Here is a 55216-nt window from a genome sequence, read left to right on the forward strand (position 1 = left end):
GCCCCCCCCCCACCCCCCCCACCCCGCCCGCCACCTCCACCTGGGGGGGGGCGGGGGGGTGCCCCCCCCGGGGGGGGGGGGGGGCCCCGCGGCCGCCCCCCACGACCGGACGGTGCCGATCAGCTGTCGATGCGGTGCTGGGTCCAGAAGGAGGTCAGGTCCGTGCTGGTGGCCGCCTGGGCGGCCGCCTTGAACTCGGCCGTGGTCGACACGCCGTACCAGTGGGCGGTCGCGTAGTCCTTCAGCAGCTTGGCCATGGCGGTGTCGCCGAGGACGCGCCGCAGGTCGTGCAGGGCGCACTTGCCGTAGTCGTACACCACGGTGGAGTAGCGGGAGGAGTGCGCGTCCCAGTAGGCCATCGAGTTGGTGATCTTCTCGGCGCTGGAGGCCCAGGAGACACTGCTCCAGCAGCTGCTGCCGGTCTTGCCGAGGGCCAGGTCGGTGGCGTAGTCGGTGAACGCCTCGTCCAGCCAGGGGCTGGTGTACTCGTCGTCGCCGACGATGCCGTACCACCACTGGTGGCCGATCTCATGGGTGAGTGCGGTGGTGCTGACCAGGTCGAGGACGAAGCCGGGGTACTCCATGCCGCCGAACCAGTAGTTGTTGTCGATGACCGCGTCCAGTTCGCCGTAGGGGTAGGCACCGAAGCGTCCCGCGTGGGCGTCCACGGCGGTCTTGGCGGTGCTGAGCATCGACTGGGCGCTGGAGGAGCTGATGCCCGAGACGGAGTAGATGTTCACCGGGACACCGCCGGGCGAGGTGCCGGAGATCTTGGTGAACGGGCCCGCGGCCCAGGCGAAGTCCCGGACCTTGGCGGCGGTGGCGGTGGTGACGGTGCGGCCGCTGGAGCCGGGGGTGTCGGTGGAGGTGCCGGTGGCCGGGACCAGCAGGGTGCTGGGGTGGTCGAGGGTCACCTTGAAGTCGGCGGCCAGGGAGTAGAACGACTCGCCGTTGTTGGTGTACGGGTCCAGGTGCCAGCCCGCGCCGTCACGGACCGCGAGGACGGGCAGGGCGTTGCCGATGAAGCTGAAGGCACCGTCGTGGCCGAACCGGTCGGCGCCGCTGGGTACGGTGATGCCCAGGTCGAAGCCGATGGTGGCGCTCTGGCCCTGGTTCAGCGGTGTCGGCAGGGTGATCTTCAGGGCGGTGCAGTCCACCGAGAGGTCGCCCGCGGTGCCGCCGGTGACGTTGGTGACCTTGATGGGCATCGCCGAGCAGGTGCCGTGGTAGTTGTCCCACAGCCTGATGTACACCTCGCCGAGGGCGGTGGCGGAGGCGTTGGTGAAGGACGCGCTCTCGTGTCCGTTCCAGACGGTGCCGCTCGTGTCACTGCTGAGGCTGACGGTGTACGAGGGTGCGGCCGGGGTCCGGGTGGAGTCCGCCGGGGGCGGGGTGGTGCCGCCGGAGGTGTCGAGGGCGACGTCGTCCAGGACGAAGCTCGTCTGGAGGCTGGAGTCCTCGGTTCCGGTGAAGGACAGGTTCACGGTCTGGCCCGCGAACGACGACACGTCGAACGACTTCTGCACGTAGCCGGTGTTCTTGTCGAGGTTCGAGTACGTCGCCAGCGTGGTGCTGCCGATCTTGGCCGTCAGTCTGTCGTAGGCGGTGGACGAGGTCCGCTCGGCGGTGTCGATGTGCAGCCAGAAGGTGAGGGTGGCGCTGCTGCACCCGCTGGGGACGGTGACGCTCTGGGTGAGGGTGTCGGTGTGTGTGCTGCCGACGCCGTCCAGCCAGGCGTAGGAGGAGCCGTCGTGGGCGCTCTGGCCGCTGCGGCTGGTGATCACACTCGACGCGGACGCGGTCCACGGCGAGGTGCCGCTCTCGAAGCCGCCGTTGGTGACGGCCTGGACCGGAGTGCAGTCGGCGGGCGCGGCGTGCTTGTCCCTGGCCTGCTGTGCGGCGGCGGGAGTGACGGGGAGGGAGAGGGCGGCCAGCGTGGCGACGGTGAGGAAGCCGGCGCCGAGCGCCTTGTGGGGGGTGGATCTCACACACTGCTCCTTTGCGGCGGCCGGGATTCCGGCCTGCTCGATGGCCGTTCGCCGGCGGGGTGCGCCGGGGCGGCCGCGGACTGGATGGTGCGATCGCTGTGCGGAGAGGTGCGCCGCGCCCCCATGGGGTCGGGGCGAGGACTGCCGAAAGAGTGACAGATTTGACCGGACCATGCCAGAAGGGGGAGAGGAAGTGGGGGGCCGTGCTCCGGGACCTCTGCGGCACAGGAGGGGTGACACAGAGGTGGGTTGCCGTGCTCCGGTACGCCGGTCTCCGCACCACAGGGGTGGTCGTCGTGCTCCGGCACGCCGGTCTCCGCGCCGCAGGGACGGCTGTCGTGCTCCGGCATGCCGGCCTTTTCCGCACAGGGGTGGGGTGCCCGTGCTGCGGCACACCGGACTCGCCCGCGGGCGGTGGATCAGTCGCGGTTCAGGACCATGAGGATCGCCCGGAGGCGGGTCCCGCCCGGTCCCTGCCAACCGCTCGCGACATGGCCGAGGACGTCCCCGGGCGGCAACGGCGGGTTCTCGGCAACGGGCTTGAGGACCCGGTGCAGACGCAGGGTCGTGCCCTGGGGCGCGGGCAGCCGGGTGCCCTCCTCGTCGCACGTGGGCCGGGGCGCGAGCCCCTTCGCAACGAGTGCTTCGCCCGTGTAGGAGCGGGTCACCTCCCGGTCCGGTGTGTCGCTGATGCTCTGCGCCATCGCCGGCGCCCCGCCCTCGATCAGGGAGAGCAACGCGCCGACGAGCACCGGGTCGTGGCAGCCGTCGTAGACCCAGCGCTTGCCCAGCACCCCGTGCTCCGTCGTGCCGATCAGCGCGTGCTCCGCCCCGTCCAGCGGAGCGCCGCGGTACGTGAGCGGGACCAGGTAGGCGGTCCGCTGCTCGGTGGAGGCGTCGCTGGCCACCATGAACTCGATCCCCACCTCGCCCTCGGGGTCGTCCAGCCGGAATCCGCCGGACTTCTCCAGCACGGGGACATCAGCGCCGCCTCGGTACCAGGGGCGGGTGGGCAGCCAGGTGGTGAGGAGTTCGAGCTTGGTCGGCTTGAGGGTGGTGTGGTGGATGACGGCCATGCCGGCGGTTCCCCTCCGTCGTGCTGATACGAACGCCCTCACCCTTTCACACCGTTTGTGCCGGTCATGGGCCCGACGCGGTCAACGCGGGGGTCAACTCGGACCAGGGGTTGGGCGGTTCGCCCGTCACCGGTCCGCAGATCGCCGCGCCGCGTTCGTGTGCGGTGCGCACCGCGAGCGGGACGAGGGCCTCCGGTACGCCGTACACGAGATGGCAGAACCGCTCGGGCGGGTGCCGCGTCGCCCAGGCCGGCCGGGTGAACACCGAGACGTACGTCGACCAGTGGCCCTCGAAGGTGACGACCAGGTCGGCCAGGCGGAGATAACCGGGTGTCGGGTACACGCCCGGGTTGAGGACGACGGTGGCCGCACCGAGCCGCCGGACGTCCCTGACCAGGCGCCGGCAGGCCGGCAGGCCCTGCCCGGTGGCGGTGACGCGGTCGAGGAAGCAGCCCTGGGCCCCGTACCACTCCTGGTGCCGGCGCATGTCCTCGACCGCCAGGGCCGGGTTCCGGACGCCGTAGTCGGTGTCGATGTAGCCGAGCAGGCGGGCGCCCGCCGCCCGCAGTGCGCGCGCGGCGGCCGTGAACGCCGGATCGGGGGCCGTGCCGGGGCCGTTCGCGGGGTTGAGGACGACCGCGTGGGTGCGGGAGGCCGCGGTGATCAGCCGGTGCCAGGCGCCCGGATCCTCGGCCGGGTGCACGTACAGGGGTACCAGCAGGCTCATGGCGCACGCCCGCTTCCCGCCGCGGCCGCCCACAGCGCGTCGAGGGCGTCCTCCAGCGTGTGCACCGGCCGCCAGCCGAGGGCACGGTCGGCGGCCGTGATGTCGGAGCACTGCCAGGACACCCGGGCCGAGCGGGCCGAGCCGCCCGTGTTCTCCTCCAGCCGCCCCCGGAAATCCGCACGGCGGGCCAAGCCCTGCACCAACTCCCGGACCGGTACGGCCCGTCCGCCGCCGACGTTGAGAACGGGCGGCAGCGGGCCCGCGGTCGTCACCGCGAGGGCGACGGCCCCGGCGAGGTCGCGGACGTCCACGAAGTCGCGGTGGGCGGACAGGTCACCGAGGCGCAGGACCGCCTCCGGATCCCGGCCGGCGGCGCACAGCTGGGCCGCCATCCGGCCGGGCAGGCTCGCGACGGGTGCGCCGGGACCCACCGGGTTGCCGACCCGGAGCACCACCCCGTCCAGGGCGGCGGAGGTCACGGCGACCGTGCCCGCGAGCTTGGTCGCGCCGTAGAGGGTGACCGGGCAGGTGTCCGCGGTCTCGGCCACCAGGACGTCCGGGACGCCGGGCCCGTATTCGGCGGCCGAGCCGAGGTGCACCAGGCGCGCGGTGGGTGCCGCCTCGCGGAGGGCGGCGCACAGCGCCGCCGGGCCGCGGGCGTTGGCCTCGGCCAGGGTCACGGGGTCGCCCCCGGTCGCGCCCGCGCAGTTGACGACGGCGTCGGGCGCCGCGGCGGCGAGCGTCTTCGCGAGCCGCTCCGGCCGGTCGGTGGCGAGGTCGGCGCGGAACCCGGCTCCGGCCGAGCGGCCGGCGCCGAGGACCTGCGCGCCGGGCAGGGCGCGCAGCCGGGCGGCCACATGGCGGCCCAGGTATCCGGTGCCGCCCAGGACGAGAATGCGCATGCGGTACTCAGGCTCCCTTGAGAAGAAGCGACCTGCGGGTGGTGAACTCGGCGTTGGCCCGGTCGTAGTCGTCGGGGCGGCCGATGTCCAGCCAGTAGCCGTCGAACTCGTAGGCGTGCGGCTGGTTCTCGGCGGCCAGCAGGTCCAGGACCAGTTCGTCGAAGCCGAGCGGCAGGCCGGGGGTGTAGCCGTCGAGGGTGGAGCGGCTGACGCCGTAGACGCCCATGGAGACGCGGTAGTCCATGCTGGGCTTCTCGGTGAAGGCGACGACCTTGCTCGCGTCCGTGGTCAGCACGCCGAAGTCGATGTGCACCTTGCGGGCGTAGGTGGCGATGGTCAGCGGTGCCGCCGAGGCCCTGTGCCGGCGCATCACGTCGGCGTAGTCGAGGTCGGTGAGCACGTCACCGTTCATGACCAGGAAGGACTCGGGCAGCCGGTCGCGCAGGGTGAGCAGGGGGCCCATGGTGCCCAGGGGGCTGTCCTCGGTGGCGTAGTCGACGGCCATGCCCCACTGGGAGCCGTCGCCGACGTAGGCGCGGATGATCTCGCCGAGGTGGCCGATGGCGATGGTGCAGCGGGTGAAGCCCGCGGCCGACAGCTGGCGCAGCACGATCTCCAGGATGGCGTGCTGGTCGCCGATGGGGACGAGGGGTTTGGGAAGCGCGGTGGTGTAGGGCCGCAGCCGGACGCCCTTGCCTCCCGCCAGGATCACTGCGTGCATGAGGCTCCTCCTTCATGGCGTGCATGGATGTAGGGAAGTGGGGGACGTGCGTGCCGGACGGGGTCAGATGTTGTAGATGCCGGTCTTGTAGCGGGCCAGGTTGGCCGGGTTCCGGAAGAAGTCCACGGTGTGCGCGAGGCCCTGTTCGAGGGTGTGGGCGGGCTGCCAGCCGGTGGCCGCGGTGAGCCGGCCGGCGGCGGCGACGAGCCGCATGACCTCGGAGCCTGCGGGCCGGATCCGCTCGGGGTCGGCGCGGACGTCGAGGTCGGTGTCCATGACCTTGCCGATCAGGGCGACGAGGTCGCCGACGGAGATCTCGCCGCCGGTACCGGCGTTGAAGGTGCGCCCGGCGACCTGTTCGGCGGGCGCGGTGCCCACGGCGAGGAAGGCGCGGGCGGTGTCCTTGACGTAGGTGAAGTCCCGGGTGGGGCGCAGGTCTCCGAGGGTGAGGGTGCGCTCCCCCGCCGCGACCTGGCCGATGACGGTGGGGATGACCGCGCGCATGGACTGGCGCGGCCCGAAGGTGTTGAACGGTCTCAGGGTGACCACGGGTGTGCCGAAGCTGGCGTGGTAGCTGTCGGCGAGCCGGTCCCCGCCGGCCTTCGAGGCGGCGTACGGGGACTGGGTGTTGATGGGGTGGTCCTCGGTGATCGGGACGGTCCGCGCGGTGCCGTAGGTCTCGCTGGTGGAGGTGTGCACCAGCCGGGGGGTGCCGAGGGCGCGGACGGCCTCCAGCACATTGAGGGTGCCGGTGACGTTGGTCTCCACATAGCTGTGCGGTGCCTGGTACGAGTACGGGATCGCGATCAGTGCGGCCAGGTGGTAGGCGACGTCGGCGCCTTCGAGCAGGCCGCGGACCGAGCCGGGGTCACGGACGTCGCCGAGGACGATCTCCACCTGGTCGAGGACGTCCGGGGCGAGGGTCTCCAGCCAGCCGTAGGAGGAGAAGGAGTTGTACTGGGCCATGGCCCTGACCCGGTGCCCGGAGGCGACCAGGGCCTCGGTGAGGTGGGAGCCGATGAAGCCCTCGGCCCCGGTGACGGCGGCGAGCGGTGCGGAGGTCAACTGGTGTGTCCTTCCGTTCGGTTGCGTGGGAGGGATCCGCGGGCGGGCGGATCAGGCGTGCCGGGCCGGGCGTCCGAGCAGCCGCAGCGCGCACGCCCCGAGAGCCAGCTCGGCGGCGCCGCAGCACAGTGGCAGCGCGACCGGGCCCGGTGGCAGATGCAGAAGTGCGACCGTGCAGGCGGCGCCCGCGGCGGCGAGGCAGATCGCGGCCGGCTGCCAGGCGGCGCCGAACGCCTGCAGGAGCAGTGCGGTCCACAGCGTGGCGGCGAGCAGGAGCAGGGTGACCGGTTCGGCGCCGGTCAGGAGCGCCGCGGGCAGCAGCGGCAGGAGGTAGGCGAGCAGGCACAGGCCGAGGACGGCGGCGGAGCGCAGCAGGAATCCGGAGGGGGTCGCCGCCCTGCGCAGGGCGGCGACGGACAGGCCTCGATAGCGGTACAGCAGCCACTCGGCCGGTCCCATGCTCAGGGTCAGGGCGATCACGGCGTAGGGCGCCCGCCGCCCCTCCAGCAGTACGAGCAGGCCCGCGGCCAGCCCGAAGAGCCCGTACGGCAGGGAGGACAGCAGGCGGGGAGGCCTGCCGTCGGCTACGGCCGGGGCGGCGTGGGCGCGGCGCAGGGCGTGGCCGGTGACGGCGAGCGTCGCCAGCAGTGCGAGCAGGGGAAGCCCGGCCCGTAGCTGGGGGCCGGGATCCCACCGCAGCAGGACGGCGGCACCGGCGATCAGCGGGGTGAGCGCGGCGAGCAGCAGCCTTTCCCTGGCCAGGACGAGCAGGACGCCCGCCGCCGCCAGGTACAGCGACTGTGCGGCGGCCGCCAGGATCACCGGGCCGGCGCCTGCCGACGGGACTGCGGCTGCCGTGGCCAGGGCCGCACCGGCGGGCGCTCCGAGGAGGAGCGTGCGGGCGGCTTCCCGTCGCCCGGTCGCCCTGCGGACGTGGGCGCGGTGGCCGAGCCCCTGTCCCCAGGCCCAGGAGACGAGACCGGCCACGATCAGCGCCGCGGCGTGCCGGCCCGGGTGCCACAGCGGCGCGGTGAGCAGGTAGGCGAGGCCGGGCAGGGCGAAAAGCACGCCCCGCAGCAGGCTGCGCACATGGTCAGGGCGCCAGGGGTCGGCGCCCGGTGCCGGCTCCGGGAAGGTGCGGGGCACCTGCCCGTACAGGGCCGTGGCGAGGGAGAACAGGTCGGGGTGGCCGTACCGGTCCCTGATCAGGTCGGCGGTCAGGCCCTCGGCCTCCAGCAGGGCGGCGACCTCGTAGGGGTGGACGGCGGGGCCGATCCGGTCGGCGAGTTCGGCGGCGAGCCGGCTGACCGCCTCCCTGTCGGGTCCGGGGTGCCGGGGTGCTCCCAGGGCGAGGGTGTGGTGGTCCGCGCACCCGCGCGCGGGTGTGCCGGCGAGCCGGAGGGCCAGCGTGTCGTTCTCCGTTCCGCCCGGTTCGAGCGCCATCGGCCCGCTCATCCGGCCAGGCTCCCGGCGTCGGCGGGGACGATCCGGGGTGGCGCGGGCTGCGTGGTCGACGGCGTTGCGAGCGCGGGCAGTTCGAGGTAGATGGACCGGAAGGTGTCGATGGTCTGGCGCAGGGTGAACTGCTCGATCACACGCAGCCGTGCCCCCTCACCCATCGCCCGGCGCCGGCCGGGGTCGGCGAGCAGGTCGAGGGCGGCCGCAGCCATGGCCGCCGGGTCGCGCGGCGGGACGACGAGGCCGGTGTCGCCGACGGCCTCCCGTACGCCGCCCACGTCGGTGGAGACGGTCGCGCGGCCGCAGGACATGGCCTCGATCAGGGTGAACGGGAAGCCCTCGCTGATGCTGGAGAGCATCACGACGTTGCCGGCCGCGTAGGCGTCCTTGATGTCGTCGACGCGCCCCTCGAAGGTGACGGCGTCCGCGTGCCCCAGCTCGGCCGCGAGCGCCTCGCACCGCTCCCGGTAGGCCTCTCCGCCCCGGGGCGTGCCGCCGAACAGGCGCAGCCGCGCTTCCGGTATTCGCTCCTTGACCAGGCCGAAGGCGCGGATCAGGGTTTCCAGGTCCTTGATGGGGTCGACGCGGCCCGCCCAGCTGAGCGTGGGCACTTCGGGCTCGGGTCCGGCGGGCGGGAAGGCGGCGGGGTCCACGCCGTTGTAGACCGTGCGGATCGACTCCGGTGCGGCGCCGCCCTGTTCCTCCCACAGCCGGTTGTAGCGGTTGCCCGGGGTGATCAGGGCGGCCCGCCGGTAGCTCTCCTCGGCGAGCAGCCTGAAGAAGCCGAGGACTACGGCCTTCACCGGCCAGCGGTAGGGCGCCGTGCGATAGCCGAGGTAGCGTTCGCGCAGGTAGACGCCGTGTTCGGTGAGCAGCAGCGGAACGTCGAAGCGGTCCAGGCCGGCCAGGCCTGGCAGGACGGCGACGCCGCCGCTGACGGCGTGGGCGACTCCGTCCCTGGGCAGTGGTGCGGCCAGGGGGCGCAGGGCGTGTTCGAGCAGGGCGGTGGCGGTGACCGCGTCGTGCAGGGTGGGGCGGGCCTCGCGCACGGCGAGTCCGGGGCGGTTCCACACCGCGGCGAGCAGGGCGATCGCGCGGTCGCCGCGCAGAAAGGGGCTCAGGGTGCCGTCCGCCGCGGCCCGCGCCATCGTGTACAGGGCGGGTGCGAAGGCGTCCTCGGTGTGCGGGTCCACGAGCGCCGTCAGGAACCGCTCGTAGGCGGCGGCGAGCTGGTTGCGCGCGCGGCCCCTGGGCGGTCGGCCCTCGGGCGGGGATCCCCACATGGGGACGGATCGCACGCTGCGGACGTGGGCGGGAAGGTCCCAGGCGACGGGTTCGCGTCCGGTGCCGGTGACGGCGACGACGTCGAAGTCGAGGTCGGGCATGCCCTGGACGAGTTGGTCGCACCAGACGCTGACGCCGCCGTGGCTGTGCGGGTAGGTGCCTTCGGTGAGCAGGGTGACGCGCGTCGCGCCGGGGCGGCGCGCGCCGTACTGAACGTGCATCGGTGTGCTCCACGGCCGAGAAGTGGGGTGGTCGTGCGGGTCCCGGCCGCCGGTGGGCGGCCGGGACCTCGATTCGGTGCGCCGTTCAGCTGCCCGGGTTGTAGGGGACCTTCTTGGTCACGCCTGCGGGGACCTCGGTGTGCGGCGCGGGGTGGGTGGCCGGTTCCTTGACGGCCTTGCCGGCCTTGGCCGGGGCCGCGGCGGAGGACGGCTGGGCGAAGGAGAGCGCGCTGACGCCGCCGGTCATCCACTCGACGATGCCCCGGGCCAGCAGCCGGAACTGCTCCTGGTACCGGTTGTAGACGAAGGTGACGACCAGCTCGCGCCGCCCGTCGTGCCGGTACTCACCGATCAGTGAGCCCTGCCTGGCCATGCCCGGGATGGGCGCCTGGACGTACGGGGTGAAGTCGGCGCCGGGCGCGGGCGCCGACAGGTAGGCGTAACTCTCGCCCACGGAGGGCGAGTTGTCCTCGAAGGGAACCGCGCCGACGAGGTAGCCGAAGGGGCCGGCCTTGCCGGCCGTGGTGACCTGGGCCTGCGCACCGTCGATACTGCCCGAGTAACCGCCGGCGACCGGGTACTGCAGGCCCGCCGCGGGCCGGGCGTAGGTGTACGCGTCGACCTGGGGGACGGCGTACGTCTGCTCGTAGGAGGCGAGCGCGGCCATCTCGGCGGAGCCGGCGACGAACGGGTTGTCGTTGGGCAGGACGACGGCCTGGTACTGGGCGCGGGGCCGCCCGTCGACGGTGTCGGCGAGGAAGGCGGCGTCGATCGTGGGGCGGTTCGAGCGTGTGAGGTCGACCTCGGTGTACGGCGTTCCGGCCGCGTCGAGTTCGGCGGCGATCGCGTCGGTGGCCGGGCCACCGTCGCGGACCACCAGCACCCTGAGGTCGATGCGCGGCGCCGTGGCGTCGGCCTGGGCTGTCCCGGCCGGCAGGCCGACAGCCGCGATGAGCGCACCGACCGCCAGGGCGGTGGCGCGGATGGTCCGCTTCATGCGGTGAAGTCCCCTCCCCGGGCAGGGGTGAGTACGGCTCGCGTGGAGCGGACGCACCCCCTGCGCGACGCCGGCGTTCCCCCTCAGAAGCCGGTCGTCGACGCATCCGTCGCGTCACATGGTGATGGCTGTATGTAGCTTTTGTGGTCGTCTTACGAAACCTGACGGAAAAGTGCAGGCGCCCGACGGGGGCGCGAGGCAACCCGTTCGGTCGTTTCCCCGTCGCCCCCGCAGGGGGTCGGCGGCGGCCCGGCGGCTCCGGTGTGCCGGTCCGGGCCCGATACGACGCACCGGCGGGCCGATGCGGCCCGCCGGACGATGTGCCAGTGGTCCAGACCGCGCGGGGATCTGTCCGGAGGATCCGTTTCAGGCCACTCGCGCCATGGGTCCGGTTGGTCCGTCAAGCGCAGACCACACGCGTCTCGGGCGTGTAGACGGGGCCGCCGTTGGTGTTCGAGCTGTCGCTGAACTCGGCGTAGTAGTACGAGTAGAAGCCGATGTTGCCGTTGCAGCCGGAGTCGGCGGCGACCTGGAGCGTCAGCATGACGGTGCGGCTCTGACCGGGCGGGATGGTGGCGCCGTAGTTGCCGCCGAGGTTGGCCGGACCGGTGCCGGCACAGGCGGTGCCGCCGGCGGCCGTGGCCAGGCTGCAGCCGGTGAAGCTGCACTTCAGGTCGGGGCGCTGGGTGGTGAGCCAGGTCGGGTCGATGGTCTGGTACACGAACGAGATGTCGTAGGTCTTGTTGTTGGTGATGGTCATCGGCAGGTGCACCGTGCCGCCGGGGGTGGTGGTGGCGCTGTCGGTCCTGAAGGTCAGCGCGGCCGGTGCCGGGGCGGCACTGGCGGCCGGGGCGAGGCCGAAGACGGCGAGGACGAGGGCGAGGGCGAGGACGGCGGTGAGACCGAGGCGTCTCATCAGAGGTGATCGCATGGGCCGGGAGGCTAGGCACGGGGCGAGCGCGGCGTCTGCCCCGCCAAGAGCGCCGCGCGCACCGATCGGCCGAAAGTGTGCGTATCGTGAAGGTACTGCGATGGATCCGTGACGCAAGGTCATGGGTCGCATACGCGCACGATACGGGCGGGCGACTCCGGAAGCCCTCGGGGGCGGCCCGAACACCGGTGCATCCGGGCGGCATTGGCGGGCACGCACCCTCGACGGCACCCGGAATACGGGCCACCGCTTGTGCAGCGGGAACCTTCTCGGCCCATCACCATTTTCCGGCCTGGTGTTGCCGACTCGGCCTCCGGCTTCGGCTTCGGCTTCGGCTCCGGCTCCGGCTCCGGCTCCGGCTCCGGCAGGGTCATCGGCGGCGCCGCGGGGCGGCCAGAGCGGCGGTGAAGTCGTCGAGGGCCGCGAGGTTGTGGGCGCTGACGACGGCGTCGCAGTAGGGCAGTGCCGCGGCCATGCCGGCCACGAGCGGACGGTAACGCGGGCTGGCCGTACGCGGGTTGACCCAGACGACGCGGTAGGCGACCCGGGACAGTCGCGCCATGTGGGTGGCGAGGTCGGCGGGCGCGCCGGTGTCCCAGCCGTCGGAGACGATGGCGACCACCGCGCCGCGCGCCATGCCGCGCCGGCCGAACCGCTCGTTGAACTCCGCCAGGCACGCCGCTATGCGGGTGCCGCCGGACCAGTCCGGGGCCGCCCGTCCGGCCCGTGCCAGGGCGTCGTCGGGTGCGGTCCGCCGGAGGACGGGGGTGAGGCGCGTGAGCCGGGTGGCGAAGGTGAAGACCTCGGCGCGGGTGGCGCGGGCGGCGCAGTAGAGCAGTTGGAGCATCGCACGGGCGTAGGGCTCCATCGATCCGGAGATGTCGCAGAGCACGACGAGGTCGCGAGGGCGGGCGCGGGACACGAAGCGGCGCAGCCGCAGCGGGTGTCCGCCGGTGCGCCGGCTGGCGGAGAGCGTGCGGCGCACGTCGATGCGCGCACCGTGGTGCGCGGTGCGGCGCCGGCGGGACGGCCGGGTCGGGGTGCGCAGCACCAAGGTGCGCATCACGTCGGCGAGCAGCGCCAGTTCCTCTGCGGACAGGTCGGCGAAGTCACGGTCGGCGAGCCGGTCGAGCGGACTGGCGGCGAGGGGGACGTGGGCCTCCCGCGGCTGTGCGTCGGGCCTGCGGCCCTGTGCGTCCGCGGTGGCCTTGCGGATTCCGGGGACGCGGCCCGCAACGGTGTCCGGGAACGCCCCGGCCGGGTCGCCGGGTTGCCCGCGCTGTGCTCCGCGGTCGCCCGGGCCGCCGAAGACCTCGCGGAAGACCGCGTCGAACGGTTCGATCTGCTCGCGTTCGGACACCAGGGTGGCGAGCGCGCAGTGCCGCAGTTCCCGTGTCGTCGAGGGCGCCAGCACGGTGAGTGCCCGGGCGAAGCTCCGGGTGCGGTCGGGGCCCACCACGACTCCCGCGTCGTGCAGGGCGGCGGTGAAGGCGGCGGCCAGTTCCGGCAGGCCAGGCAGGTCGGACAGGCCGGGGAGGTCAGGCCCGCCAGGCAGGTCATGCGCGCCAGGAACGCCGGATGCACCAGGAAGGTCGGATGGAGCAGGAACGCCGGACGGAGCAGGAACGCCGGACGGGCCAAGAACGCCGGATGGACCAGGAACGTCAGGCGTGCCGGGAAGGTCGGACAGGCCGGGCAGGTCAGGCATCGGAGGCGGCCTCCGCGTCGACCAGCTCCGCCAGTCCGGCCCGGCGCACGGCCTCCAGGTCTTCGGCGTACTTGAGCACCGCTCCCAGGGTGCGGTCGGCGGCGTCGGCGTCGAGTTCGGCCAGCCCCAGCGCGTGCAGCGCGCCCGCCCAGTCGATGGCCTCGGCGACGCCGGGCGCCTTGGTCAGCTCCTGCCGGGCCCGCAGGCGTGCGACCCCGCGGGCCACGCGCGTGGCCAGCCATGCGGCCGACTCCGGCACCCGTCGGCGGATGATCGCGGCGACCCGTGCGGTGTCCGGGTAGTCGATCCAGTGGTAGAGGCAGCGGCGTTTGAGCGCGTCGTGCAGATCCCGGGTGCGGTTGGAGGTCAGGACAGTCACCGGCGGCACCACGGCCGTCCGGGTGCCGAGTTCGGGGATGGTGACCGCGGCGTCGGCGAGCAGTTCCAGCAGGAACGCCTCGAACTCGTCGTCGGCGCGGTCCACCTCGTCGATGAGCAGGACCGCCGGCCGCGGGCCCGGGTGGCAGATCGCGGCGAGCAGCGGCCGTGGCAGCAGATAGTCCTCGGTGAACAGGTCGGTGTCCCGCAGGCGCTCCCCGCGGGACTCGGCCAGCCGGATGGCCAGGAGTTGCCGCGGATAGTTCCACTCGTAGAGGGCCTCGGCCGAGGACAGGCCCTCGTAGCACTGCAGCCGGATCAGCGGGGTGTCGAGCACGGCGGCGAGTGCCCGGGCCGCCTCGGTCTTGCCGACGCCGGGCTCACCCTCCAGCAGGATCGGCTGCCGCATGCGCACGGCCAGCAGCAGCGCCGTGGCCAGGGCGTCGTCGGCCAGGTAGCCGGTTGCGTCCAGACGCGAGCGCAGGGCGGTGACATCGGGTACGAGGGGGTCGAGGTCAGGCATGCGCGTAACGGGAGGGCTCGTCGGCGAAGGCGTGCTGGCACCCGGGCCCGCAGAAGTACACCGTGGCGCCGGCCCGGTCCAGCGACAGCGTGGCGGGCGTGATCGCCACGGTCGTCCCGCACACGGGATCCACGTCCTGCGCCAGGACCTGCCGCACCGCGGACCCGGCTCCGGGGCGCACGGCACGGGCCGCCTGCGGCCGCGTCGCGATGATCTCGGCGTACACCGACAGCGCGATCTCCGCCGGGGTCCGCGCGCCGATGTCCAGCCCGGCCGGGGTGTGGATGTGTGCGCGTTGCTCCTCGGTGACGTCCAGCCCGGCGAGCACGGCCGCGCCGCGCCTCGGACTTGCGACCAGCCCGATGTACGGGACTTTGGAGCGTGCGGCCTCGGTCAGGACGCTCTCCTCGTCGCGGCCGTGTGTGGCGATGACGACGACGTCCAGATCGGGCGGCAGCGGCCCTGCCGGCGGGGCCGGCCGGACGTCGAGGCCGAGCACGCGACCGACGTCGAGCAGGGCGCGGGCGATGGGGGCGTGTCCGTAGACGTAGGCCAGTGCCGGGGGGAGGTTGGCTTCCAGGAAGATGTCGAGCGTCCCGCCCGACAGACAGGGATTGGCCACCGTGACCAGGCCTTCGCCGGGTTCCTGCGCGCTCCGGATGCCGCTGCCGGTGTCCGTGGCGGGCGTGATCCGCAGCAGCAGCGACTCGCCGGTCTCCAGCACCCGCAGGCCCTGCAACTGCACTGTCGTCTCGGCGCAGATACCGCCCACGAAGCCCTCGACGGTGCCGTCGGGGAGCACCAGGGCGCTGTCCCCGGGCTTGGCGCTCGTGGGCCGTTCCGCGTGCACGACGGTGGCGAGGACGAACGGGGTCCGGCCGTGCCGGAGCACATCCGCCCGGTTCAGCAGGTCGATGTTCGTCATCGCGGTGCCTCAGGTGATCGCCAGGTCGGTGCGCAGCGGCCGGCCCTGGGCGGCCCGCCACACGGCGGCGGGCGTCAGCGGCATGTCGACATGGTGCACGCCGAGCGGCTTCAGCGCGTCGACCACGGCGTTGACCACCGCGGCGGGCGAGCCGACGGTCGCGGACTCGCCGATGCCCTTGGCACCGAAGGGGTGGTGCGGGGAGGGGGTGACGGTCTCGCCCAGCTCCCAGGACGGGCATTCGACCGAGGTGGGCAGGAGATAGTCCATGAACGATCCGCCGAGGCAGTTGCCGTCCTCGTCGAAGGCGATCACCTGCATGAGCGCCATGCCGAGGCCGTCGGCGAGTCCGCCGTGCACCTGGCCCTCGACGATCATGGGGTTGATCCGGTTGCCGCAGTCGTCCACGGCGACGAACCGGCGGACCTTCACCTGCCCGGTGCCCGCGTCCACGTCCACGACGCAGATGTACGCGCCGAAGGGGAAGGTGAGGTTCGGCGGATTGTAGACGCAGGTGGCGTCCAGGTGGCCCTCGACGCCCTCGGGCAGCTCCAGGTTCGAGTGTGCGGCGAGCGCGATCTCGGCCATGGTCCGTCCCTGGTCGGGGTCGCCCGTGACGTACCAGCGGCCCTTCTCCCACTCCAGGTCGTCCGGGCTCACTTCGAGCATCGCGGAGGCGACGATCTTCGCGCGTTCGCGCACCTTGCGGGCGACCATGGCGGCCGCTGCCCCGGACACCGGCGTCGAGCGGGATCCGTAGGTGCCGAGGCCGAACGGGGTCTGGTCGGTGTCGCCGTGCACCACCTCGACGTCCTCGGGCGGGATGCCCAGTTCCTCGGCGACGATCTGCGCGAACGTCGTCTCGTGGCCCTGCCCCTGGGTCTGCACGGAGATCCGCAGCACGGCCTTGCCGGTCGGGTGGACGCGCAGTTCGGCGCCGTCGGCCATGCCCAGTCCGAGAATGTCCATGTGCTTGCGCGGGCCCGCGCCGACCGCCTCGGTGAAGAAGCTGACCCCGATGCCCGTCAGTTCGCCGCGTTCGCGCCTTGCGGACTGCTCCCGGCGCAGGTCGTCGTAGTGCGCGATGTCCATCGCGAGGCGCAGGGCCTTCGGGTAGTCGCCGGAGTCGTACTCCCACCCCGTCTGCGTCGTGTACGGGAACTGCCCGGGCCGCAGCAGGTTGCGCATCCGCAGCTCGGCCGGGTCCGTGCCGAGCCTGTCCGCGAGCAGGTCGACCATCCGCTCGACCAGGTACACGGCCTCGGTCACACGGAACGAGCAGGCGTAGGCGACGCCGCCGGGGGCCTTGTTGGTGTAGACACCGGTCACGGTGCAGTGCGCGGCGGCCAGGTCGTACGAGCCGGTGAAGACGCTGAAGAAGCCGGCCGGGAACTGCGTCGGCTGTGCGGTGGCGTTGAACGCGCCGTGATCGGCGATCACTTGGACGCGCAGGCCCTGGATCCTCCCGTCCTTCGTCGCCGCGATCTCCCCGTGCATGTGGTAGTCGCGGGCGAAGGAGGTGCTCATCAGGTTCTCCGAGCGGTCCTCCACCCACTTGACCGGCTTGCCGGTGACGATCGAGCCGACGACCGCGCACACGTAACCGGGGTAGATGCCGACCTTGTTGCCGAAGCCGCCCCCGATGTCGGGGGAGATGATCCGGATCTTGTGCTCCGGGATGCCGGCCACCATCGCGTAGATCGTGCGGTGGGCGTGCGGGGCCTGCGTGGTCGACCACACCGTCAGCTTCCCGGTGATGGCGTCCATGTCCGCGACCGTGCCGCAGGTCTCCAGCGGAGCGGGGTGCACCCGCGGGTACAGCATGTCCTGCGCCACCACGACGTCGGCGGCGGCGAAGACCTCGTCCGTGCGTTCCTTGTCGCCCGCAGACCAGTCGAAGATGTGGTTGTCGCTCTGCTGTTCCTTGTCGTCGCGGATCACCGGCGTTCCGGGGTCGAGCGCCCGTCGGGCATCGACAACCGGCGGGAGCGGTTCGTACTCCACGTCGATCAGTTCGAGGGCGTCCCGGGCGGCGTAGCGGTCCTCGGCGACGACGAAGGCGACCTCCTGGCCCTGGAAGCGCACCTTGTCGGTGGCGAGCACCGCCTGTGTGTCGTACGAGAGCGTGGGCATCCACGCCAGCCCGAGACCGGCGAGGGTCTCGCCGGTGATCACGGCCTTGACCCTCGGGTGCGCCTCGGCGGCGCTGGTGTCGACGGAGACGATCCGGGCGTGCGCCAGCGGGCTGCGCAGGATCGCGCCGTACAGCATCCCGGGCAGCCGGACGTCGTCGACGTAGGTTCCGTGGCCGCGGACGAACCGCGCGTCCTCCTTGCGGGGCATCCGTCCGAAGCCGACCGGCCGTTCCTCGGTGGTCGTCATGCCCGCACCTCCTCGCGGCCGGGCACCGGCTCGGTGTCCGCGTCGGCGGTCACCGACCCGCCGCCGTGCTCGGCGGCCCAGCGGATGGAGCGCACGATGTTCTCGTATCCGGTGCACCGGCACAGCTGGCCGGAGATGGCCTGGCGGATGTCCTCCTCGGACGGGTCCGCGTCGTGGTCGAGCAGCCAGCGGGCGGTCATCATCATTCCCGGCGTGCAGAAGCCGCACTGCAGCCCGTGGCAGGCGATGAATCCCTGTTGCACCGGGTCGAGTTCGGCCCCGTGCGCCAGGCCTTCGACGGTCCGCACCTCATGGCCGTCGGCCATCACGGCGAGTACGGTGCAGGACTTGACCGGCGTGTCGTCCAGCCAGACGGTGCACACCCCGCAGTTGGAGGTGTCACAGCCCCAGTGGGTGCCGGTGAGCCCGAGTTCGTCACGCAGGAAGTGGACGAGCAGCAGCCTGGGCTCGACGTCCCTGGTGTGCTGTTCGCCGTTGACGGTCACGGTGATCCGCATGTCACGCCTCCTGCCCCTGGGCGCGTGCGGCGGCGGCGCGCAGCGCCCGCGTCGTGAGCTCCCCGGCCAGATGCCGCTTGTAGTCGACCGGGCCGCGCTGGTCGGCCGTCGGCCTGCACTCCTGCGAGGCGATCCGGCCCGCCTCGGTGAAGCGTTCGTCGTCCGGCCGGCCGCCGCGCAGGAAGTCCTCGGCCCGCTCGGCCACGAACCGCGGGGCGCCCACGGCGGTCAGCCCGATCCCGGCCTCGGTGACGGTCCCGCCGGAGATCTCCAGCACCGCTCCCGCGGCGACCACCGCCCAGTCGCCCACCCTGCGCTCGACCTTGCGGTAGGCGCTGGCGTGCGAACGGATGGGCACGCGGATCTCCACCAAGAGCTCCGCCTCGCCCAGCGCGGTCTCGTACGGTCCGCGGAAGAACTCCCTGATGCCGATGGTGCGCCTGCCGCCCGGGCCCTGGGCGACGAGGGTCGCCCGCAACGCCGAGAACGCCGCGGACAGGTCCTCCGAGGGATCGGCCTGGCACAGCGAGCCGCCGACGGTGCCGCGGTTGCGTACGAGCGGATCGGCGATGACCCGCTCCGCGTCCCGGAGGATGGGGAAGTGCTCGCCGACCACCGGTGAGGCGAGCAGCTCCGCGTGGCGGACCATCGCTCCGACGGCCAGATCGTGTCCGTCCACCCGGATCCGCGCCAGCTCGCCGAGGCCGTTGATGTCGATGAGGGCTTCGGGCTGGGCCAGCCGCAGCTTCATCATCGGCAGCAGGCTGTGTCCGCCCGCCACCACCCGCGCTTCGGGGCCGTACCGTCCGAGCAGCTCGATCGCCTGCTCAAGGCTGGTGGCCCTCTCGTACTGGAAAGCAGCCGGTACCTGCATCGGGCCCTCCTGGAACGCTGTGCGCGTCGCTGTAGTGATGCTGCGCTCTTGCCCACCGGCCGTGCAATGGACCTATAAGCATTCACTTATCCATCCAAAAGCGGCAGAATCAGAGCGTGACCGTGACGCAGCTCAGCGCCTTCGTGCTGGTCGCGCGGCTCGGTTCGGTCAGTGCCGCGGCGCGGACTCTGGACGTGAGCGAGTCCGCGGTGTCGCAGGCCCTCGCCGCGCTGCGCACCCACTTCGGCGATCCGCTCATCCGGCGCACCGGCGGCAGTGGGATGCGCCTGACGCCCGCCGGGGCGCGGCTGCTGCCGGTCGCGTCGCGGATGGTCGCGCTGAGCGCGGACGCCGAGGCCGCGGTGCGGGCGGCCCGGGGTGCGCCCGACGACCTGCGGGTCGTCGCCACGAACACCCTGGCCGAGTTCGTGCTTCCGTCGCTCGTCGAGGCCTTCGCCTCCCGCCCGGGGCGCAGGACGGAGATCTCGTTCGGCGTGGCCGCCGGCAACGAGATGCGTGTGCTGGTGGAGAACCGGCTGGCCGATGTCGCGCTCGGGCCGTGCCCCGGCGCCGCGCACGGGGGCGAACTGGTCGTCGAGCCGCTGTTCCGCACCCAGCTGGTCGTGGTGACCGGCGCCAGGTCACCGCGTCCGCCCGGTCCGCCGCGGCAGTGGTCGTGGCTGGTCGACTCCTCCGGGACCGATCCGGACGCGGACTGCGGACGGCTGCTGCGTCGGCTCGCAGTGACCGAGGGACACGTGTGGGTGTTCCCCAACCAGGCCGCGACCTGGGCGGCCGCCGCCGAGGGGGCGGGGGTGGCGCCGGCGCCGGCCCATCTGGTGTCGCCCCGCATCCGGCGTGACGAGCTGCGCATCGTGGAGACCCCGGCCACGCCGTCGGACGCCACGTGGCACGCCGTCGTCCTGCGGCCCGAGCACCGTTCCCCGGCCACCGACGCGTTCCTGCACTTCCTGCACACGCCCGCGGCGACCCGCATCATGCGCGCGCCCGGCGCGGGCGTCCCGCCCTCCCGGTTCCGGCCCCCGGTGTACGTCACGCTCTGGGGCGCGTGAAGAGGACAGGCATGGCGCCGGCCCGTGGCGGCGGGCGTGGCTCGTGTCCGGCCGGCGGACGAGCGGGACTTCACGGAGGGCGTACACCGTGGAACACCGGTGCCCCGGCGGCGCGTGCGTACGTGTCAGGGCGCTGTCAGCGGGTCCTGGCACCGTTGTTCTCGTGAACGGCACGCGAAACCGCGAGCCGGTCACGGGGAGAGGTGCCCGGAGTGGTTGATCGGGGACCAGCGAGCACGCCTCGAGGTCGGGCCCACCAGGCCCACGCAGGTTCGAATCCTGCCCTCTCCGCCCGAAGCACCCGCCCCGCTCCGCCGGCCGCGGGATCGCCGGCTGGCACCCCCTTCCTCCTCGGGCGCGAATGTTCCTTCCCGCTTCTGGTCCATGTGACCTACCGAACGGTATACAGACCCAGTCGAACGCGCGAAGGCCGCTCCTGGGTGGGGGTCCCGTGCGATGTCCCGGCCTCAGGGGGAGGATTCCATGGCGAACGGCATGCGGACGGCGGACGGGGTCGGAGGCCGGCGGCGGGCGGCCGTCCTAGGAGCGGCACTGGGCAGCTGCGCCCTTGTTGCCGCGTCCACGACACCCGCCGACGCGCACCCCGGCGAACACGGACACGGCCTCGTGTACGTCTCCCTCGGTGACTCCTACGCCTCGGGCCCGATGATTCCCCGTCAGGTGGACGCCGGCTGCGCCCGCTCCGACCACAACTACCCCTCATTGGTGGCGTCGCAGCGGCAGGCGACCGCGTTCAAGGACGTGAGCTGCGGCGGGGCGACGACGAACGAGATGTGGAAGCCGCAGGGCACCAACGGCCCCCAGCTCGACGCGCTGGGGCGGAACACCGACCTGGTGACGGTACAGATCGGCGGCAACGACGTGGGCTTCAGCTCGATCATCAGCACCTGCGCCCGTCTCGGCGTGCAGGATCCGACGGGCGATCCCTGCGAGCGGTCCTACAGCGCCGCGGGGTACGACGGGCTGGCGCTCACCATCCTGCGGACCGCGCCGAAGATCGACCGGGTGCTGCGTGCGGTGCACGCCCGCGCCCCGCACGCGCGGGTGCTCCTCGTCGGCTACCCGGACCTGCTACCCGACGACGGCAGCGGCTGCTTCCCGTCCGTGCCGTTCGCGCAGAAGGACTTCCCCTACCTGCGGGACACCGAGAAGCGGCTGAACCTGATGCTGCGTCTGGTGGCCGCCTGGAACCGGGTCGAGTACGTCGACACCTACCGCCCCACGGTCGGCCACGACATGTGCAAGGCGCCCGCGGACCGGTGGATCGAGCCGCTGCAGCCCGCCGCGCCCGCGGCTCCCGCCCACCCCAACGCCACGGGCGAGGCCGCCATGGCGAAGGCCGTGCTGGACCGGCTGGAGCAGGGCCGCGCACACGGCTGAGCCCTTGCAGCCGAGCACACCGGCCGAGCACACACGTACGACGGCCTGCGCACCCGCGGCGCGCAGGCCGTCGTACGTCCTCGGGGCTCAGCCGCCGAGCGCGGCCAGGACCACCCCCTTGGCCTCCTCCTGCACCCGGGCCAGATGGTCGCGGCCGAGGAACGACTCGGCGTAGATCTTGTAGACGTCCTCGGTGCCCGAAGGCCGGGCCGCGAACCAGGCGTTGGCGGTGGTGACCTTGATCCCGCCGATGGCGGCGCCGTTGCCCGGCGCCTCGGTCAGGACGCCGGTGACCGCCTCTTGCGCCAGGGTGTCGGCGGTGACCTGGGCCGGGGACAGCTGGGCGAGCAGCGCCTTCTGCTCCCGGGTGGCGGGGGCGTCGATGCGGGCGTAGGCGGGTTCGCCGAAGCGCTCGGTCAGGGCGGCGTAGTGCTCCGAGGGCGTCCTGTCGGTGACGGCCGTGATCTCGGAGGCGAGGAGCGCCAGGAGGATGCCGTCCTTGTCCGTGGTCCACACCGAGCCGTCCCGGCGCAGGAACGACGCGCCGGCCGACTCCTCGCCCCCGAACCCGATGGTGCCGGCCGCGAGTCCGTCCACGAACCACTTGAACCCGACCGGTACCTCGACGAGCCGGCGGCCGAGGTCGGCGGCGACGCGGTCGATCATCGTGGAGGAGACGAGCGTCTTGCCGATGCCCGCGCCGGCGGGCCACTGCTCGCGGTGCCGGTAGAGGTAGGAGATGGCCACGGCGAGGTAGTGGTTGGGGTTCATCAGGCCCGTGTCCGGGGTGACGATGCCGTGCCGGTCGGCGTCGGCGTCGTTGCCGGTGGCGATGCGGAAGCGGTCGCGCTGCTCGATGAGGGAGGCCATCGCGTACGGCGACGAACAGTCCATCCGGATCTGGCCGTCCCAGTCCAGCGTCATGAACCGCCAGGTGGGGTCGGTGTGCGGATTGACCACCGTCAGGTCGAGGCGGTGCTCCTCGGCGATCCGGCCCCAGTAGGCGACCGACGCGCCGCCGAGCGGGTCGGCGCCGATGCGCACACCCGCCGCGCGGACCGCGTCGAGGTCGAGGGCGCTCGGCAGGTCACCGACGTAGGCGCCCAGGAAGTCGTACCGCCCGGTGGTGTCCGCGGCGAGAGCGCGGGTGTACGGCAGCCGCTGAACGTCCTTCAGGCCGCCCGAGATGATCTGGTTGGCCCGGTCCTGGATCCAGGAGGTCGCCGCGGAGGCCGCCGGGCCGCCGCTGGGCGGGTTGTACTTGAAGCCGCCGTCGGCGGGCGGATTGTGCGACGGGGTGACGACCACGCCGTCGGCGAGGCCCGAGGCGCGGCCCCGGTTGTGGGTGAGGATGGCGTGCGAGACGGCGGGCGTCGGGGTGTAGCCGTCCGCGCTGTCGACCAGCACGGTGACGCCGTTCGCGGCGAACACCTCCAGGGCGGTGACCCGGGCGGGCTCGGACAGGGCGTGCGTGTCGGCGCCGAGGAACAGCGGGCCGTCCACGCCCTGCGAGGCGCGGTACTCGCAGATGGCCTGGCTGGTGGCGGCGATGTGGTCCTCGTTGAAGGCGGTGGCCAGGGACGAACCCCGGTGACCCGAGGTGCCGAACGCCACCCGCTGCCCGGGGTCGGCCGGGTCCGGGTGCAGCGCGTAGTACGCGGTGACCAGCCGGGCCACGTCGACAAGGTCCTCGGGACCGGCCGGCCTGCCTGCTCGCTCGTGCGGCATCAGTCCGCTCCTCCGCATCGGTGTGATCGATCGCTCGGAGCCCATCTTTCCTTGGCAGGGGACCGCCGTGCGAGTACGCCACCGGCGCGTGGAGCCGACCGGACCCGGTTCGCCTATGATCCGCTTCTTCGACGAACGCCGCGGCGTCGCGCCTTTGCGTGCCGCCTCCGACAGCCAGGAACCCCTCGTGTCCAGACCCATCGTCAAGGCCCTGTGGCCGCTCGCCCGTTCCGCCCAGGCCGCAGTGGCCGCGGCCACGGTGGCGGACGTCTACCGGGCGGTGACCTCGCGGGCGCACCACCTGCATCCGCAGGACACCTCTTCGAGTGCGTTCACGACGGCGTCCCAGTTGAGCGTGTACACGACGATGGCGGCGGCCGTGCTCTTCCTGGTGTGGTTCGTCCGCTGCCGGCGCAACGCCCAGCTCCTCTCCCCCACGCCCCTGCCCGGCTCCACCCCATGGGCCGTGGCCAGTTGGCTGGTCCCGGTGGTGAACCTCTGGGTGCCGCGCGGGCTCGTCCTGGACGTGCACCGTGCGAGCGGCCCCGGCGCGACGGAGGGGCGCGACACGGTCCTGGTGAACGCGTGGTGGACGGTCTGGATCGGGCGCGCGGTGGTCGTCACCGTGGGCAGCGGGCCGGGACAGGGGGATTCGTCCGGCCTCCTCGCCGTCGGCGAGACCCTCAACCTGGCCGCGGGGGCCCTGGCACTCGCCGTGATCCAGCGCGTCACGGCGCGGCAGGCCACGGCGCTGGAGACCACGGTCGCGGTCCCGGGCGCCGCGGACCTGCCGCGCCCTTCCTGAGCCCCTGCAGTGCGGGCGCGGCGAGTACCCCCACGGTCAGGCCGCGCGCGACCGCGCCGCGCGGCTCAGCCGATGTGGTAACTGTCCCCGTACACCTTCCAGTCCAGCGGCGTGTTCAGGTCCAGGTTGCCCTTGCGCAGGAAGACGCGCTGTTCGGTGTCGACCCGGCTGGTGTCGCTGTGCGCCTCCTCCTGCTTCATGGCCCACACCCGGGCGTCGAGGAAGGCGTTGAGGTACGTCGTCTCGTTGCCGCCCTGCGCCGGCGGCTTGGCGCTGCGCAGGGCCCGCTTGCGGATGTTGCGGAAACTGGTGGGGTCGTCGCCGTCGCCGTGCATGACGATGGCGTCGTAGTAGGTGAACTGGCCCAGCGCGCGCAGTCCGTCCGTCTTGCCCTGGGCGACGGCGGGGTTGAAGTAGACGCGGTCGCGTTCGTCGTTCTGCGCCTGCTGGAAGGCGCTGTCCTGGGCGGCCTTGCGCCAGTCCTTGGGGTAGTCGGGGTCCAGGCCGCTGTGCGAGTCGCTGCCGTTGACCCGGCGCAGGGCCGGCAGGTACTTGGCCAGGACGTTGCCGGGCTTGCGGTCGGTGTAGAGCTGGACGAGGTCGAGCATGTCGCCGGTGCCGGAGCAGAAGCCGATGATGCCGGCGGTGTAGCCGCGGCCGTCGCCGATGTCCTCGATGTACTTGTACTGGGCCTTCCAGTTGAGCGAGGAGTTCTCCGCGCTGGAGACCAGCTGCATGGCGATCTCCTTCTTGGCCGGGTCGTCGAGGCCCGGCCCGGCCGCCCGGGACGCCGGGGCGGCCGCCACGCGCTGGGCGCCGAGCACGGCGCCGGAGGCGACGGCACCGAGGACGGCGACGACGGTCCGCCGGGAGAGGCGGGGGGAGGCTGCTGACTCGCGCTCTATGTGCTCCACTTGGACTCCAAGGAGGGGTGGGGGGTGGGGAGTTGGTCCGTACCGGCACTGGTAGGAAAGTTTCCTATCAAATACAGAGAGGGCCGGTAACCCGTCAGGCCGCAAATTCGTAGGATCGAACAGTACGGTCCGGCCGCCCGATTCAGAACCCGGGCCGCTCAATCCCATGAGGGACATCGGTTGGACTTACGAATCATGGAGGCGCAGGGTGGACGAGCCCCTCGCACACGACGGGCATCCCTACGGCACCACCCGGAGACGACCCGATGAACCACGTCGCGGACCCCGCTCGCTACGACGGCACCATGCGCTACCGGCGCACCGGCCGGTCGGGGCTGGACCTCCCCCTCCTGTCCCTGGGCTACTGGCACAACTTCGGCGACGACCGCTCCTTCCAGACCCAGCGCGAGATCGCGCTGCGCGCCTTCGACCTCGGGATCACCCACCACGACCTGGCCAACAACTACGGTCCGCCCTACGGCGCGGCCGAGATCAACTTCGGCCGGCTGATGAAGCAGGACCTCGCCCCCTACCGGGACGAGCTGGTGATCTCCACCAAGGCCGGCTGGGACATGTGGCCCGGCCCCTACGGGCAGGGCGGCGGCTCGCGCAAGTACCTGCTGGCCTCCCTGGACCAGTCGCTCAGCCGGATGGGCCTGGACTACGTGGACATCTTCTACTCCCACCGGCTGGACGCGAGCACCCCGCTGGAGGAGACGATGGGCGCGCTCGACACCGCGGTGCGCCAGGGCAAGGCCCTGTACGTGGGCATCTCCTCCTACGACGCGGAGCGCAGCCGGCAGGCGGCCGCCATCCTCCGCGACCTGGGCACCCCGCTCCTCATCCACCAGCCGTCGTACAGCATGCTCAACCGCTGGATCGAGACCGACGGACTGCTGGACGCGGCCCAGGAGGAGGGCTTCGGTGTCATCGGGTTCACGGCGCTCGCGCAGGGGCTGCTCACCGGCCGCTATCTGGACGGCGTCCCGCAGGACTCACGGGCCGCGCAGGGGACGTCCCTGGACGCGGCGTGGCTCACGGACGACATGCGGGGCCGGCTGCGTGCCCTGAACGACATCGCGGCCCGGCGCGGCCAGACACTGGCCCAGATGGCACTGGCCTGGGCCCTGCGCGACAAGCGGGTCACGTCCCTGGTGATCGGCGCCTCGCGGGTCGAACAGCTGGAACAGAACGTTGCCGCGCTGGAGAACCCCGCCTTCAGCGACGAGGAACTGGCCGAGATCGACCAGTACGCCACCGACGGCGGCGTGGACCTGTGGCGGGACGCCCGGCTGGGAAATCTCGGATAAGCCCCGAATATGTGATGTAAGTCACAGACTTAAGGGAAAAGTAGGACATACTGGAGGCCATCCGGACAGCGTTGTCATCCTGGTCATCGCGACATCCCGCGACCTCAAGGAGCCGCTCGACGTATGGCGCACACAGCTCACCACACCCCGGTCCTGCCCCCTCGCCCCGACACGAACCTCGCCAGGGACTGCACACAGTGCCTCGGCTGGGGAACTGTCGTCACACGCGACGGGGATCACGAACTGTGCCACACCTGCCAGCCCGACCCGGGCGGCCGCGAGGACAGTTCCGGCTTCACCCGTTGACCATCCCCCTCTGCCCCGTCGGGGCCTTCCGGGCGACGATCCCGACGCCTGCGCGCTCTCCGTCCGGCTGACCGGCGGGGAGGCCGAGGCGCTGGTCGAGGCGCTGAAGCCGGCGCACCACTCGTCATCGCCGGTCTCGCCGTGACCTCGGGGATCGACTCCGACCTCGGCCCCCTGGCCACGGCGTACGTCCTCATCCTCGTGGTCCTCGGACCGCTGACCGCACGCTGCGCTGCTGGAGCAGACCTCCCGGGCCGCTACCCCTTGCGGGCGTACGCCGGATAGGAGCCCTTCGGGGTGTCGTCGCCGGCGGGCTCGTGGCTTCCGCGCAGGGCGGAGGCGACGGCCGAGACGAGGGCCATGCCGGCGGCGACACAGAAGACGACGGTCAGACCGTGATGGAAGGGGCCGGAGACCAGCCGGGGGAAGAACGTGTGCCCGGTCAGGGTGGCGCGCTGGGCGGCCGTCAGGTGGTCGAGTCCGCCGTGGGAACCCAACAGGTGACCGATGGGGTTGTTGCCCAGGAAGGTCGCGAAGAGGGTGCTGACCGGGGGCAGCGAGGCCACCTCGTGGGCGGTGCCGGCGGGCACTCCGTGCGCCTGGAGTCCGCCGCTGAGCGTCGACGGCAGCGAGGAGGCCAGTCCGGAGACCATCAGCGAGAAGAACACGCCGATGGACAGGGCCGTGCCCGAGTTCTGGAAGGTGGAGCGCATTCCGGAGGCCACACCCCGGTAGCGCGCCGGGACGCTGCCCATGAGGGACGAGGTGTTGGGCGCGGAGAACATGCCCTGTCCCAGGCCGTTGAGGAAGAGCAGCGCGGCGAACAGGCCGTAGTCGAAGTCGACCGGCAGTGCCAGCAGGCCGAGGAAGGAACCGGCGACGACGAGCAGGCCGGCCGTGGAGAACATCCGGGCGCCGAAGCGGTCCGAGAGGTAGCCGGAGACGGGACCGGCGATGAGGAAGCCGAGGGTCAGCGGCAGCATGAAGACACCGGCCCACAGCGGGGTGTCCTCGAAGTCGTAGCCGTGCAGCGGCAGCCAGATGCCCTGCAGCCAGATGATGAGCATGAACTGCAGCCCGCCACGGGCGATCGCGGTCAGCAGGGCCGCCAGGTTGCCCGCGGCGAACGCACGAACCCGGAACAGGGACAGCTGGAACATGGGCTCGGCGACCCGCCTCTCGACCAGGCAGAACACCAGGAGCAGAAGGACGCCGCCGATCAGGCCCGTGAGCACCCAGGGGTTGGTCCATCCGGTGGGGTGACCGCCGTAGGGCTGGATGCCGTAGGTGATGCCGGCCAGCAGGATTCCGGCGCCGGTGGCGAAGGTCAGGTTGCCCAGCCAGTCGAAGCGGCCGCGCTCGCCGGCCGCGGTCTCGCGCAGGCTCAGGTACGACCAGACGGTGCCGGTCACGCTGACCGGGACGCTGACCCAGAACACTGCCCGCCAGTCGACCGCGGCGAGCAGGCCGCCCGCGAGCAGGCCGAGGAACTGCCCGGCGAGCGCGGTGATCTGGTTGATGCCGAGGGCCGTGCCGCGCTGGCGGGCCGGGAAGGCGTCGGTGAGGATGGCGGCCGAGTTGGCGGTGAGCATGGAACCGCCGAAGGCCTGCACGACGCGCCACAGGATCAGCCACAGCGCGCCCGCGCCGGCCCGGAACGGGTCGAGGGACAGGGCGACGGAGGCACAGGCGAAGACCAGGAAGCCGAGGTTGTAGATGCGGACCCGGCCGAACATGTCACCGAGCCGGCCGAGGACGACGACGAGCACGGCCGAGACCAGCAGATAGCCGAGGATCATCCACAGCAGATAGCCGATGTTGCCCGCGGCGAGGGGGTCGAGGCCGATCCCGCGGAAGATGGCCGGCAAGGAGATGATCACGATGGAGGCGTCCATCGTGGCGATCAGCACGCCGAGCGTGGTGTTGGAGAGGGCCACCCACTTGTAGCCGGGGCCCGGGGGCGTGTCGCTGTGGCGGGCCGAGCGGGCGAGCAGCCGGGAGCGCAGGCCCTCGGTGTGCCGGCCGTCCCGCGGGGCGTGCGCGTGGCCGGTCACAGCCGCTGCGCCAATCGGTCGAGCAGGGGGAGGACGGCGTCGAGCGCCGCACGTTCCTGCGGGGTGAACTGGTCCAGGGCCTGGGCGAGCCGGTCGACGGACTCGGAGCGGCGCTCCTCCAGCACGGTCCGGCCGGTGTCGGTGATCGACATGATGGACCGGCGTCCGTCGGCCGCGTCGGGGGTGCGGCTGACCAGCCCGCGCTGTTCGAGTCCGGCGAGCGTGGTGGCCATCGCCTGCGGCCTGACCCGCTCCAGTTCGGCGAGTGAGCCGGGCGAGTCCGGTCCGCCGCCCGCCAGCCGGGACAGCACGGACACCCCGGAGAGGGACACGTCCCCCACGGCGTGTGCCTGGCGCAGCCGGCGCACGATGCGGCCCATCGCCAGCCGCAGCGCGGCCGCGAGCGCCGCCGTCTCCTGCGCCCGGCCCGTGGGACGGATCCCGCCTTCGGATATGTCTTCCGTGTCCATGATTACTAATCATAGATTTATCAGTCTGGACTGTTCAACCAAGTGTAAGTAATCGGGCGGGCCGCGGCGAACGCGCGGGGCGAGGGCACCCGTGCCACGCTCGACAGAGCTGTGCTGAGCCGCGCGCTGTGCGCTGTGCGCGAGAAGAAGGTGGAGCGGGAATCGAGTGCCGCCGGGCCGGAGGAGGGGGGAGCATCGGGAGCGCATGCCGGCGGCCCCGCAGGAGAGGGCGGAGCCGGGAGCGAGGAGGAAAGGGCATGATCCGCAATGACGGCCCGAACACGGGCGGCGACTCACCGCGCGGCCTCCTCCGCCGTCCCGAGGCCGGCATCGCCGGCGCCCCGAGCCCTGCGGACACCCCGCCACGGATGGGCTTCTTCACCGACACCTCCGTCTGCATCGGCTGCAAGGCGTGCGAGGTGGCCTGCAAGGAGTGGAACGCCATCCCGGAGGACGGCCTGGAGCTCACCGGCATGTCCTACGACAACACGCAGGGCCTGGGCGGCAGCACCTGGCGGCACGTGGCCTTCATCGAGCAGCGCAGGCCGCTCGCGCCACGGTGCCGTGGCCGCGCACGCCGTACGTCGGTGCCATCGGGGTGCCGTGCATCGGTGCCGTCGGAGTGCCGTGCGGGGTTGCCGGAGCCGGGACCGGACGCGCCGGTTTTCCGGTCCTGCCCGGCCGGTTCCGCCCGCTGTTCCATGCCGCCGTGTCCCTCCGGACCTGCCCGTGCCCTTACCCGTACGGGTGTCGCCCATCGTCTCCCAGCACCCCTGGCCGGCCGTCCGACACGCCGTGACCACGGGCCGACGCCACGCCTGCGCCGGTGCGGTCACCCCTCGTTCACCGGTTCCACGGGCTCACGGGGTGCCGCTCTGCCGCGGCCAGTCGCCGGTGTCGGTGCGCGGCCGGTCGTCGGTACGGGCACCCGGGCCGTCGTGGCGGTCGGTCCGCCGGCGGGGCGGCGGTGTCTCGCCCGCGGTCAGGTGTTCCAGCACCTCGACCAGCTCCTGACAGGCCTGCTCCACGGAACGTCTGGTGTTGCGCTGCTCGGTGATCACGGCGGACAGCAGCAGCGCGGTCAGGGCCATCGCGCCGTTGAAGGCCTGGAGTTTCGCCATGACCTCGATCCGGTTCAGCCCCGCGAAGGCGCCGACGTGCGCCGTCGCGGCGACGGTGGCCAGCACGGACGTCAGCAGCGCGCACAGCATGCCGCCCGCGAGCTGGAAGCGCAGAGCGGCCCAGATGATGAGCGGATAGACGAGGAAGAGCAGGCTGAGGGAGCTGTAGGCCGACAGCGGTACGAGGAAGCAGGCCACGACGGCCAGCACCGTGGCCTCCTTCCAGCGTGTCAGGGGCGGTGGCCAGCGGCTCTTGTACAGCAGCAGCAGGAGCGGGGTGACGATGAGGACGCCCATGGCGTCTCCCACCCACCAGGCCAGCCACACGGTCCAGAAGCTGGGGGCAGGCAGCTTGTCGGTGAGGACGAGGAGGCCGACGCCGATGGTCGAGCTGACCAGCATGGCGGTCAGCGCGCCGAGGAACACCAGGGCGAGACCGTCGCGCAGCCGGGCGAGATCGATGCGGAAACCGGTCCGGCGCAGCAGCAGTGCCGCGCACAGGGGCGCGACGGTGTTGCCGAACACGAAGCCAAGCATGTCCGGGCTGGGGCTGCTCAGGTACAGGACGGCGAAGAACGACCCGAGCGCGATGCCCGGCCAGCAGGCCAGCCCGAAGACGAGCAGGGCGGCCACGGCGACACCGGTCGGCGGCCAGATGGGGGTGAACACGGAGCCCTCGACGACGAGCCGGCGCAGCAGTCCGAGCCGTGCCGCACCGTAGTAGAGGGCGGCGACGGCCAGCACCTGGACGGCGTAGCCGCCCCGCCGGTGCAGATCCAGGTGAGCCACCACAGCAGCCATCTCACACCGATGCCCCCGCGCGTGCGAGGCGAGAGACCGGCCGTCCGGCTCTATGGCGGAACCGCGGGCCCGCCCGGCCTTGTGCCTGAACAGCGGGCCCGTCGGGCCCTGGGGCCGTTCCGCGGGCCCGTCCGGCATCCGGCTGACCGGAAGACCCGTCGGGCCCGGGGCTGCTCCGCAGGCCCACCCGGCCGCACGACCGGGACGGCAGAGGCAGGCCGGGCGGGCGGGCGCTAGGACTGCTCCGCGGGCCCGTCGAGGCCCACGACGAGGACGGCCGCGTCGTCCTCGTGTCCCACGCTCTCGGCCCCCTTGATCACGGCCCCGGCCAGCGCGTGTGCCTCCAGGCCGGCGACGGCCGCGATGCCCGCGAGCCGCACCACCTGGTCGAGGCCCTCCTCGATGTTCAGCGACGGGCCCTCGACCACACCGTCGGTGAGCAGGACGAACACGCCGCCCGTGGTGAGCCGGTGCCGGGTCACCGGGTACTCCATCCCCGTGTCGATCCCGAGCGGCGGCCCTCCCTCGTCGTCCACCACGCCGGATTTTCCGTCGGCCGTGGCCCAGATGAAGGGGATGTGTCCGGCCCGGGCGCTCTCCAGCACGCCCGTGGCCGGGTCGAGACGCATGAAGGTGCAGGTGGCGAACAGCTCACTGCCGAGGGAGACGAGCAGTTCGTTGAGCCGGGCGAGCAGCTCCCCCGGCTCGCCGGTGACGGAGGCAAGGGCCCGCAGCCCGGCCCGGACCTGGCCCATGAAGGCGGCCGCCTCGATGTTGTGGCCCTGGACGTCGCCGATGGACAACCCGATGCGGCCGTCGGGCATGGTGAAGGCGTCGTACCAGTCGCCTCCGACGTTGAGGCCGTAGCAGGCGGGCGCGTACCGCACCGCCAGGTGCAGGCCGGGGGCGGAGGGCAGGTCAGGGGGCAGCATGCCGCGCTGCAGGGCGATGGCCAGCTCCACCTGGGTGCGCTGCAGCTCCGCGCGCTCGCGTGCCTGGGCGGTGAGCGAACCGAGTCTGGCCAGCAGTTCGTCGCTGTCGTCCGTGGAGCGCTTGCTGGGCATCGATCACTTCCGGCTGGGCAGTGGCCGCCCTTCTGGGCAAACGCCTCGATTTTACCTTTACAGGCTGATCTCGCCCCAGGGAGAGTCCGCGCCGGCACGTCCTGCCTGCCGGCTCCGCTTCGGCCCGCCGGACCACGATTCGGAAGGAAGGGCTCCGAATCGGCCGCCGGACCCGAATCGGAATCGGGGACGGGTCCTGCATCGGCCCGCCGGGCTCCGGCCCGGTCAGTCGGACCCTGCGTCGATCCCGGTGATCACGGCGGATCCGAGCGGCGCGGCCCGCTCGTCCAGTCCCGCGTCCCGCAGGGCGGAGTCGGCGAGCTTGCGGGCCGCCTCCTCGGCGTGGGGGCCGGTGTCCGCCTCGACCGTCAGGCGCAGGGTGAAGGTGTTGTCCTCGTTGATGTGGAGCGCGTCGAGGTCCTCGGCGCTGCCCAGCCGCGTGGTGTGCGGATCGGCCGGCCGCAGCGCCCGGCTCAGCTGCGCTCGGGTACCGGCCTCGACCGCCGTGGTGAAGGTACCGGGCACGGTGATGACGTACGTCGTCATGACGCTCCTTTCCTCGGACTCCCCGCCTACCCCGATTCGGGTCCTTCGCACGGCGGCCTGCGGGACACGCCCCGGGGGACGGAAGAGCTTTCGGCCGCCTCAGACCCAGCCGTCCAGCGCCGCCATGAAGCCGTCGAAGTCGTCCCGGAACAGGGTGTGGCCGGCCCCCCGGACCGTGCGGGCGGTGAAGCCCCGCCGGGTCAGCTCCTCCGCCAGGTCGGGGGGTACGAGGTCGCTCGGATCGGCCGTCAGGACCAGCGAGGGCACCGCGGCGCACGCCGGAGTGCGGCCGACCGCGTAGGCCTCGGCGAGGGCGTCGGTCGTCGCCGGGTCCCAGGCGGCGAGGGTCGCCACCTCGATGTCCACGTCGGCCTGTTCCCATCGCGGATTGAAGCGTTCCAGCACGGTGCGGGGAATCTGCTTGGCCTCCGCGTACGTGCGGGCGACCAGGGCGATGTCCTCTCTCGTCTCCCAGGCGGGATCGCAGTAGACGGCTCGGCTCGGTGCCAGCCGCTCGACGGCGAGGGCCAGGGCCAGGGCGCCGAGCGAGTGCCCGATCGCCAGTTCCGGGCCGTGGGGCAGGGTTTCCACGAGGTCGTCCGCCCATATCTCGGCGCCGTAGTCCCCGCGGCCGCTCGCTCCGTGTCCGCGCAGGTCCACGGCGACGACCCGGTACCCCTTGTCCGCCAGGGCGGGGGCGACCCGGTGCCAGGTCCGGTGGTCGGACATGATCCCGTGGACCAGGACGGCGACCCGGTCGCCGGTGCCCCACTCGCGGGTGTGCAGCTTCATCGACACGCCTCTCTGGTCCACGGTCCTCGTGATCTTTTCATTGGACCGGCTCCGGTTCCACCCTCACCGGACGGCGGGCGCCCGCCCCTTCGCGTGCCGAGGCCGAGCGCCCGCACGACGCAGCCCCACGCCCTGCGCACAAGGACCTGCCCGGCAGCCATCGTCTGCGGGCGGAGACAGGGCCCGGCGGGCCACCGCCCTGCGGACAGGCACCTGGTCGGGCGGGCGTTGGCCCTGCGGACGAACAGGCACCTGCTCCGGCGGGCGTTGACGAGGGGGACGGACAGGTACCTGCCCCGGGGACTCACAGCGGGGAGTGGGCCACCACCGTCACATACGCCCCGAACAGCAGGGACACGACGGCCAGGGCGCCCCCGACGAGCAGCGCCCGGGCGGGCCGGACCCGCCAGCTGCGGGCCAAGGCACGCGCCGGCGGGATCAGCAGCGGGAAGACGGGCAGCAGGAAGCGCGGCTTGGACGAGAAGGATCCGGACCCGCCGATCACCAGCAGGACGAGGACACCGGCGAAGACCACCAGGACCAGCGGGGCACGGTCCAGGCAGAGCAGCCCGAACAGGACGACGCCGGCCACGACCACCATCAGGGCCGCCGGGTAGACGAAGCCGCCGCCGTGCAGGAGCAGCGCCCTGAGGAAGCGCAGGGCACCGGCGCCGAAGTCGAAGCGGGAGTCCCAGGCACTCTGGATCCTGAAGTAGCCCCCCAGCGGGTCCCCGGTCTGCTGCCCCACCCAGAGCACGTAGCCGAACCAGCCCAGCGGCGCGAGAAGGGCACCGACCCACAGGCCGGCCGGCACCCGGCCGCGCTGCCGCAGCACTTCGTGCGCCGCGGCAGCGCCGACGGCCACCGCCACCGCGAACCCGGTCGGCCGGGACAGGCCCGCCAGTGCGGCCAGCGAACCGGCCCACAGCCAGCGCCCCTTGAGCACGCAGTACAGGGACCAGACGGCGAGCGCCGCGAAGAGCGACTCGGTGTAGGCGATGGTCAGTTCCACGGCGTGCGGCAGGACGGCCCACAGGCCGACGAGGGCGGTGGCGACGGCCCGCCCGTACAGGTGGTGGCCAAGGACGTAGAGCCCGTAGGCGGCCATGCCCGCGGCGGCCCAGGCGATCAGCAGCGCTGCCTGGCCGGGGGTGAGCGGGAGGACCGTGGTCAGGGCCCGGATGAGTCCGGGGTAGAGCGGGAAGAACGCCCAGTCGGCCTGGACCCCGCCGGTCTGGGTGATCCAGATGAGGTGCCCGTAGCCGTGGGCGGCGATGTGCAGGTACCAGCGGGAGTCCCAGGAGTGCGCCAGGCTCCGGAACAGCGGGTGTCCGGCGAGGTGGTTGGTGAAGACCACCGCGACGATTCCGGCGAGCCGGACGGCCGCGAACAGGGCGAGGACCCGCAGGGCCCCCTGCGGGACCCGGGGCCGGACGGCCTGGGGCAGTGCGGGGCGGCGGAGGGGACCGGACGGCGCGGCCGGCTCGGGCCGGGGTACGGATGACGTGCTCACCCTCCGACCTTGGTCACGTCGCCAGGGGCATGCAATCCGAAACCCGGCTTTCTTACGATCTTCCACCCTGATTCAGGAATCGCCGCAACGTACTTGTGAAATCGGAATGAACCAGCCTCAAATTGACGGACAAATCAGATCAAATCAATACTGCGGCCACCCCGCAGGAGGGCGCGGCCGAAAGGTAAGTAGGGTGTGGTTACCATATGAGCGCTGCCTAGCTCGAAAGATAGATCTGTGACTGTCAACGACGACTCGTTCACCAACTGGAAGACCCGCGAGGAGATCGCGGAGTCGATGATCCCGATCATCGGGAAGCTGCACCGTGAGCGGGACGTGACCGTCCTGCTGCACAGCCGCTCCTTGGTGAACAAGTCGGTGGTCAGCATCCTGAAGACGCACCGCTTCGCCCGGCAGATCGCCGGCGCGGAGCTGTCGGTCACCGAGACCATGCCGTTCCTCCAGGCGCTGACCGCCCTCGACCTCGGGCCCTCCCAGATCGACCTCGGCATGCTGGCCGCCACCTACAAGGCCGACGACCGTGGCCTGAGCGTGGCCGAGTTCACCGCCGAGGCCGTCGCCGGCGCCACCGGCGCCAACAAGATCGAGCGCCGCGAGCCGCGCGACGTCGTCCTCTACGGCTTCGGCCGCATCGGCCGCCTCGTCGCCCGTCTCCTGATCGAGAAGGCCGGCTCCGGCAACGGCCTGCGCCTGCGTGCCATCGTCGTCCGCGGTGGCGGAGAGCAGGACATCGTCAAGCGCGCCTCGCTGCTGCGCCGGGACTCCATCCACGGCCAGTTCCACGGCACGATCACCGTGGACGAGGACAGCAGCACGATCGTCGCCAACGGCAACGCGATCAAGGTGATCTACGCCGACGACCCGACGTCCGTGGACTACACCGAGTACGGCATCCGCGACGCCATCCTGATCGACAACACCGGCAAGTGGCGCGACCGCGAGGGTCTGTCGAAGCACCTGCGCCCGGGCGTCGAGAAGGTCGTCCTGACCGCGCCGGGCAAGGGCGACGTGCCGAACATCGTGCACGGCGTCAACCACGACACGATCAAGCCGGACGAGCAGATCCTGTCCTGCGCCTCCTGCACCACCAACGCGATCGTCCCGCCGCTGAAGGCCATGGACGACGAGTACGGCGTGCTGCGCGGGCACGTGGAGACGGTCCACTCGTTCACCAACGACCAGAACCTGCTGGACAACTACCACAAGTCCGAGCGCCGGGGCCGCTCCGCGCCGCTGAACATGGTGATCACCGAGACCGGTGCCGCCTCCGCCGTCGCCAAGGCGCTGCCCGACCTCAAGGCGCGGATCACCGGCAGCTCGATCCGGGTCCCGGTGCCGGACGTGTCGATCGCGATCCTCAACCTCCAGCTGGCCCGCGAGACCACCCGCGAGGACGTCCACGACTACCTGCGGGACGTGTCGCTGACCTCGCCTCTCAAGCGTCAGATCGACTTCACCACGGCACCCGACGCGGTCTCCAGCGACTTCATCGGCTCGCGCCACGCCTCGATCGTGGACGCCGGTGCGCTCAAGGTCGAGGGCGACAACGCGATCCTCTACCTCTGGTACGACAACGAGTTCGGCTACTCGTGCCAGGTCGTCCGGGTCGTCCAGCACGTCTCGGGCGTGGAGTACCCGACGTACCCGTCGACGGCGGTCTGACGGACACACACACGCGCGCCGCAGCGGCCGCCGACCGGGGTTCCGGTCGGCGGCCGCTGCGCTCGTGGGCGGGCGGTCAGGCCCTGGGCGTGGCGCAGGCGCCCGCGGCGCACGCCGTGAGCCACTGGTCGAAGTCGGCGTCGTAGCGGGTGCCGATGCCGTCGTGGTAGACCGCGTATCCGCCGGTGTAGTCACCGACGCGGAAGCGGTCGAGCATGCGCCGGATGTCGTCGGGGTGCCGCTCGGTCATGTAGCGCACGGCGAGATAGCCCCACGGGTAGGTGCGGGTCACGTCGCTGTTGTCGTAGGTGCTCTCGAACAGGGTGCTCAGCTTGTAGGTGTGCTTGCCGGCCTCCTGGACGGCCTGGTCGTCGGCGAGATTCCGGTAGCTGTAGGAGACGTACTCGGCCAGGCCCTCGATCCACCAGATGTCCGGTACCGAGATCTGCTGGGGGAAGTCGCCCTTCATGTCGTCGCGACCGTCGAGGAAGTGCGTGTACTCGTGGTTGAGGTTCCAGATCCGGGCCACGAAGCCGTCGTCGGTGCCCTTCTGGTACATGATCGACGTCACCTGGTTGCCCGGGTCGGAGGGGTTCCCGTCCAGCGTGATGCCGCCGTTGTCGGTGCTGACGCCGTAGATCGCGCCTGCGTAGGTCTGGTAGTCGGCGCGGCCGGCGAAGACCACGAGCTGGATGGACGAGACGTACTGGCCGGGTATCGGGCCGCCGGCGCCGACGACGCCGCGGAAGTAGCCGTCCTGGCTGAGCACGCTGGCGCACACGGCGTCCAGGTCGGCGGCGGTGAGGGCCTGGGCGCGGATGGTGTGCTCCGCGTCGCAGTGGTGGGTGACGGGCAGGGCGGCCGCGGTGAGCTTCGCGGCCAGGTCGCAGACGTCGTAGTAGGAGCACTGGGAGCCGTCGTAGGCGTTCGCCTGCGTGGCCACGGCCACCCAGAGCCCGGCGGTCGGGCCGGTCATCTGCGACTCGTCCAGCAGGTCCTTGGTCAGGGGCCGTACGGTCGCCTGGAGTTCGGGGTGCTCGACGTAACGGGCCACGTTCATACCGGCGTTGGAGTCCAGGTAGGCCTCGTCGGTGCCGAGCAGGCCGGTGTGGTCCAGGGCGAAGTCGTGCAGGGTGTCCGCGATGGACGGATCGGCGGCGACCGCGGTCACGTAGTCCGGGTTCCAGTTGCCGCGCCACAGCGGGGTGTACACGTCGTTGACGGCCCTGACCATGCTGTCGATGGCGTCGTAGGAGCTGTCATAGGCCTCCAGCAGGCGCTGGTAGACATCGAGGTAGCGGCCCTGCTGGTCGACGCTGTCGGTGAGGATGACGACCTCGCCGAGGATGTCGCCGTTGGCGGCCGTGACGTCCTCGGAGTGGCGCCGGTCGAAGAAGGTGTCCAGGCCGGCGGTGGTGGCGCCGGTGAGCCGGGAGGAGTACGGCCCCACGTCACCGGAGTGGTTGTACTGGACGTAGTAGCCGGCACGCAGGAAGAGGACGAGCTGGAGCAGGTGGGCGGAGTTGTTGCCGCGGTACTGCCCTGCGGTGCGGGTGAAGGCGCCCGCGACGCTCAGCATCTGGGACTCGCGGAAGATGTCGTGCGCGTCCTTGCCGGTGACCGAGAAGAGGGTGTTGACGCAGTCCGTCGTGGCGGCCTTCACGAAGGAGACGAGGGCGGACCCGGTACGGCTGCCGAAGTCGGCCGGGGTGCAGGAGGCCGCCTTCGCCGCGCGCGGGCCGCTCTCCTTGCTGCGGGTCACCGTGGGTGCCCGGGGCGGGAGTTGGGCGGGGCTGACGTGCCGCGCCTGCGCCGCGGGGCGTTCGGTGGCACCGGTGGTCGGGCCCGTGGGCGGCGGTGCGGGGATGTGCCGTGCGGCGGCGGGGGCGTCCGTACCGGCGTGCGGCCGGGGCGCGGCCAGCGCCGGTGTCGAGAGCAGGCCGGCCACGGTGACGCAGACGGCGGCGGCTCCGATCATGCGTCTGGGCAGCGCGAAGCGATAGCGCATCGGGGTTCCTCCACGAAGGGATGCGCCTCTGTGGGGTGTTGAGGCGTATGAGGCACTGTCCCAGCGCGTCTGCACACCAACAATGCCGTGTGACATAGCACATGGCACCGACGACCCATAACATCGCGGACCTGCGCCTGGGTCCCGCTACGCCCCTGCGGCACTCCAGGTGCGAGCGGCCCAGGTCCTCAAGTGGGGTGCCTGGGCGACCAGATCACGGTAGGCGGCGGTGGCCGACTGGAGCAGCGCCTCGGCCACGTCGTCGGTGACGGTGCCGGGCCGCCAGGCCAGCACGTACCGGCACCACAACGGGGAGCCTGCCAGCGGCTTGACCACGACGTGCGGGATCGGGCGCAGGGTCGGCTGCACGAGGGAGACACCGAGCCCGTCGGCGATCATGCTCTGCAGCTGCGTCTGGTCGCCGAGGAACTCGTGCACGGTGACCGGGGTGAACCCGGCCGCCTCGCAGGCGTCGTAGAACACCCCGGGCCAGCCCGCGCCGTCGTCCGGGGTCACGAACCACGCGTCCTCGGCCAGATCGGCCAGCTGCACCTGGGCGCACTGGCGCAGCCGGTGCCGCGCGGGCAGGGCGACGAACGTGGGCTCGGTGACGATCCCGCGGTGCCGGACGGAGGCCGAGTGGCGCAGTTCCATGCCTGGGTAGTCGGCGGCTATGGCCGCGTCCACGGCTCCGTCCTCCAGCAGTTCCACGATCCGCGAGGAGGCGTAGACGCTGGTCACGGAGAGGTTCAGTTCCGGCAGCCGGGTGCGGACCCGGGAGACGGTGCCCGAGAGCATCGGTGAGTTGGTCGCGGCGACGCGCAGGGTACGGCGGTCCGGGCCGGCGGGCGGGCGGTGGCCGATGGCGTCGGCGCGGGCCAGGACGTCCCGGGCCTGCGCCACGACCTCGGCGCCGTACCGGGTCGGCCGCACGCCGCTCGCGCTCCGCTCGAAGAGCGGCTCGCCCAGGTGGCGCTCGATGCGCCGGAGCTGGGTGCTCACGGCGGGCTGCGAGTAGCCGAGCTGCGTGGCGGCGCGGCCCACGCTGCCCGCGTCGGCGATCGCGCACAGCACCCGCAGATGCCGAAGCTCCAGCTCCATCGGTCCACTCCCCGTTCCGTCGCACGACCCGTCCCACAACCCGTTCCGGGAGATTGTCCGTCTCTCGGGAAACCGGGCCTCACCGCCCTGGCCGGCCGTGGTCGCGCGGCCGGCCAGGCGGAAGCGTTCCATTGTGCCCTCACGGGCACGGGGCGCGGGTCGGCCGGGTCCGGGCGCTCCCCCTGCGCACGACGTCGAGCAGGTCCGCGTCCTCGGCGGATCCCGCCCGGCCGGCCGACTCGCCCGTCAGTGGCGCCCCCGTACCCCCGCCACACTGGTCCGATGTTCCGGCTCCCCGGTCCGGCTGGGGCCATCGCCGCTCGGAGCGCCTCGTCCCGGCCGGGCCGGCCTGCCGAAGCACGGTCTCCTCCCCCGTTTCCCCCGCTCGGCAGCCCCTGACCTCGCACATCACCCTCTCCCGGCCGGGCAGGGCTGCCAAGTACCCCCGAAGAAGCGGGTGCTCACGCCCGGCCGCCCCTCCTCCGACACGACAAGACCACAGGCTCTGCCTACAACATAATTCGATTTGCCTAAATACTTTAGGCAGACGCATAATGATTTTCGGCTCCTAGGAGGAAAGCTATGGTGCGAGCAGGTCTGACCACGGAACGTCTGGTCCGGGCGGGAGCGGAGCTGGCCGACGAGGTCGGCTTCGGCCAGGTGACGGTGTCCGCGCTGGCCCGCCGTTTCGACGTCAAGGTCGCCAGCCTCTACTCGCACCTGAAGAACTCCCAGGACCTGAAGACCCGGATCGCCCTGCTCGCACTGGAGGAACTCGCCGACCGCGCCGCCGACGCACTGGCCGGCCGGGCGGGCAAGGACGCCCTCACCGCCTTCGCCGACGTCTACCGCGACTACGCACGGGAGCACCCGGGCCGTTACGAGGCGGCCCGGTTCCGGCTGGACCCGCAGACGGCCGCAGCGAGCGCCGGCGGCCGGCACGCGCAGATGACCCGCGCGCTCCTGCGCGGCTACCAGCTGACCGAGCCCGACGAGACCCATGCCGTACGGCTGCTGGGCAGCGTGTTCCACGGCTACGTGAGCCTGGAGGCGGCCGGTGGATTCAGCCACAGCGCCCCCGACTCGCAGGAGTCGTGGACCCGGATCCTGGACGCCCTCGACACCTTGCTGCGCAACTGGCCGACGCCCTGACCCCGCCCCCCCTCGAACGACAGGTACGCACCATGTCTCCCACCCGGCACGACTGGATCACGACGCCCCTGACCGCAGACCTCGTCCGCGGCGCCCTCGATCTGGAGCGCACCGGACGCGGGCTGCTGCCGCACCGGCTGCCCGCGCGGGCCCGCGCCCAGTGCGCCGACCCGCAGCTGCAGATGGCGGAGTCCCAGCCCTCCGGCGTGCGCCTGGTCTTCCGCACCCGGGCCACCGCCGTCGAACTCGACACGCTGCCCACCAGGCGGGTCTACGTCGGCGCCCCGCCGCGCCCGGACGGCGTGTACGACCTGCTCGTCGACGGACACCCGGCCGGCAGCGCCTCGGTCACCGGCGGCGCCACCCTGACCATCGACATGACCACCGGAACCACCGAGCACCGGCCCGGCCCGGTCGGCACCGCCCGCTTCACCGGTCTGCCCGGTGGGGACAAGGACGTCGAGATCTGGCTGCCGCACAACGAGACGACCGAACTGGTCGCCCTGCGCACCGACGCGCCCGTCGAACCCGTACCGGACCCGGGCCGCAGGGTGTGGCTGCACCACGGCAGCTCGATCAGCCACGGCTCCGACGCCGCGAGTCCCACCACCACCTGGCCGGCGCTCGCCGCCTCCCTCGGCGGGGTGGAGCTGATCAATCTGGGCCTCAGCGGCAGTGCGCTTCTCGACCCGTTCACCGCCCGCGCGCTGCGCGACACTCCCGCCGACCTGATCAGCGTCAAGCTCGGCATCAATCTGGTCAACGCCGACCTGATGCGGCTGCGCGCCTTCGGACCCGCCGTCCACGGCTTCCTCGACACCGTCCGCGAAGGCCACCCGGACACGCCGCTGCTCGTGGTCTCGCCGATCCTGTGCCCCATCCACGAGGACACACCGGGTCCGAGCGCCCCGGACCTCACCGCTCTGTCCACGGGCCGGTTGCGGTTCCGGGCCGCCGGGGACCCGGCGGAGCGCGCCTTCGGGAAGCTGACCCTGCGTGTCGTCCGGGAGGAACTGGCCCGGATCGTGCGCGAGCGTGCGGCCGAGGACCCGCACCTTCACCACCTCGACGGCCTCGACCTCTACGGCGACGCCGACTTCGCCGAACTGCCGCTGCCCGACGACCTCCACCCGGACGCCGCCGCGCACCGCCGGATCGGCGAGCGCTTCGCCGCAGTGGCCTTCGCCCCGGGCGGCCCGTTCGCGGACGGCGCCGAATGAGCCGTACGGGCAGGCGGCGGAGTCACACGAGATGGGCGAAGACCACGAGGTTCTCCGTGTAGTCCCCGACCGCGTGGTCGTAGTCCCCCGCGCAGGTGATCAGCCGCACCTCGGGGCGCGATGCGTCGGCGTACACCCGATCGCTCGGGAAGTCGTCCTTCGCGAAGGTCTCCGTGTCGTCCACGACGAAGGTCGCCGTCCTCCCGTCGGCCCGGTCGACCGAGAAGCGGTCCCCGCTCTCCAGTTGGTCGAGGCCGGCGAAGACCGCCGCGGAGGTCACGGTGTCGACGTGCCCGGCGATGACCGCGGTGCCCTTCTCACCGGGCGAGACTCCCTCGGAGTACCAGCCGACGAGATTGGTGTTGGCCGCCGGCGGCGGTTCCAGCTGACCGGAGGCACCGACGGTGAGGGCGGTGAAGGGGGCATCCACGGAGATCTTCGGGATGAGCAGCCGCAGGGGCGTGGAGCGGGGCAGCCCCTGGTCGGACTTCTGCGGGTCCGCCCGGGTGGCGGCCGCGCCCGAGGCGCGGGACGGGTTCGCCGCGTCGTCGGTGCCGTGGGGCCCGCCGAACAGGGTGACGGCGAGGACGACGATCACCACGCCCCACAGGGTCAGCCATCCACCGCGGCGGGCGTTCTGCTCGCCCGGCGCCGGTGCGGGGGACGCGGCGGAGGGTTCTGCTGCCATCGGACACCACCTCACTAGGGCACGGCAGCACAGGGGCCGGGACAGGGGGCGGACCGCCGGCACCGGACGCACCGGCGGCGGCCGCATCCCCTGGACTCTTCAGACCGGTCAGGACGCCTCCGCACCCTTCCTGCGGCGCATCGCGTACATGCCGGTGGCGCCTACGGCCAGCACGCCGAGACCGCCCGCGGTGACACCGGGCGTGGCGAGGGCGCCTCCGCCGGTGTGCATGCCGCCCCGCGGCTTGTCGTGGCCGCCGCCACCACTTCGGTCGCCCTTCTCGCGCCCGCTGCCGCGGTCGCTGCCGCTGTCGTCGTCGCCGTCCTCGCCCTTGTTCCGGTAGGTCTCGGGGTCGAACCGGCTGTCGTCGTCCTCGGAGCCGGAGTCGCCGCCACGGACCGCGGCGAGCGCGCCGCCGCCCGTGTGCATTCCGCCGCGCGGCCCGCCGTGGCTGCTGTCGTCGTCGCGCTCGGTGCTGTAGTCGTTGTCGTGGTCCCTCCCGGAGCCCTTGTCACGGTCACTGTCCGAACCCTTGTCACGACCGGAGCCGCTGTCCGAACCCTTGTCACGACCCGAGTCGCTGTCCGAACCCTTGTCACGGTCGCTGCCGGAACCCTTGTCCCGGCCGGAGTCGCTCTCACTGTTGTACGAGGAGTCGTCCCGGCCCCCGTCGTTCCCCGCTAGGGCGAACACGGCGCCGGGCGCAGCGAAGGCCAGGGCGGCCGAGGCGGCCGCCGTGGCCAGAAGCAGGCGGGCAGAGCGCATGTCGATGTCCTTCCGCCGTGGCCGGGCAGCGGATACGTCATCAGCTGATGAGACCCGGCCTCGACATGAACCACCGTCAGTCAGGCCCCTGTGCCGCACCATCCGGGCGGCCCAGCCGGGTCATCGCGCCACCCGTCTGTCCCAGCGACACGCCGGAGCGCCCCCGGCCGGACCAGTCCTTTGTCACCCGGTCGCGCGCCGTGCGGCGGCTGGGTGTCGGACTCGCCGATGCGGTCGGCCCGGGGCTGCCGATCGCGCTGTGCACCGAGTGAAAGTCGGCCCGGCTGGTACGTCGTCGGAGCCCTGTTCGCCCTGCCGGGTCCGCTCGCACCGGCGGCGGTCGGCCGGGCGCGGTGGCGGCAGCGCGCTGTGCGGATCCGGGAGCCGACCGTGCAGCGGAGCCGACCGCGCCCTGGCCCCGTCCCCCTTCCGGGCCGGTCCGGTCGTAGGACGGAACGGACGCTTCTAGCCTGAGGCAGACGATCTCCCCGCCCCAAGCACACGCATCCCCTGGCCTGAATCCGATGATCTCCCGGTCTGCATCCGACGATCCGGTCCGTATCCGACCATGCTCCGGTCCGATCCGACGATCCATCACCTGCCGGCAGTGGCTCTGAACCCCGCCCTGCCGAGAAGGGGCCGCCCCATGTCCGGAGCAGCCTTGCCCGGGCGCGCAGCCCACCGCGTCCTCACGGTGTCTCTGGGCGCCCTGATCGGCGTGACCGCGGTCGCCGTCCCTACCCAGGCCGATGCCACAGCCACAGCGCCTGCCACTTCCACTTCCGCTTTCGCTTCCGGTTTCGGCGTCGGCGTCGGCGTCGGCGTCGGCGTCGGCGTCGGCGTCGGCGTCGGCGTCGGCGATGTGACGGAGTATCCGATCACCACCGCGGCCGACGCGCTGCCCTCCGGCATCACCACCGGACCGGACGGCGCCCTGTGGTTCGCGGCGTCCGGAGCAGGCCGGATCGGGCGGATCACCGTCGAGGGAAGCACGACCGACTTCCCCACGTCCAGCCCGGACAGCCTGCCTCTGGCCGTCACCACGGGCCCCGACCGCGCGCTGTGGTTCACCGAGGGGAACGCGAACAGGATCGGCCGGATCACCACCGACGGGCACCTGAGCGAGTTCCCGGTGCCGACGGCGGACGGCTTCCCGGCCGGGATCGCGGCCGGACCGGACGGCGCCCTGTGGTTCACCGAGGAGGACGGAAACCGGATCGGCCGCATCACCCCGTCCGGCCGCGTCACCGAGTACCCGGTGCCCACCCCGGACGCCTCTCCCCTCTCCGTCGCCGCGGGCACGGACGGCGCCCTGTGGTTCACCGAGCTGACCGGCCGGCGGATCGGACGGATCGACGGCACCGGCCGGATCACCGAGTTCCCGCTGCCCGCCGGCTCCGGCTTCCCCGACGACATCGTCGCCGGCCCCGGCGGAATGTGGTTCACCGCGTCCGACGCGAACGCGGTCGCCCGGATCGACCCCGCCGGACGCGTCACCCGGTTCCCGCTGCCCGACCCGGACAGCAGCCCGAGCGGCATCGCCGTCGGGCCGGACGGCCAGGTGTGGTACGCCGACCAGGCCGGGCGGATCGGTCGGGTCGGCGCGAGCGGGGGCGTCGCCGTCTACCCGGTGAAGGACGGCGCGGACACGGTGCCGTTCCGCATCACCGCCGGTCCCGATCGCGGGGTGTGGTTCACGGAGCTGTCCGGCAATGCCGTCGGCCGGATGCAGACCCTGCCCCCGTGACCGCCCCCGGCGGCGGCGGAGTGCGGCAGGACGGCGACGACCGCCCGAACCCGCTTGTTATGACGACAGTCATAACGCAGGCTGATGCCGACAACGGTGCAGCCGACGCGGTGGGAGGAAGCAGTGGCGGGCGGAACGGCACGGGACATGTGGGAGCGGTACGAGCCGGTGCACGATCTGGTGTACTTCGCGCCCGAGGCGCGGCAGGCGGCGGACCGGCTCGGGATGCGCGGCTTCTGGATGGGGTACTTCGCCCTGCGGGCGGCCCCGCTGGGTGCGGTGTCCCCGGCGGTGGTGACGAGTTGCTTCTACGTCTTCCACCCGGCGCGGGTGGCCCGGGCGCTGCCCGACGCCTGGGGACACGCGGATCCGGCGGACGTACTGGCGGCCCGGTGGGAGGCCATGGACGCGGCGATGACCCGCCTGTTCGGGCCGGAGACGGTGGGGTCGGCGCAGTTCACGGAGGCGGCCGATCTCGCGTGGGAGGCGGCCTGCGCGGCGGACACACCGGGGCGGGTCCTGGCCGCCGCGAACCAGGCGCTGGAGCGCCCCGAACGGCCGGCCGCGCGGCTGTGGCAGGCCCTGACGACCTTGCGCGAGCACCGGGGCGACGGGCATGTCGCGGCCCTGGTGGGCCAGGGCATCGGACCCGTGGAGGCCATGGTGCTCAAGGCGGCCGCCGGGGAGTCGGACGGGGCCTTCCTCCGGGAGACCCGCAAGTGGGAGGCGGAGGACTGGGCGGCCGCCGGGACCGCCCTGCGCGAGCGGGGCCTCCTCGCCGACGACGGGGCGCTGACCCCTGCGGGCGTGACGGCCCGCGCGGGCGTCGAGGCACGGACGGACGAGGCGGCCGAGCGGCCGTGGACCGCACTGGGCGCGCAGCGGACGGCGCGCCTCGCCGGGTTGCTGGAGCCGCTGGCCCGCACGGTCGGGGACGCGGGGCTGCTGCCGGCCGGCAATCCGGTGGGACTGACCGGAGGGCGGGTCGCCGGCCGGTGAGGGCCGCGTACGTCGGCGTCCCCGCCCGGGGTGCCGGGCCGGGGACGCCGTACGGACGTGCGGAGCGCCTTCGGGCTGCAGGGTCGACGGCAGCCGTTCGACTGCCGGGTCAACGGCAGGGGTGCGGCCGCCGGGTCACCGGCAGGGGTGCGGCTACCAGGTCACCGGCAGCCGTTCGGGGATCCGCTTCATGAAGCCGGTGCGCCACACGAGTTGGCCGGGCGGCACGGCGAGCGCCAGTTCCGGCAGGCGGTCCAGCAGGACCTCCAGGGCGATCCGGGCGTGCGCGCGGCCCAGGGCGGTCGCGGGGCAGTAGTGGGCGCCGCCGCCGAAGGAGAGGTGGTCGGCGGTGTTGTCACGGTGGACGTCGAAGCGGTGCGGGTCCGGGAACTTCTCCGGGTCGAGGTTCGCGCCCTCCACCAGGACCAGGACCAGTTCGCCCCGGGCTATGCGGACGTCGCCGAGGAGGACGTCCTCCAGAGCGAGGCGCGGCAGGGCGTCGCCGATGGACAGGTTGACGCGCAGCAGTTCCTCCACGCCCGGGCCGGTCAGGTCGGGGCGGTCGCGCAGCAGGTCCCTGGCGATGGGGTGGGTGAGCAGGTAGACGAGGGCCATGGCAAGGAAGCCCGAGGTGGAGATGACGCCTGCGCCGAACATCGTGACGCCGACGGTGGCGAGCATCTCGTCGGTCAGATGGGCGTATTCGGGGTCTTCGCGCAGTGCGGCGAGTTCTCCCATCAGGCCGTGGGTGGCCGGGTCGTCGAGCAGGGCGGACATCCGGGCGATGTCCCGGTCCCAGTTGATCTTCGCGCCGGTGACCGGGCACGGCGCGTTCATGAAGGCGATGTCGAGGCTGCGCAGGAAGGCCGGGGCCTCGGTCTGCGGGATGCCGAGGATACGGCAGTGCATGCCCGCCGAGTACGGCTCGCAGAAGGCCCCGCGCAGATCCACCGTCGGCCCGTCGGCCGCCATCAGGTCCACCAGGCGGTGGGCCTCGGCGCGCAGCCACTCCGTCAGGCCGGGCGCCTTGGGGTTGAGCGCCTTCATCACGGCCCGACGCAGTCCGGCGCCTGTGATGTTGCCCATGTTGTTGACGACCTCGGGCGGGATCGTGAGCGCGTACTGGCGGGGCACGCCGGGCGCGGAGGTGTCCTTGAGCGAGAAGCGGTCGTCCTTGAGGACCTCCTGGCACAACTCGTAGGAGGACACCAGCCAGGCCTCGTCGCCGGCGATGGTCCGCACGCGCCGTACGGGGGTGGCGGCGCGCAGGTCCTCGACCTCGGCGGGCACGCGGGTGCCGTCCCAGGAGAAGGGGAAGTCCAGCAGCGGCGGGGCCGTGCGGATGTCGGGGGCGGCGGTCATGCCGCGGCTCCTTCCGGGGGTGCGGGCGTCACGACGGCGTGGCCCTGGTTGCGGGAGGCGCGCAGACCGGCGCCGCGGGAGTACAACAGCTCGGCCATCGGCAGCAGCTGGTGGTAGCAGTTGAGCGAGGACGGGACCTTGAGGATGGCGGGGGTGTCGAGGAAGAGCGGCGCCTCGGCGCAGACGTACTCCAGGCACACGGAGCGCTGCCGCTCGTCGGCCTCCTCGCCGCGCGCCGAAAGGAAGCGGCTCACCAGGGCGTTGCAGACGGCGCGGAAGTCGCCGTCCGCCTGCATGCGGCTCTTGAGCTGCCGGTGGATCTCCTGGTAGGCGGGGTTGGTGCGGAAGGCCGACATGGGCTGCCAGTCGAGCCGCTTGCCCTCCGGGTCCGCCCGGGAGACCGCGTCCCGGACCTTCGCGCGCACGCCCCGCAGGTTCTTCACCGCCTTGCGGCGGGCCTCGTCCGGCGCATAGCCGGATGCCTCGTACATCTCGGCCACGTACAGGTCGGTGTAGACGAAGTCGACCCTGTCGAAGTGGTGCAGCCCCCAGCGGGCGAGGTCATGCAGGCGTTGGGCGGAAAAGTAGCTGTTTCCGGGCGACACACCGATGACGGCGTGCGCGCCCTCGCCGAAGATGACTTCGCAGTGGGAGGTGTAGGGCTGAACCTCGAAGACGTCGGCCATCAGCACGGATGCTGTGGTCAAGGGGGAAACCCTCCGCCGCGCGCTAGTCCCGGCAGGGCCCTGTGCCCCTGGTGTGGCGACGCGGCGCCCTCACGCTAGCCGTACTGGATCAACACGGGTAGTAACTGTCTGGGTTTGGCTGAAAACAGTCGTATCAACGGTCGAAGCGCCCTCAGGAGGGCCTCATGTACGGGCCGTACGCTGGGGCCGTGGTCGACCGAGGCGAAGGTCCAGGACGGGCGGCGTCGCGGCTCACCGGGCGCCGCGTCGCGGGCGCGCGGGCGGAGTCCGCCTCGCCCGCCGAAGTGACGCTGGAGGGCGGGGCGGTGGTGATGGTCAAGCGCGGCGAGGCCCCCGGTGCCGTACGGGCGGAGGTGGCCGGGCTGCGCTGGCTCGGCGCGGCGGGCGCGGTCCGGGTACCGGCGGTGCTCGGCCATGACGAGCGATGGATGGTGACCGAGCGCGTACAGACCGGCCGTCCCGACGGCGAGGCGGCCCGGCGTTTCGGCCACGCCCTGGCGGCCCTGCACGCGTCCGGGGCACCCTCGTTCGGCGCGCCGCCGCCCGGCGGGCCCGAGGAGGCGTACATCGGCCTCGCACCGATGCGCAACGCGCCGGGAGCCGACTGGCCCGCCTGGTACGCCGAGCACCGCGTGCTGCCGTACCTGCGCTCGGCCGTCGACGCCGGGACCCTTCTGCCCGGGGAAGCCGCGGTGATCGAGCGGGCCTGTGAGCGGCTGCCGGCTCTCGCCGGACCGCCCGAGCCTCCCGCGCGGCTGCACGGCGACCTGTGGAACGGCAATGTGCTGTGGGGCGCCGACGGGGAGGTCCGGCTCATCGACCCGGCCGCGCACGGCGGGCACCGGGAGACCGACCTGGCGATGCTCCAGCTGTTCGGCTGCCCGCATCTGGACGGGGTGCTGGCCGGATACCAGGAGGCGGCGCCGCTGGCCGACGGCTGGCGGCGGCGCGTCGCCCTGCACCAGCTCTTCCCCCTCCTGGTGCACACGGTGCTCTTCGGTCGCGGCTATGCCGATCGGGCCCTCGCCGCGGCGCACGGAGCCTTCGCGGAATGATGCGGAGCTTTCACGGAATGAACGGCACCGCGCAACTCCTCTCGTCCGGGGCGACGTCCTCCTAGCTGACGCCTCGAACGACCCCTCTCCGGACCATGGTTACGGAGTGTAAGGAAACCAACCACCCGTTCGATTCGTATAAGGACGTGAAAGCCGAATCAGGGAGAGATCATGCAACCGTTCACGCTCAACTACGCGCGCCCCGCTGTGCAGTTGGACGTCACCGCTCCGTACGCGTACGACTCCGCACTGCAGTTGAACGTCCTCCCGGACGGTCGGATCGCCGCCACTGACCACGAGACCCTGAGAGCGCTGGGGACAACGACCTCCACGGCCGGGTCCAAGACTCACTTCGACGACTGAACGCGGGCCTGTGCAAGATGACCGTGCTCATCCTGACCAGTGAAGAAGACGTGACGGCGGACATGGTGGTCCTCCGGCTGGCCGACGCGGGCGTGCCCGTGGTCCGGCTCGACCCCGCCGATCTCACCAACGGGGTGGCCCTGTCGGGCGAGTTCGTGCAGGGCGCCTGCCGCGGACACCTGTCCGTCGGCGGGCGCCTGGTGAGCATGAACGGCCTGCGGTCCATCTGGGTGCGCAGGCCGGGGGAGGCGGCGGTACGCGCCGCGCAGCCCTCCGCCTGGCTGACCGAGGAGTCCTCCCAGGCGCTCTACGGCATGCTGCGCTGTACCGACGCGCGCTGGATGAACCACCCGGACGCGGCCCGCCGTGCCCGCCACAAGCCCTGGCAGCTGCGGCTGGCCCAGAACAGCGGACTCGCCGTGCCGGCGACACTGATCACGACGTTTCCGCAGGCGGCCCGGGAGTTCGCGGAGCGGTTCCCGGAGCTGGTGGTCAAGCCCGTCTCCGGCGCGCATCCGCAGGAACCGCCACGGGCGGTGCCCACCAGCCGGGTCGCGCCGGACACCGACTTCGCCGCCGTCGCCTACGGCCCGACCCTGCTGCAGCGCCGGGTCTCCAAACGGGCCGACATCCGGCTCACCGTCGTCGGCGAACGGCTGCTGGCCGCGCGCAAGCCGACCGACCCGGACGCCCACCCCGACGACGTGGACGTCCGCTTCGCCCCGTCGGTCTCCCCCTGGCTGCCGGCGGAGGTTCCTCCGCGCGTCGCCGAGGCCGTCCACCGCTACATGCAGGGTGCCGATCTGTCCTATGGCGCCTTCGACTTCGCGGAGGACACGGACGGGATCTGGTGGTTCCTGGAGTGCAACCAGTCGGGCCAGTTCGGGTTCGTCGAGATGGACACCGGCCAGCCGATCGCCGGGACCATCGCCGGATGGCTCGCGGGAGACGGGAGTGCGGCACAGCTGTACCTCGACGGCGAGCGGAACGCGGCATCGTGAGGCCCGGGTCACCGGTTCGGAGAGAGGAACGCGAGATGCGTATCGGACTGCTGGGAACGGGCCCGTGGGCGCGGGCCGCCTACGCTCCCGCCCTGGCCGGGCACACCGGCCTGGACTTCGCCGGGGTGTGGGGCCGCCGCCCGGAGGCGGCGGCCGCGCTGGCACAGCAGTACGGCGTCCGGGCGTACGACGACGTCGACGCGCTGCTGGCCGACGTGGACGCGGTGGCGGTGGCGCTGCCGCCGTCCGTGCAGGCCGAGTTCGCGGTGCGGGCGGCGCGGGCCGGCCGTCATCTGCTGCTGGACAAGCCGTTGGCGGTAGGGGTCGCCGAGGCGCGGGCGGTCGCCGAGGCGGCGGAGCGGGCCCAGGTCGCCTCGGTGGTGTTCTTCACCACCCGCTTCCAGAAGGAGCCGGAGGCCTGGATCGACGAACAGGCCGCCGTGGCCGGCTGGTTCACGGCGCGGGCGCAGTGGCTCGGGGCGGTGTTCACGAGCGACAGCCCGTTCGCGGGCTCGCCGTGGCGGCGCGAGAAGGGCGCACTGTGGGACGTCGGGCCGCACGCCCTGTCCGTCCTCCTGCCGGTCCTCGGTGACGTGCGGCAGGTCCTGTCGGCGGCCTACGGTCCCTCGGACACCGTGCACCTGGTCCTCGACCATGCCACCGGGGCGTCGAGCACCGTCACGCTGAGCCTGACGGCGCCGCCCGCGGCGGCCGGTGCCGACGTCGAGCTGCGGGGCGAGGCCGGGGTGACCCAGCTCCCGGGCAGCTCCGAGGGCGCGGTGCCCGCGCTCGGCCGCGCGGCGGACGCCCTGGCGGCCGCGGCCCGCACCGGCCGCCCGCACGCCTGCGACGCCGCGTTCGGCGTCCGCGTCACCGAGATCCTGGCGACGGCCCAGGCCCGACTGACCGGGAGTCCGGCCGACTAGGGGCCCCGCTCGGCCGTGCCGCCGACCCGGGCACCGCGGATCGCTGTGCTGCACCGGGCGCTCCGCCGCAGACGACCAGCCGCGCCGTGCCCGCCTCCCCGGGCACGGCGGAACACTGTGGTGCGCCCGGGGGCCGCCCCGGACACCCCCGGCACCGCCGGGACGTTCGCGGGGGCCGTACCCTACGGGACGTTCACGCGGGCCCTGCCCTGCGGGACGGAGTCACAGGGGCCGTACCCTGCGGGACGGTGAGGTGGGAGCATGGGTGAGACGGTGCGCGCGGGCGCGGTGCTGGTCGTCGACGACGACGCGGCGATCCGGCGGTCGCTGGAGCGCGGACTGCGGCTGAACGGCTTCGCGGTGCGGACCGCCGCCGACGGGCCGCAGGCGCTCACCGCGATCGACCGGACGCCACCGGACGTCCTCGTGCTGGACGTGTCGATGCCCGGCATGAGCGGCATCGAGGTGTGCACGCGGCTGCGGGACGCCGGACACCTCCTGCCCGTGCTCATGCTGTCCGCGCTCGACGAGACCGCCGACCGGATCGCCGGACTGCAGGCGGGCGGCGACGACTACCTCGTCAAGCCGTTCGCCCTGCAGGAACTGGTGCTGCGGCTGCACGCCCTGCTGCGCAGGCGTCCGCCGGCCGGCCCCGAGACGCTGCGGGTGGCCGGCCTGGTGATCGATCCGGCGGCCCGGACCGCCGAGCGCGACGGCCACCCGCTGGACCTGACCCGCCGGGAGTTCGAGCTGCTGGAGGTGCTGGTCCGCAACGCCGGTCTGGTCCTCACCCGCGACCAGCTGCTGGAACGGGTGTGGGGTTACGACTTCGACGTACGTACCGACGCCGTCGACACCTTCGTCAGCTATCTGCGGCGCAAGCTGGAGACTCAGGGGCGCGGCCGGCTGGTCCACACGGTGCGCGGAGTCGGCTTCGTACTCAGGGAAGAGCGGGACACGCCGTGAGACTCTCCACCCGCACAGGGATCGCCGTCGGCTGCACCGTCCCGCTGCTGGTCCTGGCGTCCGGCTGGCTGCTGCTGCAGCTGGTCGCCCGTGATCTGCACCGCGCCGAGGACCAGCACCTGCGCCGGCGTGCGGTGGCCGTCGCCCCGGACGCCCGGGCGCTGCTGCGAGCCTCGCAGCACGACCGGCCCAAGGCGGCGGACACCAGGGAGCGGCAGCTGTTCAGCGCGGCCCTCGACGTCGGCATACGGGTCGTCGGACCGGACACGGTCTTCAACGGCGGCCCCCAGCCCGGCCCCTCGGTGAAGCTGCCCGTCCGCACCGCCGGACCGGTCACCCTCCACGACGGCCCGCGCAGCTGGCGAGCCCTGGCCCGGCCGTTCCGGGCCACCAACGCCTCCGGCACCCTGTGGGTCTTCGCGCCCGACACCGCCGACCGCACGCAGATCCGGCTCGTCCGGCGCCGCGTGCTGCTCACCGCGCTGCTCGCCGCGCCCCTGTCCGGCCTGCTCGCCTGGGGCCTGGCCGGCACCGCTAGCGCACCCCTGCGCCGGCTGACCCGGCGCACCGCGGGCCTCGATCCGCGCACCAGCAGCGCCCGGCTCGACCAGCGGCGCACCGGAGTGACAGAGGTCGACGAACTGGCAGCCACCCTGCGGACCGTCCTCGCCCGCTACGACGAACAGGCCGCACGCACCGCCGAGGCGCTGGACACCGCCCGCTCGTTCTCCTCCGCGGCCTCGCACGAGTTGCGCACCCCGCTGATGAGCATGGGTACCAATCTGGACATCCTCGCCGGACACCCCGACCTGCCCGACCCCGACCGCGCCGAGGTCCTCGCCGACCTGCGGCACGAACACGCCCGGCTGCTGGGCCTGCTGGTGATGCTGCGCGAGCTGGGGCGCGGCGATCTGGTGGAGGCGGAGGCGTTCCGGGACATCGAACTGTCCGACGTGGCCGACGCGGCCGTGGCCGAGGCCCGCCGACGTGCTCCGGACGCCGACATCGCTCTCGACGCGGCGCCCGGTCTCACCGTGCACGGCTGGGAGCCGGGCCTGCGGCTGCTGCTGGACAACCTCCTCGGCAACGCCCTGGCCCACGGCCGTGACGGGCGGGGCGCGGGGTGGGTGCGGGTGGGCGTGACCGGCGGCGCGGACCAGGTCCTGATCACGGTGGACGACCGCGGGGCCGGCGTACCGCCCGAGGCCAGGGGCCGCATCTTCGAGCGGTTCCAGCGGGGCGTGGACAGCGCGGGCTCCGGGCTCGGACTCACCCTCGTCACCCAGCAGGCGGCACTGCACCGGGGAAGCGTCACCGTGACGGACCCGCCGGGCGGCGTGGGGGCGCGCTTCGAGGTGCGGCTGCCCCCGGGCGGCGGCGGGCTGCCCGGCCGACGGGACTGGCTGATCGGCACAGCCCGGGCAAACCGGTCACAGGATTTCCCCAAAGACGGTCCCTAACCTCCGTCGCGGCGGACGGACGACACGGCCGTCCGGGAAGTGAACGGAGAGGCAGATGTACGTACGACGAGGGACGCGCACGCTGCTCGCGGGGCTCGCCGTGACGGCTGTGCTGGCGGGCACGGCGGGGGCGGCGGACGCGGCCGACAGCACGCCGGCGAAGCCGGCCGGCGACGGGGCCCGGGCGCTGTGCAAGCGGGTGCCGAAGGTCGACCGGCACATCGCGCGAGCCCTGAAGCGGCTGGACGCCGGAGTCGAGCGGCGCGGCTCCGTGGCCCGGCTGCAGAAGCGCATCGACAACGCGAAGAAGGCCGGGCACACCGAAATCGCCACCTACCTCCAGAACCGCCTGGACTTCCGCAAGTCGCTGCGCACCAACCTGCAGCAGCGGCAGAAGGACCTGACCGCCGTCAAGACGTGGTGCCAGGACCACGACGGCGGCAAGGCGGCGAACTGATGCGGATCCCGGGGCGGCCGGCGGCCCTCGCGGTCCCGGCGCTGGCACTGCTCGTGGCCCTCACCGCGGGCTGCGCCCGAAACGACGGCGACTCCCCGAAGTCCGCCCCTGGCACCGCTTCTTCGTCCATGTCCCCGGCCGGCACGCCGTCGGGATACGCGGAGATGGAGAAGAAGGTGAACGCGGCCGAGTCGGCAGCAGCCGCCGCCGACCGGGACGCGTCGGCCAACACCGACCGCTGACCGCGGCACGGCGGCCGCGTCGAGTGGGCTCGCCGTGCCGCATCAGAGCGCCTCGTGGGGCTGCCCCTGGCTGCGACACGGAACGGCTCGACCTGACGGGGGCGGGGTCGCGGGGAGTACACGCCCCCGCCCCCCGTCAGTCCGCAGACCACAGACCTGAGACCACAGACCGCGGACCGCGGACCGCGCAGACCGCAGTGCCTGAGACCGCAGACCCCAGACCGCAGACCGCAGACCGCAGTCTCAGGCACGGTCGTGCGCCGCTCCGGCGCCGGCTTCCACGGCCTGCGTCCAGTCCAGGTACCCCTCCCCCTGGACGAACATCTCGCCGGTCTCGTCCCGGCACCAGACCCGCCACTCCTCGGCGAAGTCGGCGCGTCCGCGCAGCCAGGCCTGCGGCACCGCGGGGAAATGCGCGCGGAGAACACGGTCGTCGCCCAGCCGGAGCGCGGTGGCGATCATCAGGCCGCTCTTCGCGTCGATCTCCCGTTCGACGCTCGCCACGCTCACCCCGCGGTCCGCGAGCTCACCGAGGTAGGCGATGACGGTCTGCATGCCGTCCCGCTCGTGTTCCTCGTCCAGCTCGAACAGATCGGAGATGTCTTCCGTGCTCCAGTTCCTGGGTGTGTGCCGCATGTGCGGGTGGGGTCCTCTCGGGTGTCGTCGGGGTCCGGCAGTTCCATGATCGCAAGCGGCCGGCCGGTCGTGGACCTCATTCCGCGAACGGCTCGTCGCTCC

The 55216-nt window shown here is 72.5% G+C and carries 50 protein-coding genes and 5 pseudogenes (1 of these 55 cut by a window edge); 22 read left to right on the forward strand and 33 right to left on the reverse strand.

What is annotated here, in order from left to right; all coding sequences use genetic code 11:
• Window positions 1-119: 119 nt before the first annotated feature.
• From ACFZCP_RS40515 to ACFZCP_RS40590, 16 genes and pseudogenes are all read right to left on the reverse strand, one after another.
• Window positions 120-1988: a M1 family aminopeptidase gene (locus ACFZCP_RS40515; RefSeq protein WP_391440486.1), complete on the reverse strand. Its 1869-nt coding sequence runs from the start codon at window positions 1986-1988 to the stop codon at window positions 120-122.
• Between the two features lie 419 nt (window positions 1989-2407).
• A complete protein-coding gene (locus ACFZCP_RS40520) occupies window positions 2408-3064 on the reverse strand; it encodes a 1,4-alpha-glucan branching protein (RefSeq protein WP_391440491.1) in 657 nt (218 codons plus the stop codon).
• A gap of 64 nt (window positions 3065-3128) precedes the next feature.
• Window positions 3129-3791: a spherulation-specific family 4 protein gene (locus ACFZCP_RS40525; RefSeq protein ID WP_391440497.1), complete on the reverse strand. Its 663-nt coding sequence runs from the start codon at window positions 3789-3791 to the stop codon at window positions 3129-3131.
• Window positions 3788-4693 (reverse strand): NAD-dependent epimerase/dehydratase family protein, encoded by a 906-nt coding sequence (locus tag ACFZCP_RS40530; protein ID WP_391440502.1) that lies wholly within the window; start codon window positions 4691-4693, stop codon window positions 3788-3790. The genes ACFZCP_RS40525 and ACFZCP_RS40530 overlap by 4 nt, the downstream gene beginning before the upstream one ends.
• Window positions 4694-4700: 7 nt before the next feature.
• Complete coding sequence (locus ACFZCP_RS40535; protein ID WP_391440507.1) at window positions 4701-5414, reverse strand: sugar phosphate nucleotidyltransferase; 714 nt, start codon at window positions 5412-5414, stop codon at window positions 4701-4703.
• Between the two features lie 63 nt (window positions 5415-5477).
• On the reverse strand, window positions 5478-6479 hold the full coding sequence (locus ACFZCP_RS40540) for a GDP-mannose 4,6-dehydratase (protein WP_391440512.1): 1002 nt from the start codon (window positions 6477-6479) through the stop codon (window positions 5478-5480).
• 51 nt (window positions 6480-6530) lie between these two features.
• Window positions 6531-7934: a hypothetical protein gene (locus tag ACFZCP_RS40545; RefSeq protein WP_391440517.1), complete on the reverse strand. Its 1404-nt coding sequence runs from the start codon at window positions 7932-7934 to the stop codon at window positions 6531-6533.
• Complete coding sequence (gene pelF, locus ACFZCP_RS40550) at window positions 7931-9442, reverse strand: GT4 family glycosyltransferase PelF (protein WP_391440536.1); 1512 nt, start codon at window positions 9440-9442, stop codon at window positions 7931-7933. The genes ACFZCP_RS40545 and pelF overlap by 4 nt, the downstream gene beginning before the upstream one ends.
• A gap of 232 nt (window positions 9443-9674) precedes the next feature.
• Window positions 9675-10439: pseudogene (locus tag ACFZCP_RS40555) on the reverse strand (hypothetical protein); the annotation flags it as partial.
• Window positions 10440-10839: 400 nt separating this feature from the next.
• Window positions 10840-11370: a hypothetical protein gene (locus ACFZCP_RS40560; RefSeq protein ID WP_391440539.1), complete on the reverse strand. Its 531-nt coding sequence runs from the start codon at window positions 11368-11370 to the stop codon at window positions 10840-10842.
• Between the two features lie 370 nt (window positions 11371-11740).
• Entirely contained in the window at window positions 11741-12829 is a 1089-nt protein-coding gene (locus ACFZCP_RS40565) for a VWA domain-containing protein (protein ID WP_391440543.1), read from the reverse strand.
• Between the two features lie 241 nt (window positions 12830-13070).
• Complete coding sequence (locus ACFZCP_RS40570; protein ID WP_391440548.1) at window positions 13071-13979, reverse strand: AAA family ATPase; 909 nt, start codon at window positions 13977-13979, stop codon at window positions 13071-13073.
• Window positions 13972-14904 (reverse strand): XdhC family protein, encoded by a 933-nt coding sequence (locus ACFZCP_RS40575; protein WP_391440553.1) that lies wholly within the window; start codon window positions 14902-14904, stop codon window positions 13972-13974. The genes ACFZCP_RS40570 and ACFZCP_RS40575 overlap by 8 nt, the downstream gene beginning before the upstream one ends.
• Before the next feature lie 9 nt (window positions 14905-14913).
• Window positions 14914-17286 carry an aerobic carbon-monoxide dehydrogenase large subunit gene (locus ACFZCP_RS40580; protein WP_391440561.1) on the reverse strand — a complete coding sequence of 791 codons (2373 nt, stop codon included), beginning with the start codon at window positions 17284-17286 and terminating at the stop codon, window positions 14914-14916.
• Window positions 17283-17804 carry a 2Fe-2S iron-sulfur cluster-binding protein gene (locus ACFZCP_RS40585; RefSeq protein ID WP_391440567.1) on the reverse strand — a complete coding sequence of 174 codons (522 nt, stop codon included), beginning with the start codon at window positions 17802-17804 and terminating at the stop codon, window positions 17283-17285. The genes ACFZCP_RS40580 and ACFZCP_RS40585 overlap by 4 nt, the downstream gene beginning before the upstream one ends.
• A gap of 1 nt (window position 17805) precedes the next feature.
• Entirely contained in the window at window positions 17806-18678 is an 873-nt protein-coding gene (locus tag ACFZCP_RS40590) for an FAD binding domain-containing protein (RefSeq protein WP_391440572.1), read from the reverse strand.
• A 116-nt stretch (window positions 18679-18794) separates the two neighbouring features.
• Between ACFZCP_RS40590 and ACFZCP_RS40595 the strand changes: the two genes are divergently transcribed.
• The 3 genes and pseudogenes from ACFZCP_RS40595 (at window position 18795) to ACFZCP_RS40605 (ending at window position 21152) form a co-directional block, all read left to right on the forward strand.
• Window positions 18795-19751, forward strand: a complete 957-nt coding sequence (locus ACFZCP_RS40595) for a LysR substrate-binding domain-containing protein (protein WP_391440581.1) — start codon at window positions 18795-18797, stop codon at window positions 19749-19751.
• 197 nt (window positions 19752-19948) lie between these two features.
• Window positions 19949-20042, forward strand: a pseudogene (locus tag ACFZCP_RS40600).
• A gap of 192 nt (window positions 20043-20234) precedes the next feature.
• The gene (locus ACFZCP_RS40605; protein ID WP_391440585.1) at window positions 20235-21152 is read left to right on the forward strand and encodes a GDSL-type esterase/lipase family protein; all 918 of its coding nucleotides are present in this window, start codon (window positions 20235-20237) and stop codon (window positions 21150-21152) included.
• A gap of 87 nt (window positions 21153-21239) precedes the next feature.
• Here ACFZCP_RS40605 and pgm read toward each other — a convergent pair whose 3' ends face one another.
• Entirely contained in the window at window positions 21240-22880 is a 1641-nt protein-coding gene (pgm, locus tag ACFZCP_RS40610) for a phosphoglucomutase (alpha-D-glucose-1,6-bisphosphate-dependent) (RefSeq protein ID WP_391440591.1), read from the reverse strand.
• Between the two features lie 187 nt (window positions 22881-23067).
• Here pgm and ACFZCP_RS40615 point away from each other — a divergent pair, with 187 nt between their 5' ends.
• Entirely contained in the window at window positions 23068-23685 is a 618-nt protein-coding gene (locus tag ACFZCP_RS40615; RefSeq protein ID WP_391440596.1) for a DUF4328 domain-containing protein, read from the forward strand.
• 65 nt (window positions 23686-23750) lie between these two features.
• Here ACFZCP_RS40615 and ACFZCP_RS40620 read toward each other — a convergent pair whose 3' ends face one another.
• Entirely contained in the window at window positions 23751-24599 is an 849-nt protein-coding gene (locus ACFZCP_RS40620) for a chitosanase (RefSeq protein ID WP_362696604.1), read from the reverse strand.
• 266 nt (window positions 24600-24865) lie between these two features.
• Here ACFZCP_RS40620 and mgrA point away from each other — a divergent pair, with 266 nt between their 5' ends.
• From mgrA to ACFZCP_RS40640, 4 genes and pseudogenes are all read left to right on the forward strand, one after another.
• On the forward strand, window positions 24866-25909 hold the full coding sequence (mgrA, locus tag ACFZCP_RS40625) for an L-glyceraldehyde 3-phosphate reductase (protein ID WP_391440603.1): 1044 nt from the start codon (window positions 24866-24868) through the stop codon (window positions 25907-25909).
• Window positions 25910-26032: 123 nt separating this feature from the next.
• Entirely contained in the window at window positions 26033-26215 is a 183-nt protein-coding gene (locus ACFZCP_RS40630; RefSeq protein ID WP_362696608.1) for a hypothetical protein, read from the forward strand.
• 34 nt (window positions 26216-26249) lie between these two features.
• Window positions 26250-26354 (forward strand): annotated as a pseudogene (locus ACFZCP_RS40635) (potassium transporter TrkA); the annotation flags it as partial.
• Window positions 26336-26500 (forward strand): annotated as a pseudogene (locus ACFZCP_RS40640) (cation:proton antiporter); the annotation flags it as partial. The pseudogenes ACFZCP_RS40635 and ACFZCP_RS40640, both read left to right, overlap by 19 nt.
• On the opposite strand, the gene ACFZCP_RS40645 reads toward ACFZCP_RS40640, so the two are convergent.
• Together ACFZCP_RS40645 and ACFZCP_RS40650 are read right to left on the reverse strand one after the other, a co-directional pair.
• Complete coding sequence (locus ACFZCP_RS40645) at window positions 26473-28221, reverse strand: MFS transporter (protein WP_391440958.1); 1749 nt, start codon at window positions 28219-28221, stop codon at window positions 26473-26475. The pseudogene ACFZCP_RS40640 and the gene ACFZCP_RS40645 sit on opposite strands and share 28 nt — an antisense overlap.
• 44 nt (window positions 28222-28265) lie before the next feature.
• Window positions 28266-28739, reverse strand: coding sequence for a MarR family transcriptional regulator (locus ACFZCP_RS40650; protein ID WP_391440613.1), 474 nt, complete (start codon window positions 28737-28739; stop codon window positions 28266-28268).
• 368 nt (window positions 28740-29107) lie between these two features.
• Here ACFZCP_RS40650 and ACFZCP_RS40655 point away from each other — a divergent pair.
• Window positions 29108-29296 (forward strand): annotated as a pseudogene (locus tag ACFZCP_RS40655) (ferredoxin); the annotation flags it as partial.
• A 303-nt stretch (window positions 29297-29599) separates the two neighbouring features.
• On the opposite strand, the gene ACFZCP_RS40660 reads toward ACFZCP_RS40655, so the two are convergent.
• The 5 genes from ACFZCP_RS40660 to ACFZCP_RS40680 form a co-directional block, all read right to left on the reverse strand.
• Window positions 29600-30661, reverse strand: coding sequence for an MASE1 domain-containing protein (locus ACFZCP_RS40660; protein WP_391440618.1), 1062 nt, complete (start codon window positions 30659-30661; stop codon window positions 29600-29602).
• 233 nt (window positions 30662-30894) lie between these two features.
• Window positions 30895-31725: a SpoIIE family protein phosphatase gene (locus ACFZCP_RS40665; RefSeq protein ID WP_391440623.1), complete on the reverse strand. Its 831-nt coding sequence runs from the start codon at window positions 31723-31725 to the stop codon at window positions 30895-30897.
• 225 nt (window positions 31726-31950) lie between these two features.
• Complete coding sequence (locus tag ACFZCP_RS40670) at window positions 31951-32271, reverse strand: hypothetical protein (RefSeq protein WP_391440627.1); 321 nt, start codon at window positions 32269-32271, stop codon at window positions 31951-31953.
• 99 nt (window positions 32272-32370) lie between these two features.
• Window positions 32371-33063: an alpha/beta hydrolase gene (locus tag ACFZCP_RS40675; RefSeq protein ID WP_362696692.1), complete on the reverse strand. Its 693-nt coding sequence runs from the start codon at window positions 33061-33063 to the stop codon at window positions 32371-32373.
• Between the two features lie 304 nt (window positions 33064-33367).
• Entirely contained in the window at window positions 33368-34576 is a 1209-nt protein-coding gene (locus ACFZCP_RS40680; protein ID WP_391440634.1) for a hypothetical protein, read from the reverse strand.
• A gap of 237 nt (window positions 34577-34813) precedes the next feature.
• Here ACFZCP_RS40680 and ACFZCP_RS40685 point away from each other — a divergent pair, with 237 nt between their 5' ends.
• A complete protein-coding gene (locus ACFZCP_RS40685) occupies window positions 34814-36259 on the forward strand; it encodes a glyceraldehyde-3-phosphate dehydrogenase (RefSeq protein WP_362696624.1) in 1446 nt (481 codons plus the stop codon).
• A 76-nt stretch (window positions 36260-36335) separates the two neighbouring features.
• Here the strand turns inward: ACFZCP_RS40685 and ACFZCP_RS40690 are convergent, their stop codons facing one another.
• Both ACFZCP_RS40690 and ACFZCP_RS40695 read right to left on the reverse strand, forming a co-directional pair.
• Window positions 36336-38267, reverse strand: a complete 1932-nt coding sequence (locus ACFZCP_RS40690) for a collagenase (protein WP_391440647.1) — start codon at window positions 38265-38267, stop codon at window positions 36336-36338.
• A gap of 147 nt (window positions 38268-38414) precedes the next feature.
• Window positions 38415-39368 (reverse strand): LysR substrate-binding domain-containing protein, encoded by a 954-nt coding sequence (locus ACFZCP_RS40695; RefSeq protein ID WP_391440656.1) that lies wholly within the window; start codon window positions 39366-39368, stop codon window positions 38415-38417.
• 582 nt (window positions 39369-39950) lie between these two features.
• On the opposite strand from ACFZCP_RS40695, the gene ACFZCP_RS40700 reads away from it, so the two are divergent.
• Both ACFZCP_RS40700 and ACFZCP_RS40705 read left to right on the forward strand, forming a co-directional pair.
• The gene (locus ACFZCP_RS40700) at window positions 39951-40520 is read left to right on the forward strand and encodes a WHG domain-containing protein (RefSeq protein WP_391440664.1); all 570 of its coding nucleotides are present in this window, start codon (window positions 39951-39953) and stop codon (window positions 40518-40520) included.
• Window positions 40521-40552: 32 nt separating this feature from the next.
• Window positions 40553-41740, forward strand: a complete 1188-nt coding sequence (locus ACFZCP_RS40705; RefSeq protein WP_391440669.1) for a GDSL-type esterase/lipase family protein — start codon at window positions 40553-40555, stop codon at window positions 41738-41740.
• A 22-nt stretch (window positions 41741-41762) separates the two neighbouring features.
• Here ACFZCP_RS40705 and ACFZCP_RS40710 read toward each other — a convergent pair whose 3' ends face one another.
• Together ACFZCP_RS40710 and ACFZCP_RS40715 are read right to left on the reverse strand one after the other, a co-directional pair.
• Entirely contained in the window at window positions 41763-42428 is a 666-nt protein-coding gene (locus ACFZCP_RS40710) for a class F sortase (protein WP_391440676.1), read from the reverse strand.
• Window positions 42429-42536: 108 nt separating this feature from the next.
• A complete protein-coding gene (locus tag ACFZCP_RS40715) occupies window positions 42537-43193 on the reverse strand; it encodes a hypothetical protein (protein ID WP_391440681.1) in 657 nt (218 codons plus the stop codon).
• A 646-nt stretch (window positions 43194-43839) separates the two neighbouring features.
• On the opposite strand from ACFZCP_RS40715, the gene ACFZCP_RS40720 reads away from it, so the two are divergent.
• Entirely contained in the window at window positions 43840-44940 is a 1101-nt protein-coding gene (locus tag ACFZCP_RS40720; protein ID WP_391440686.1) for a hypothetical protein, read from the forward strand.
• An 84-nt stretch (window positions 44941-45024) separates the two neighbouring features.
• On the forward strand, window positions 45025-45939 hold the full coding sequence (locus ACFZCP_RS40725; protein ID WP_391440691.1) for a hypothetical protein: 915 nt from the start codon (window positions 45025-45027) through the stop codon (window positions 45937-45939).
• Window positions 45940-46092: 153 nt separating this feature from the next.
• Here ACFZCP_RS40725 and ACFZCP_RS40730 read toward each other — a convergent pair whose 3' ends face one another.
• Together ACFZCP_RS40730 and ACFZCP_RS40735 are read right to left on the reverse strand one after the other, a co-directional pair.
• Window positions 46093-47301, reverse strand: a complete 1209-nt coding sequence (locus tag ACFZCP_RS40730) for a cytochrome P450 (protein WP_391440697.1) — start codon at window positions 47299-47301, stop codon at window positions 46093-46095.
• Window positions 47298-48008, reverse strand: a complete 711-nt coding sequence (locus tag ACFZCP_RS40735; RefSeq protein ID WP_362696646.1) for a tRNA-dependent cyclodipeptide synthase — start codon at window positions 48006-48008, stop codon at window positions 47298-47300. Before ACFZCP_RS40735 ends, ACFZCP_RS40730 begins: the two co-directional genes overlap by 4 nt.
• Window positions 48009-48172: 164 nt before the next feature.
• Here ACFZCP_RS40735 and ACFZCP_RS40740 point away from each other — a divergent pair, with 164 nt between their 5' ends.
• The 8 genes from ACFZCP_RS40740 (at window position 48173) to ACFZCP_RS40775 (ending at window position 54478) form a co-directional block, all read left to right on the forward strand.
• Window positions 48173-49063, forward strand: a complete 891-nt coding sequence (locus ACFZCP_RS40740) for a fructosamine kinase family protein (protein WP_391440702.1) — start codon at window positions 48173-48175, stop codon at window positions 49061-49063.
• 171 nt (window positions 49064-49234) lie between these two features.
• On the forward strand, window positions 49235-49426 hold the full coding sequence (gene tgmA / locus ACFZCP_RS40745; protein WP_391440707.1) for a putative ATP-grasp-modified RiPP: 192 nt from the start codon (window positions 49235-49237) through the stop codon (window positions 49424-49426).
• A gap of 17 nt (window positions 49427-49443) precedes the next feature.
• Complete coding sequence (tgmB, locus tag ACFZCP_RS40750) at window positions 49444-50427, forward strand: ATP-grasp ribosomal peptide maturase (protein ID WP_391440712.1); 984 nt, start codon at window positions 49444-49446, stop codon at window positions 50425-50427.
• 35 nt (window positions 50428-50462) lie between these two features.
• Window positions 50463-51353, forward strand: a complete 891-nt coding sequence (locus ACFZCP_RS40755) for a Gfo/Idh/MocA family oxidoreductase (RefSeq protein ID WP_391440718.1) — start codon at window positions 50463-50465, stop codon at window positions 51351-51353.
• 261 nt (window positions 51354-51614) lie between these two features.
• The gene (locus tag ACFZCP_RS40760; RefSeq protein ID WP_391440728.1) at window positions 51615-52319 is read left to right on the forward strand and encodes a response regulator; all 705 of its coding nucleotides are present in this window, start codon (window positions 51615-51617) and stop codon (window positions 52317-52319) included.
• The gene (locus ACFZCP_RS40765; protein ID WP_391440731.1) at window positions 52316-53779 is read left to right on the forward strand and encodes an ATP-binding protein; all 1464 of its coding nucleotides are present in this window, start codon (window positions 52316-52318) and stop codon (window positions 53777-53779) included. The genes ACFZCP_RS40760 and ACFZCP_RS40765 overlap by 4 nt, the downstream gene beginning before the upstream one ends.
• 55 nt (window positions 53780-53834) lie before the next feature.
• A complete protein-coding gene (locus tag ACFZCP_RS40770; protein WP_391440735.1) occupies window positions 53835-54236 on the forward strand; it encodes a hypothetical protein in 402 nt (133 codons plus the stop codon).
• Window positions 54236-54478 carry a hypothetical protein gene (locus tag ACFZCP_RS40775; protein WP_391440750.1) on the forward strand — a complete coding sequence of 81 codons (243 nt, stop codon included), beginning with the start codon at window positions 54236-54238 and terminating at the stop codon, window positions 54476-54478. The genes ACFZCP_RS40770 and ACFZCP_RS40775 overlap by 1 nt, the downstream gene beginning before the upstream one ends.
• A gap of 243 nt (window positions 54479-54721) precedes the next feature.
• Here the strand turns inward: ACFZCP_RS40775 and ACFZCP_RS40780 are convergent, their stop codons facing one another.
• Together ACFZCP_RS40780 and ACFZCP_RS40785 are read right to left on the reverse strand one after the other, a co-directional pair.
• Window positions 54722-55114: a hypothetical protein gene (locus ACFZCP_RS40780; protein ID WP_391440753.1), complete on the reverse strand. Its 393-nt coding sequence runs from the start codon at window positions 55112-55114 to the stop codon at window positions 54722-54724.
• Window positions 55115-55190: 76 nt separating this feature from the next.
• A protein-coding gene (locus tag ACFZCP_RS40785) for a hypothetical protein (protein WP_391440758.1) crosses the window boundary here: on the reverse strand, window positions 55191-55216 show its end. The gene runs 301 nt beyond the window's last position; the window shows 26 of its 327 coding nt (coding positions 302-327); its start codon lies off the right edge, out of view — the gene reads right to left on this strand; it ends in the stop codon at window positions 55191-55193.

Origin of the sequence: Streptomyces sp. NPDC007971 (assembly GCF_042958635.1) — a bacterium.
GTDB lineage: Bacteria > Actinomycetota > Actinomycetes > Streptomycetales > Streptomycetaceae > Streptomyces.

What these genes read in the sequence shown, in the direction of transcription:
- ACFZCP_RS40520 (WP_391440491.1), bottom strand. Translation starts at nt 3,064, where the DNA reads ATGGCCGTCATCCACCACACCACCCTCAAGCCGACCAAGCTCGAACTC.
- ACFZCP_RS40525 (WP_391440497.1), bottom strand. Translation starts at nt 3,791, where the DNA reads ATGAGCCTGCTGGTACCCCTGTACGTGCACCCGGCCGAGGATCCGGGC.
- ACFZCP_RS40530 (WP_391440502.1), bottom strand. Translation starts at nt 4,693, where the DNA reads ATGCGCATTCTCGTCCTGGGCGGCACCGGATACCTGGGCCGCCATGTG.
- ACFZCP_RS40535 (WP_391440507.1), bottom strand. Translation starts at nt 5,414, where the DNA reads ATGCACGCAGTGATCCTGGCGGGAGGCAAGGGCGTCCGGCTGCGGCCC.
- ACFZCP_RS40545 (WP_391440517.1), bottom strand. Translation starts at nt 7,934, where the DNA reads ATGAGCGGGCCGATGGCGCTCGAACCGGGCGGAACGGAGAACGACACG.
- pelF (WP_391440536.1), bottom strand. Translation starts at nt 9,442, where the DNA reads ATGCACGTTCAGTACGGCGCGCGCCGCCCCGGCGCGACGCGCGTCACC.
- ACFZCP_RS40560 (WP_391440539.1), bottom strand. Translation starts at nt 11,370, where the DNA reads ATGCGATCACCTCTGATGAGACGCCTCGGTCTCACCGCCGTCCTCGCC.
- ACFZCP_RS40570 (WP_391440548.1), bottom strand. Translation starts at nt 13,979, where the DNA reads ATGCCTGACCTCGACCCCCTCGTACCCGATGTCACCGCCCTGCGCTCG.
- ACFZCP_RS40575 (WP_391440553.1), bottom strand. Translation starts at nt 14,904, where the DNA reads ATGACGAACATCGACCTGCTGAACCGGGCGGATGTGCTCCGGCACGGC.
- ACFZCP_RS40580 (WP_391440561.1), bottom strand. Translation starts at nt 17,286, where the DNA reads ATGACGACCACCGAGGAACGGCCGGTCGGCTTCGGACGGATGCCCCGC.
- ACFZCP_RS40585 (WP_391440567.1), bottom strand. Translation starts at nt 17,804, where the DNA reads ATGCGGATCACCGTGACCGTCAACGGCGAACAGCACACCAGGGACGTC.
- ACFZCP_RS40590 (WP_391440572.1), bottom strand. Translation starts at nt 18,678, where the DNA reads ATGCAGGTACCGGCTGCTTTCCAGTACGAGAGGGCCACCAGCCTTGAG.
- ACFZCP_RS40605 (WP_391440585.1), top strand. Translation starts at nt 20,235, where the DNA reads ATGGCGAACGGCATGCGGACGGCGGACGGGGTCGGAGGCCGGCGGCGG.
- pgm (WP_391440591.1), bottom strand. Translation starts at nt 22,880, where the DNA reads ATGCCGCACGAGCGAGCAGGCAGGCCGGCCGGTCCCGAGGACCTTGTC.
- mgrA (WP_391440603.1), top strand. Translation starts at nt 24,866, where the DNA reads ATGAACCACGTCGCGGACCCCGCTCGCTACGACGGCACCATGCGCTAC.
- ACFZCP_RS40630 (WP_362696608.1), top strand. Translation starts at nt 26,033, where the DNA reads ATGGCGCACACAGCTCACCACACCCCGGTCCTGCCCCCTCGCCCCGAC.
- ACFZCP_RS40650 (WP_391440613.1), bottom strand. Translation starts at nt 28,739, where the DNA reads ATGGACACGGAAGACATATCCGAAGGCGGGATCCGTCCCACGGGCCGG.
- ACFZCP_RS40660 (WP_391440618.1), bottom strand. Translation starts at nt 30,661, where the DNA reads ATGGCTGCTGTGGTGGCTCACCTGGATCTGCACCGGCGGGGCGGCTAC.
- ACFZCP_RS40665 (WP_391440623.1), bottom strand. Translation starts at nt 31,725, where the DNA reads ATGCCCAGCAAGCGCTCCACGGACGACAGCGACGAACTGCTGGCCAGA.
- ACFZCP_RS40670 (WP_391440627.1), bottom strand. Translation starts at nt 32,271, where the DNA reads ATGACGACGTACGTCATCACCGTGCCCGGTACCTTCACCACGGCGGTC.
- ACFZCP_RS40675 (WP_362696692.1), bottom strand. Translation starts at nt 33,063, where the DNA reads ATGAAGCTGCACACCCGCGAGTGGGGCACCGGCGACCGGGTCGCCGTC.
- ACFZCP_RS40690 (WP_391440647.1), bottom strand. Translation starts at nt 38,267, where the DNA reads ATGCGCTATCGCTTCGCGCTGCCCAGACGCATGATCGGAGCCGCCGCC.
- ACFZCP_RS40695 (WP_391440656.1), bottom strand. Translation starts at nt 39,368, where the DNA reads ATGGAGCTGGAGCTTCGGCATCTGCGGGTGCTGTGCGCGATCGCCGAC.
- ACFZCP_RS40700 (WP_391440664.1), top strand. Translation starts at nt 39,951, where the DNA reads ATGGTGCGAGCAGGTCTGACCACGGAACGTCTGGTCCGGGCGGGAGCG.
- ACFZCP_RS40705 (WP_391440669.1), top strand. Translation starts at nt 40,553, where the DNA reads ATGTCTCCCACCCGGCACGACTGGATCACGACGCCCCTGACCGCAGAC.
- ACFZCP_RS40710 (WP_391440676.1), bottom strand. Translation starts at nt 42,428, where the DNA reads ATGGCAGCAGAACCCTCCGCCGCGTCCCCCGCACCGGCGCCGGGCGAG.
- ACFZCP_RS40715 (WP_391440681.1), bottom strand. Translation starts at nt 43,193, where the DNA reads ATGCGCTCTGCCCGCCTGCTTCTGGCCACGGCGGCCGCCTCGGCCGCC.
- ACFZCP_RS40720 (WP_391440686.1), top strand. Translation starts at nt 43,840, where the DNA reads ATGTCCGGAGCAGCCTTGCCCGGGCGCGCAGCCCACCGCGTCCTCACG.
- ACFZCP_RS40725 (WP_391440691.1), top strand. Translation starts at nt 45,025, where the DNA reads ATGCCGACAACGGTGCAGCCGACGCGGTGGGAGGAAGCAGTGGCGGGC.
- ACFZCP_RS40730 (WP_391440697.1), bottom strand. Translation starts at nt 47,301, where the DNA reads ATGACCGCCGCCCCCGACATCCGCACGGCCCCGCCGCTGCTGGACTTC.
- ACFZCP_RS40740 (WP_391440702.1), top strand. Translation starts at nt 48,173, where the DNA reads ATGTACGGGCCGTACGCTGGGGCCGTGGTCGACCGAGGCGAAGGTCCA.
- tgmA (WP_391440707.1), top strand. Translation starts at nt 49,235, where the DNA reads ATGCAACCGTTCACGCTCAACTACGCGCGCCCCGCTGTGCAGTTGGAC.
- tgmB (WP_391440712.1), top strand. Translation starts at nt 49,444, where the DNA reads ATGACCGTGCTCATCCTGACCAGTGAAGAAGACGTGACGGCGGACATG.
- ACFZCP_RS40755 (WP_391440718.1), top strand. Translation starts at nt 50,463, where the DNA reads ATGCGTATCGGACTGCTGGGAACGGGCCCGTGGGCGCGGGCCGCCTAC.
- ACFZCP_RS40760 (WP_391440728.1), top strand. Translation starts at nt 51,615, where the DNA reads ATGGGTGAGACGGTGCGCGCGGGCGCGGTGCTGGTCGTCGACGACGAC.
- ACFZCP_RS40770 (WP_391440735.1), top strand. Translation starts at nt 53,835, where the DNA reads ATGTACGTACGACGAGGGACGCGCACGCTGCTCGCGGGGCTCGCCGTG.
- ACFZCP_RS40775 (WP_391440750.1), top strand. Translation starts at nt 54,236, where the DNA reads ATGCGGATCCCGGGGCGGCCGGCGGCCCTCGCGGTCCCGGCGCTGGCA.
- ACFZCP_RS40780 (WP_391440753.1), bottom strand. Translation starts at nt 55,114, where the DNA reads ATGCGGCACACACCCAGGAACTGGAGCACGGAAGACATCTCCGATCTG.